Raw genomic sequence first — 57,671 nt, 5'->3', positions numbered from 1 at the left:
CAGGATCTTTTACAACCACTTTTAAAACATAATCAAAAATTCCTCCAGTTATATATCCTTCAACCACTTCTTCAAGAGCAGCTACCTGTTTAGTAAATTCTTCTACAAGTTCAAGACGCTGACTATTTAGTGAAACATTTATAATTACGGTAAAATTCAATCCTACTTTTTTCGGATCAATTATCGCAACATAATCTTTTATATAGCCTTCGTTCTCCAGTTTTTTTATTCGGTCATAAACAGAAGTTCTCGACATATTTAATTTCTCAGTTAGATCCGTAATGTCAAATTTTGCATTTTTTTGAAGGATTCTCAATAACTCAATTTCTTGTTTGTTTAATTCTTGCATCGGATTTTTTCCAGTTAGATAATAAAAAAATATTCTAATTTAGAACAAAAAATGATTATTTGGTATTTTTTAAGAATAAAATACATATTTATTTTGGAAATATAGATTATTGTTCGCTGTTGTATACTTTTGTTTGGACAAAAAATAGATTTTTAGTTGTAAAAATGAATAAATATATAATCGTTGTAGCATTGGGAGCATTAAGTTTTGGAATGCTTTCATCATTTGCTAAAATTGCCTACGGACAGGGCTATACTGCTGGGGAAGTTACATTGACTCAGGCTTTAATGGGAACTTTGATTTTGTGGACAATAGTAGTTTTTAAAAGTATAAAAAACAGAAAAAAAATTACTCCAAATTGGAAATTACTCTTGGCAGGAACCTCAATGGGAACTTCAACTTATACTTACTATCTTTCTGTAGCTTATATTCCAGCTTCATTGGCAATTGTTTTACTAATGCAGATCACTTGGCTGAGCATTGCCGTTGAATGGATCTTTTTTAAGAAAAAACCAAATGCTGTTGAGGTTTGGTGTGCTGTTTTTGTGATTGTAGGAACTGTTTTGGCAGGTAATCTTTTAGATTTAGGCAGCTCTAATATTTCGGTTATTGGAGTTTTACTAAGTTTATTGTCAGCATTGCTTTATACACTTTATATTGTTTTTACCAGCAAAATAGGAAAAGAGACACCAATGTTCGAAAAAAGTGCTTTAATGACAAGCGGATCCGCAATGATTATCTTTTTAATCAACTGTGAAGCAATTGTTACAAGTACACATTTAGATTTTGGATTGCTTCAATGGGGGGTATTTTTAGCTGTTTTTGGAACGGTGATTCCGCCAATTTGTTTTTCTGTGGGAATGCCAAAAATTGGTGCCGGTTTAAGCTCTGTCTTACTGACTTTAGAATTGCCTGCCGCTGTTTTTTGTGCGCATATTATTTTAGGAGAAAAAGTTACTTTTTTACAGATAATAGGTATAGGCGTTATGTTAGGATCTATAGTTTATCTTAATGTTGCAAAAGTCAAAAAAGCAAAAGCAATTCGAAAACAAACGGCAGACAGCTTAGTCTAACAATTAAGTTTTAAATAGAAAAAGCTGTAAGCAGTTCTTAAAAATGTTGGGGAACATTTTATTAATGTGATAATGATTTTAACCCAATAATTGATCCAATAAGAGTAGTGATAAAGAAAAGTCGCCAGAAGTTAGCAGGATCTTTAAATACTAAAATTCCAACCAAAACAGTTCCCACCGCGCCAATACCAGTCCATACTGCATAAGCTGTGCCTATTGGTAAAGTTTGCGTTGCTTTTATCAAAAGTGCCATACTGATTGTAAGAGAAATCAAGAAACCAGTATACCATAAATACATTTCATTTCCAGTTGATTCTTTAGCTTTTCCTAAACAGGTAGCAAAAGCAACCTCAAATAATCCCGCAATAATTAAAACAATCCAATTCATATCTTTTTTTGTGCAAAGATTAGAAAAGGAAGTCAGAGAGATTTTAACAAATGTTAAAAAATAAAACTTATTTAATTTCAGCTCGAATTCTGCTCAAGCTCACTTGCGAAATACCAAGATAAGAAGCGATGTAGCCTAATTGTACACGCTGAATTAATTGTGGATTATTTTGCAAAAGTTCCAAGTAGCGTTCCGTTGCGCTGCGAAATTGGTGTGATATAAGACGTTCTTCTGTTTTGACAAGTTCTTTTTCGGCAAATTTTCTGCCCCAGTTTGCAATATGGATATCGATTTCAAAAAGCTTCTGCAGTTTATTTGATTTCAATTCATACAATTCGCAATCTTCTAGCAACTCAACATCTTCATATCCTTTTTGATAAACAACGTAGCTTTTCATAGACAAAATAGTGTCGCCCTCTTTTCCAAACCAAAACGTTACTTCATTGTCATTTTGATTAGAATATGCTCGTGCAATTCCCTTTTTGATAAAATAAATAGTAGTTTCGATTTTATCAGCTCTCAATAAAATATGTCCTTTAGAATAACTTTTTTCTTCAATACAATCTTGAAGAAGTCGTTTTGAAGTTTCTGGTAAAGGAAGAATGTTATCCAGAATTTGGTCTAATTTCATTGAACTTTATTTTAAAATTTAAGAGATGAAGTTTATGGTTTTGTTGTAACGCAGGTCAAAATAAAGAAAAACTTTTTTAAGTTTATTTCCATCCAAATTATATTTTTAGAATTATTCCTAAATCTAAGTGTTTTCTGTTTCTGAAATTATTGTTTGCTTTTCTTTAAAGCGCTTAATAATTCCACGAGATCAACAACTGCGTAAGTAGAAGAATAGTCAGATACAGCATAAGGTAATATAAGGCTGTTGTTGTGAATAATTGCGCCGCACGAGTATACAACATTAGGAACATAACCCTCTCTTTCATCTTCAAGAGGAGAAAGCAATGGTTCAGGAAGTCTTCCAATTTCTTTAGACGGATCATCAAGATCAAACAACGAAGCGCCAATGCAGTAACGTCTCATTGTGCCAACACCGTGAGTAATAATAAGCCATCCTTCCTCAGTCCAAAGAGGAGAACCGCAATTTCCTATTTGTGTAAATTCCCAAGTATAACGCGGCTCTTGTAAAAGAATAGTGCTGTTCCATTGCGTTACTCGATCCGAATACATAATGTAGTTGTTTACGCCGTCTATTCTCGCAAGCATCGCAAATTTTCCTTTTATTTTTCGTGGAAATAAAGCAAGATTTTTGTTTTGTGCACCTTCACCATTCAGAGGCATTACTCTAAAACTATAAAAATCTTCAGTAGAAATAAGTTTAGGTAAGATAGTATGACCATTATAAGCCGTATAAGTTGCCATAATGCGTACAGAATCGTCATCATCAATAAAACGAACAAAACGAGCATCTTCGATACCACGGCTTTCCGAATCAGAGATCGGGAATATAACACGCTCTGTAATATCAGAATCGTGCTTGAATAGCAGGTCATAAAATGAATTGGCAAGCCAGAGTATTTCTTCAAGCGCCGTTCTTCTTTCCTCTCGAATAGACGGATCGCTGAGTGCAGTATTCAACATGTTTTTTAAAATAGCAAACTCAAACTCATCGGGTAAATCCTGCATAATCTGAACAATATATTTGTCCGTAGTATGCATTTCATACAACTTAGTCAAGAAGCGCTCTTTGTTGAATAAAGTTTTGTGTTCAATTTCGGCTTTATCAATATTGTGGCCAATTTTCATGATCTGCAAATTGTTGTGCCTATCCAGAATTCCTCTTCTAAAAACAATTGATGATATATGACCTTCACCTGTTGCACGAAAAGATATGATAACACGTTTTTCGCCCGCCTCTAAACCAGATTGATCAAAATCTTCGACAATAGAAGGATTAAAAATAGCAGCAGATTCGATCGCATATTCCATAGTGCAATACGAACCTATAAGCATTTTTCGATCCAGAGACATTCCTTCGTAGTCAATTTGCATTGCTTCGATTATTGGGCTTATTTTCTCGCAATGTTTGATAAAAATAGATGAGATATTTCGATGACGCCTTGCAAACTCACGTAGTGTTTGTTCCAGGGTCTCTAAAACCTGCTTTTCATTAAGCGTCATTATTCGAGCAACCATTTGCTGCGTTCGTTCTTCGCCATTCATGAAATAGCGGGCAACAACTCTTTTTGAATCGGGGATGAATTTTATGTTTTTTCGGACTACAGATACTCGCATAGATTTATTCTTTTTTAATTAAAATAAAATAACTGCATGTGGCAGACCGCAAATCCTGTTAACAGATGCTCGAATTTAGGGGTAAGAAGATGGAAAATGGCCTGCTCAAAATAAGATTAAAACTAGTGTAGTTTTAATTTTTATAACAAGTTAATGATTTTGTAAAAGAAAAGAGCTTAAATTTTTATTAAAAATTTTGCTTTTTTCTTTTACAGCTAATAAAAGTACTGCGTGTAATTGTTTGAATATGAGTGTTGTGTGGTTGTAAAGGGTAGGCGGGGTTTTATTTTAAAATAAAAAAGGGCTAAAGAAGAAGAACTTCCTTAACCTCAGAATTATTAAAATTTATTTCTTTAATTTTAAATCTAAATGAATCTGCAATTATAAAAATTAAAAGCAGCTGCTGTAATTATTTATTTTCCCTGCTCTAAATTATCAACCGCAGAAATTTGATCAAGTATATTGGTTTGATTTGGCGAAATGTAGTTTTTTACCTCGCTTGCAGCTTCTTTCTTAAAAAGAAGATCTAATGCATTGTATAGTTTTAATAAAACATCTTTGTCTTCTTTTTCAATTTCTAAAGCAGTATTGAAATTAAAAACATAATTATTCGAATTGCGTACTTCTACCTTTATCGTTTTTGATGTGATTTTAAATTTTACTATATCCATGATTTTTAATGAATTACTTAGTTTTTAAAAAGCTGTTTTTAGCGATAATTATAAAATGTAAGTTACAAATTTTGCCATAAATAATCACTGTAAATAAAAAAAAGACATCACTTTTAAGTGATGCCTTTTTACCTGTAGCGAGGACGGGAGTTGAACCCGTGACCTCAGGGTTATGAATCCTGCGCTCTAACCAACTGAGCTACCTCGCCTGGACTGCTATCATGAATTCCTGATTGCGGGTGCAAAGATAGAAATAATATTAAAGCGTACAAGCATAAAATGAAGAAAAAAAAATATTTTTAAAAATGCATTGTTTTTGAACATATATTCTTATATTTCGAAAAAATTAAAAGTAGCACATGGATCCAAAAATACGTTACGAGATCGAGTTCCCGATCAATTCTTCGCCGCAATTATTGTATCAATATATATCAACGCCGTCAGGTTTATCAGAATGGTTTGCTGATAATGTTAATTCAAGAGGTGAGTTTTTCACTTTTATTTGGAATGATTCGCAGGAAAAAGCGCGATTAGCTTCAAAAAAAACAGGTGAAAAAGTAAAATTTAAATGGGTTGATGAAAGCAGTAAGGATACTGAGTACTTTTTTGAACTGCATATTTTAGTTGATGAATTGACTAAAGATGTATCATTAATGGTAGTTGATTTCGCTGAAAAAGAAGAAGTAGGAGAAGCTAAACAATTGTGGGAGAATCAAATCTCAGATTTGAAACATCTTATAGGATCTGTTTAGTAAAAGTCTATTTTATGCCTTATATTTGCCCTGAACAAAATTCAGGGTTTTTTTATGATCAATTTTAACGGAAACATAGCACTAGAAGAAAATATCTTAACTCAAAATCGTGCTTTTTTATATGGAGACGGCGTTTTTGAAACCGTAAAAGTAATCAATAATAAAGTCTTGTTTCTTGAAGATCACTATTTTAGGTTAATGGCTTCGATGCGAGTGGTGAGAATGGAAATTCCAATGAACTTTACAATGGAATATTTCGAAGAACAAATTTTAAACCTTCTTAAAGAAAAGAATATTTCTTCATCTGCAAGAGCTCGAATTACAGTTTTTAGAAAAGATGGCGGCTTGTATCTTCCAAAAAACAATGAAGTTTCTTTTTTGATTCACGCAGTTGCACTTGAAGGTACTTTATATGCTTTAAATACAGCTGAATATGAAGTTGATTTGTATAAAGACTTCTATGTAACAAAGCAGTTATTATCGTCGATTAAAACGACTAATAAGATGATTAATGTTACTGGAAGTATTTTTGCACATGAAAACGGATTGGCAAATTGTATATTGCTAAATGATTCTAAAAATGTTGTTGAGGCGCTGCAAGGAAATTTGTTTATGCTTGTAGGTAAAAAACTTATTACACCGCCGGTCTCTGAAGGTTGTTTAAATGGAATTATGCGTAAACAGATTTTAGCTTTAGCTAAAAAAGTTGAAGGCATAGAAATAACTGAGGAAATAATCTCGCCATTTGATCTTCAAAAGGCAGATGAATTATTTCTCACAAATGTAATCACGGGAATACAACCGATAACTAAATATCGAAAAAAAGATTTTACATGTAATCTGGCTCATTTATTAGTACAGAAGCTAAATGAATCCATATCTGAAAATTAATTCAGATATGGGTTTTCAGGTGCATTTGACCAAATGAGATAGTCGCCGCCAAGCTCAATAATTTGTTCTTTCCAAAAGTGAGTGGTAGACTTTCCAATAATTTTATTTTTGTAATTATTATCAGCAATAATCCAGGAGTTTCCCTGCATTTCATTCTCAAGCTGATTCTCGTCCCAACCAGTATAGCCTAAGAAAAAACGGATATTGTTTTTGTTGATTGATCCGTTGTTTATTAAGTCTTTGGTCGATTCAAAATCACCTCCCCAGTATATTCCATTAGAGATCTCAACACTATTCGGGATTAACTCAGGAATATTGTGAATGAAGTACAAATTGTCTTGCTCAACTGGGCCTCCATTATATATTTTGAAGGTCGCATCAATTTCCGGGATAAGATCATTAATCGTGTATTTTAACGGTTTATTAATGATAAATCCTATGGATCCTTCTTTGTTATGGTCTGCTAATAAAATTACCGATCTGTTAAAAGATAAATCTCCAATTATTGAAGGCTCGGCAATAAGCAGGTGTCCTTTTTTTAATTTTTCTGAAATCATACGGCTACAATTTTTATTAAATTTACTCATAAAAAAATTAAAATCACAAATAAAATCGTTAAACCGCATAAAAAAACCCTCCATGAGGAGGGTTTTAATTATATTATTTAGATTAGAGAACTTTCTTACTAGTTCACTGCTCCTTCTAATTCAGCACCAGCTTTAAATTTTACTACATTTTTTGCAGCAATTTTGATAGTTTTTCCTGTTTGAGGATTTCTACCGTCTCTAGCAGCTCTCGCAGATACTGACCAAGATCCAAAACCTACTAATGAAATTCTTCCGCCTTTTTTCAAAGTAGATCCTACATTTCCTAAAAATGACTCTAAAGCTAATTTAGCCGCAGCTTTTGTAATTCCTGCATCAGCAGCGATAGCATCGATTAATTCTGATTTGTTCATAATAATTAGTTATTAATTGTTGGTTAAAAAAAATTGTTAATACACAAATTTAGTAGGAAATCCGTTGCGTGCAAGTGTTTTCTTTAATTTTAGCTATAATTGTTGATAACTTGCTTTTTTTGTTCATAAAGGATGTTGTTTGTCGATCAAAAACAGGTACAAACCCCTGTTTTACTGATGTTAATAGACCTTTGCGTCATCAGAAAAAGTTATCCCATTTAGTAATTCAGCTACTTGCATTCGCTTTTTTCCAGGTAATTGTAAACTTAAAAGCTGAATGAACCCTTCTTTAATTGCAATTTTGATTTCTTTTTTACTGCTGATCAGACTTCCAATTTCATGAGAATGTGCTTCTACAGCTAGTTTTGCTTCATATATTTTGATGCTTAATTCTTCATTTTTATCCTTCAAAAAACACCATGCAGCAGGATACGGACTTAATCCTCGAATTAAATTATTGATTTCAGTTCCAGATTTTGTCCAGTCAATTTTACAATTCTCCTTATTTAGTTTGTAAGCCGTTTTGATTTCCTCGTTATCTTCCTGAATCGTTGTGGTAACATTTCCGTTTTCAATAACTTTTAAAGTGTCAATTACAGTTTGGCTTCCCAATAACATTAATCGATCGTGTAACTGTCCTGCATTTTCTTCGGGCTCAATGGCGATTTCCGAATTTAAAATCATTGCTCCAGTATCAATCTTATCATCAATAAAGAATGTTGTAACTCCGGTTTTGGTTTCTCCATTAATAATTGCCCAGTTGATAGGTGCAGCTCCTCTATAATTTGGAAGTAAGGAAGCGTGAAGATTAAAAGTTCCTAAACTTGGCATTTCCCAAACTACTTTTGGCAGCATTCTAAAGGCAACTACTATTTGTAAATTGGCATTTAAAGCTTTTAATTCTGCTAAAAAAGTTTCGTCTTTTAAATTTGTTGGCTGTAATAAAGTAAGATTGTTTGCCAATGCATATTCTTTTACCGCCGAATATTTTATTTTTTGTCCGCGGCCGGCTGGTTTATCTGCAGCTGTGATAACGCCCACAACATCGTAATTGTTTTTTATAATAGTATCTAGAATGCCAACAGCAAATTCTGGCGTTCCCATAAATATAATTCGTAATTTTTCCATTATGATTTTAAAGTGTATTTATTGTTCGCTAATATAACGATATGATTGTTTTCTAATAATTCTTGAAGAACAAGTATTATATCTGATGCATCTAGTTTTATCTGGTTTTGAATTTCTCGCGAAGTCAAAGATGCCGTTTTTAATAAAGACAAGATTTTGTCAGCAATCGAATCGGCTTCAGTGATTTTTCCTTTTTGTGTAATGCAATACGAGCAAACGCCGCAATTTGAATTAGTTTCTTCTCCAAAATAATCCAAAACCAATCTGTTTTTGCAGGTTTTGTTTTCCTTTATATAATATAGAACAGATGAAAGCTGCTCTTGTTTAAGCTGATTCTGTTTTTCCAGATACTTAGAAACTCTATTTATGGTCAAATCATCTTCACGAACTTCGTTGAATAATATTGTCGCATCGTTATTTTTAGATTTGTATTCGATAATCTCTTTATCTCTCAGTTTTTCTAAAAGAGAAGTAATCTGTTCTTCCGTATGATTTGATTTTTTTGCAATCAGCGAAAGATTTATCGGCGTTTTCATTTCATGAACTCCAGGATAAGTTCTTAAAATCGCTAAAATAATTTCTTCGTCTTTCTGATTTAAACTTGTATATCGAATAACTTCTTTGGATTCAATTAAAAACTGCATTGTAACCTTCTCTGAAAATTCCTGAGACATTGTAATGATTCCCTGTTGGTTTAAAAACTGTAAAGCATTATAAGTTTTTAAAGTAGGGAAGTCGTATTTGTTGCAAAAATGATTCAATTTAAAAGAGAAAGTATCGTCTAAACCTTCGCCGTATGCTATTTGAAAATAGTTACACAGTTTGACATACATCGTTTTTAGGAATTTTTTATCAGGCAGAATACTTAAAAACTGTTGTTCAGTCTGGTTTGCATCTGAGTTATTGTATAATAAAACCGAAAAGGCTTTTTCGCCATTTCGTCCCGCTCTTCCTGATTCCTGATAATAATTTTCTAGATTTTCAGGCAATTGCGTATGAATGACCGTTTTTACATTGTCCTTGTCAATTCCCATTCCAAACGCATTTGTAGCAACAATAACCTGCGCTTGTTCCGACATCCACGACTGCATATTTTTGTCTTTTTCTTTTGCCGAAAGTCCTCCGTGATAGTAAGTAGCTCTAAAACCAAGCGATTGTAATTGTGTTGAAATGTTTAAGCATGATTTTCTATTTCGTACATATATAATAGAAGGCTGCGGGTTTTTCTTTAAAATTTGTTCGACACGATACAGTTTGTCTTCAACTTCAAAAACCATGTATGCGATATTCTTTCTTTCAAAAGACTGTTGAAATAGTTTAGTGTCTTTTAAACCTAATTCAGTTTTAATATCTTCAACAACTCTTGGCGTTGCAGTTGCAGTCAAGGCCAAAAAAGGAATCTTAGGAAAGTGTTTTTTAAGTTCCGAAATTTTTAAATAAGCCGGTCTAAAGTCGTGTCCCCATTGCGAAACACAATGCGCTTCGTCAATGGCAATAAAACTTATAGGAAGATTTTTGATGCGCTCTAATATCCAGTCTGATTGTAAACGCTCCGGCGAAAGATAAAGAAATTTGTAATTTCCGTATTGACAATTGTCTAAAAGATCAATGATTTCTTCCGTATGAATTCCGCCAGTAAGAGCAATTGCTTTGATTTCTCTTTTTTGCAGATTCGCTACTTGATCTTTCATCAAAGCAATCAATGGTGAAATAACCAAGCAGATTCCTTCGCGCATCATAGTTGGAACCTGAAAACAAATCGATTTTCCGCCTCCTGTTGGCAGCAGTGCAAAAGTATCATGACCTTCTAAAACCGAATCAATAATTTCTTTTTGAAGAGGTCTGAAACTTTCGTGTTTCCAGTATTTTAAAAGAATATCTTGTGCTTCCTGCATGGCCAAAGTATTAAAGTTAAAAATTTAGAAATCAGTTTCTAGTTTTGCAACTTTAAACTCGCCGCTAAATTTTATCTAATATATAAAGAATTCTGTTTTCAACCGTATCTTTAGGAACTTCAATTAAATCATATCCGTATTTTTTATACGTTTCAATTAAATGTTTCTGAATTGTTATTGCTTGTTCGAAATTCTCATAACGCTCAGTGTCGCTCTGATAAATTTCTTCCCAAGGCGGTAAAATAAAAGTTTTAGAATATTTGTAATCTTCACAAGCTTTTGCAAAATGTTCAGGATATTCATCGCCAATATAGTCCATGTAGGCTGTAACATCAGGGATTCCGCGATCAATAAAAACTACAGTATCGGGCTCCTTTTTTGCATTTTCGTATTGTTTAACACGCCCTTCCAAGAGCATTTCGCTGAATAATAAAGGTTGTTCTAAGAACAATTGTTCGATACCTCTTTTTTGAGCTTCGAGTGTAACTTCTCTAGAAATTTCAGGGTAACAGCAATAGCCGCGAGCGACTAATTCGTTTATAAGTGTAGATTTTCCTGTACCAGGACCTCCAATAAGGACTATAATTTGTTTTTGCACTATTCTAAAAATAAAGCGCAAATTTACCTAAACTTATTCGTAATTAAAAAGAATATTTACGCGAAGCGAAAGATTTGGCATTTTTGACGGAAATGGTTGGTTGTTCGTGTATTTGTTGATTCGCGAAATATTACGGTAAACTGGACTGAAGTCCAGCTCTACAATATAGTTTGTTCCTGCGGAACTGAATCAAAATAGGTTTGTGTTTTATGAATTTTGCGGTGAACTTGACTGAAGTCCAGCTCTGCAATATAGTTTGTTCCTGCGGAACTGAATCAAAAGAGGTTTGTGTTTTATGAATTTTGCGGTGAACTTGACTGAAGTCCAGCTCTGCAATATAGTTTGTTCCTGCGGAACTGAATCAAAAGAGGTTTGTGTTTTATGAATTTTGAGGTAAACTGGACTGAAGTCCAGCTCTACAATATAGTTTGTTCCTGCGGAACTGAATCAAAAGAGATTTGTGTTTTATGAATTTTGAGGTAAACTTAACTGAAGTCCAGTTCTGCAATATAGTTTGTTCCTGCGGAACTGAATCAAAAGAGGTTTGTGTTTTATGAATTTTGCGGTGAACTGAAGTCCAGCTCTACAATATAGTTTGTTCCTGCGGAACTGAATTAGAGAAAGAGCCAAAGGCTCAACAAATATTGTAGGGCTGGACTTCAGTCCGGTTTAAAGGTGTGTAATATTTTTAATATTTTGGTCTGGTCAAAGTATTTATTCGCAGAATAAATATTTTCCAGTATTCACGTCTTTTTTAGAAGGAACAATCAAATGTGATTCAAATTTCTTTCCTTTCAAAACATCATTTACAAAATCGAGAACATATTGCTGTCCGTCATGAAAAAGATAACCTGAGAATTCATGTCCGCCGCCGCAAAAAGTAATCAGTTCGATGTCTTTATGTAAATCCTGCATATGATTGTAAACCGCGTAAGATCCAAATAAAATCAACCAGCCCGAAGCATTTGTTGGACACGAGCGGTGCGAACCTGCGTTATAAGGAACTGTATCGTCATTGCTTCCGTGTGCCAATAACATCGGAATCGCTTTTTCTTTGGTGATTAAATTAATGTCTTGAATTGCGCCTGAACCTCCAATGAAACCTGCATATCTAAAATTTTCAGGCAAATTACGTTTGTATAAATTCATAAGTTTATAATCCCAAAACGACGCATGAAAACCAATTTCGGCACCAGCACTAATACCAGAAATAAATATTTTTGAAGTATCGAGATTGTATTTATCGGCATTTTCGATTAAGTATGAAGTTGCCTGCCACATATCGCTCACTCCAATTTGAATCGCTTTTATTTTTTCGGTTAAAACACCCTTACACCCAAAATCTTTTCCTTTCATATATAAACTGTATGAAATGCTCGCAACGGCATAGCCATTTTTAGCCATAAACATTCCAAAGTCTTTTTCACTTGTGCGTTCGCCGCCAGAAAATCCGCCTCCAAATGCAAACAGAATTACGGGAATTTTTTCATTTGCTTTTTTCTTTGGCAGATATAAATCTAAATCTAGTTTAAGCGTGTCATTTTGAAAATAAGTTAAGGTTTTGACTTCTTGTGCTTGAATCGAGTTTATTGTAAAAGCGATAAGGAGTAAAAAGAGTTTTTTCATTGTAATTTGTTTTAATCTCGCAATCCCGATAGTTATCGGAAGCAGAGTTGCAAGGTATTCCAAATATAAAGGTTTGTCACGAATTTTGCCAATTTAAATCTTAAAAGAAATCAAAATTTTAGTAAAATTTAATAAAGAAATTTACAGCAGTATAATTAGTGTAAATTCGTGAAATTTGTGGCAAAAAAATAGTTATCTTTTCAATAGAAAAAATCTAAAATCTAAACTCAGAAATCTAAATTCAAAAATCGTATATTTGCGTTTATTTTTAATTACGAATGGAGAACGATAAAGAAAAAAAAACAGCGGAATTTTACGAAAGATTAAAAGTCGAACTTGATAACGCAAACACTTGGCCTGCAGAATATTTGTATAAATTTATTGTGCCAACTCTAGCAGACAATGTGGAGCGTGTTGAAAAAGCTTTTGATGCTATGGGCGCTGTTATTAAAACAACAAAATCTAAAACTGGTAAGTTTACCAGTGTTTCTGTAGATGTTACCATGCACAGTTCTGATGCTGTAATTGTTAAATACAAAGAAGTTTCTACAATAGAAGGTATTGTTTCATTATAACTTATGAACGAAAAATATAAAAAAGAAGTCGCGAATGATGTTGTTTTTAATTTAGAATACAATTCTGAAAGACAACGATTAATTATTCCAGAATATGGTCGTCATTTACAAAAACTGATCGATCAGGCTACTGCAATTGAAGATGATGAAACGCGCAACAAAGCTGCGAAATATATCATTCAGGTTATGGGAAGCTTAAATCCTCATTTGCGTGATGTGCCGGATTTTCAGCATAAATTATGGGATCAGCTGTTTATTATGTCTGATTTTAAATTGAATGTAGAATCTCCGTATCCAATTCCATCAAGAGATGTATTGCAGTTAAAACCAGATGTTTTACAATATCCGCAAAACTTTCCTAAATACAGATTTTATGGAAACAACATCAAATATATGATTGATGTTGCCAATAAATGGGAGGAAGGCGAAATGAAAAATGCATTGGTTATGGTAATTGCCAACCACATGAAAAAATCATTTTTGAGCTGGAACAAAGACACTGTAAAAGATGATGTGATTTTTGAGCATTTGTATGAATTGTCGGGAGGGAAAATAAACCTGCTTCACAGTACAGAAGAATTGTTGAACACCACAGATTTGATGCGTACTAATAAACGTGTTTCAAATAAGATTACACCAGCCGGACAACCAAAAATTCAAAACAACAAAAACAATAAAGGAGGTAAACAAAAGACCTTTCAAAAAAATAATAATCAGAAATAAAAAAAGGGCTGAGATGCTAAGGGACTAAGTTGCTAAGATTTTACCTTAGAACCTGAGAATCTAAGAACCTTTGGACCTTAAAAAAAATCTATGGGAATTTTTAAAATCGAAGGAGGAACTCCTTTAAAAGGAGAAATCACTCCACAAGGAGCAAAGAATGAGGCGTTACAAATTTTATGTGCCGTGCTTCTAACAGGAGAGAAAGTAAAAATTAATAATATTCCTGATATTATAGATATCAATAAATTAATCACATTGTTGGGTAATTTAGGGGTGAAAATTCAACGTAACGAACCAGGATCAATCACTTTTCAAGCAGATGAGGTTAATGTTGGATATTTAGAAACTGAAGCTTTCAAAAAAGAAGGCGGAGCTTTACGTGGTTCTATTATGATTGTTGGGCCTCTTTTGGCTCGTTTCGGAAAAGGATATATTCCTAAACCGGGAGGAGATAAAATTGGGCGTCGTAGATTAGATACACACTTTGAAGGGTTTATCAATCTTGGAGCAAAATTTAGATATAACAGAGAAGATCATTTTTACGGAGTAGAAGCTCCAGAAGGTCTTACTGGAACAGATATGTTATTGGACGAAGCGTCTGTAACAGGAACTGCAAATATAGTAATGGCTGCAGTTTTAGCTAAAGGAACAACTACAGTTTACAACGCAGCATGCGAACCATATTTACAGCAATTGTGTAAAATGTTGAATTCGATGGGAGCTAAGATTACTGGAGTTGGATCTAATTTATTGACTATCGAAGGTGTTGAAAGCCTTGGCGGATGCGAGCATAGAATTTTGCCTGATATGATCGAAATTGGTTCTTGGATTGGTCTTGCGGCTATGACAAAAAGCGAAATCACGATTAAAAATGTAAGCTGGGAAAATTTAGGTTTGATTCCAAATACATTCAGAAAACTTGGAATTACAATTGAAAAACGCAACGACGATATTTATATTCCTGCTCACAAAGATGGATATGAAGTAAAAACGGATATCGACGGTTCAATCCTAACAATTGCTGATGCGCCTTGGCCAGGATTTACACCAGACTTGTTAAGTATCGTTTTAGTTGTGGCAACACAAGCAAAAGGAGACGTTTTAATTCATCAAAAAATGTTCGAAAGCCGTTTGTTTTTCGTAGATAAATTAATCGATATGGGAGCAAAAATTATGTTATGTGATCCGCACAGAGCTGTGGTTATGGGACATAATTTTGAATCTCAATTAAAAGCAACAACAATGTCGTCTCCTGATATTCGTGCAGGAATTTCATTGTTGATAGCAGCTCTTTCTGCAAAAGGAACAAGTACAATTCAAAATATTGAACAAATTGATCGCGGATACGAGCGTATCGATGAGCGTTTGAGAGCAATTGGAGCAAAAATTGTGAGAGCGTAAGAAAATATTCGCCGTGAATTTATGTAATTCGCGGTGAAAAAAAATAGTCTAAATGACAAATGAACAAAAAGCTGTAAAAGCTACTATCTTTAGTATAGTTGGAAATACCTGCCTGGCCCTTATAAAAGGTCTCGCAGGTTTTTTTGGCAATTCATATGCCTTGATTGCAGATGCGATCGAATCGACAACGGATATATTCTCGTCTTGTCTGGTTTTATTCGGAATAAAGTATTCTAATAAACCTGCAGATGAAAATCATCCATATGGTCATGGTCGTGCCGAACCTTTAATTACATTTTTGGTTGTTGGATTTTTAATTACATCAGCAACTATTATTGGTTACGAAAGTATTGCTAATATTCAAACACCGCACGATTTGCCTAAATCATGGACATTGTATGTTTTGGGAGCAATTATTGTTTGGAAAGAATATTCGTTTCGATTAGTAATGAAACGCAGTAAACAAACAAATAGTTCTGCTTTAGCGGCAGATGCTTGGCATCATCGCAGTGACGCTATAACTTCTGTAGCCGCATTTGTTGGGATTTCGATTGCCCTGTTTATGGGAAAAGGCTACGAATCTGCAGATGATTGGGCAGCACTTTTTGCTGCATTTTTTATACTTTATAACAGTTATAAAATTTTTAGACCAGCATTAGGCGAAATCATGGATGAGAATCTAAATGATGATTTGGTAGAAGAAATCAGAATAAAATCATTAACCGTTGTTGGAATCTTAGGAACCGAAAAATGCTTTATTCGTAAAGCCGGAATGAAATATCACGTCGATCTTCATGCCATAGTATCAGCAAAAATATCAGTTAAAGAAGGTCACGATTTATCCCATAAATTACAAGATACCTTAAAAGAAAAAATTCCTCAATTAGGAAATGTTCTGATTCATATCGAACCAGATGATTATCACTGATTTCTGAGATTGAAAGGGACTAAGGTTCTAAGGTGCTGAGAAAAAAACTTAGCATCTTAGAACCTTAGTATCTTAGGAACTCTTTTAATCTAACACATTCAAAATCTTCAGCCCGAAAACAACTCCATTTTGCTGAATTCCTCCTTGATAGGAATGTACATAGTCTACTCTGAATATTTTGAATTTTCCGAAACCTAGATTATCCAAACCAACGGTAAATTCAGTATAAGGTTTTCTGTCAGGAATTGCCAGTGAATGAAATCCTAGATTCATAGTTGATTTTAATAAATTAATCAACGGAATTTTATTGGTTATAAAACCCATATCATTGTGCTCTAAGTGCATTTCAAAATAACTGTCATTTGTACTGTTAGTGTAGTATGGCATTAAATTAAAAACATTCAAATAACGGTCGCTGGTTCCAATGTGCGTTTGGTTTCCGTTAAAATGTCTGTAATCTATAAAGGAGATGTTTTCGGCATTGAAAAATTTACCTGCTCTAAAGTTCATTCCTAAAACGCCTTTATTGTTTAAAGAAAGATCATATTGAACAGAAGCGCCGATTCTTTCAAATTCATACTTCTTCTCGCTTGCAGCAAATGCTTTTTCAAAAGCTAAAAATACAGTAGGATATTTTTCGTTTTTAAAGTTATATCGTCCGTCAGGTCTCGAAATGTATTTGTTTCCAAAGTTAATACGTGCAGTCAAAGCTGTTTTAAACAAATGATGCTGATCAAATGCCGGCGTTATAAAATCGTTTGGCGCCAGTGGATTATTTGACGTATAAATATCATCTCTTTTAAAGAAAGAATAATCAGTAGTATTAAAAAGAGGTTTTCGCTGTTCGTAGCCAATCTTAGCATTTAAATTTATTCCATTTGCAATATCCTGTCCATAATTAATTTGTGCAAATTCTAAGTTGTACAATTTCATATAATTGTCTTTGAAAAACAAGGAACTTATTGAATTGACAAAATTACTGATAGGTTCAGCACTATTAAATTGAGCAGTTTTTGTTCCTGCGGAAGCCCAGATTGTCGCATGGTTTATGTTGTTAAAGCGATGGCTGAATTGACCTGTAACACGAAAACGTTCATCAGAAAAGCCATAATTAAAAGTGGTGCTTATCGATGTATTCTTCCCCGTTTCTTCATTCCATTTTTTAAATGAAAAACCAGAATCTAGATTAAAACCTTGAACAGTATTAAAACTTAAAGAACTTAGGTTCAATAAGCCTTTATACTCAAACGAGTGTTTTTTGAAAGTGTTTTTATAGTCATAACCCATTATTACATCCCAGATTTTAAACTTATTGTTTTTAGCATCTACAGAATCAGTATATTTTTGAGACTTTCTGATGGTTTGTAAACTGTCTTTTTTAATATAATCATTACTTTCTTCAATCGTCAAAGGAATTGGACGTATTTGATTCCAAAAAGCATCATCTTTTTTATTCGCATCAGCTTCAAATGCTACAATTTCATTTCCAAAAGTTTTCTTTTCAAAAGAAGCTGGAAATTCATAATTCGAATAAACATAATTGAATTTTCCAGAGAACTTTACGCCAAAAGCACCGGCATTAAAAGAAAGAGTTTGCGCGTTTTTTGACCAGATTTTATTTTTGACATTATAACTGAAACTCTGTTTTAGATTCATTACGTCGGTGAATTCATTTTTCATTCTGTAGCCTTTTATGTCTAAGTCTACAGCATAAATCGCAAAACTATCATCAACTATATATATGTAGCCTTCAAAAACGGGTTCTTTATCACGTTTTGGTGTTACCTTTATTTTGTTAATCTGTTGATTGTTATCGTCAAAAAAAGTTCCTTCAAGTTTGTATTTGTAGTAATTGAAAGCATTATCGGCGATAGGAGAGATAAGATTAATATTGAATTCTAATGTGTTATCATAGAAATCATAAGTAGATAAAGTTGCTGTGTTATAACTGAATCCGTTATTATTTCCTGAAATTTTAGAAGCAATGATTTTCTCTTTTAGTTTTCCAGGTTTCTCAAAAGAAATCTTAGAAATAGTTTCTGATAAATATAAAATACCAGTTCCGGTCGAGTCTAAATTTGAAGCCATTTCGTCACCGATATCGACTTTCATGCCCATTATTTTCTTTGGAAGATCTTTTATTTTAAACATTCCTTTCGAATAGAAATCAGCGGTATAACGAGCCGTTTTATCAGAGTTGCTTTTTTTGTTTGCAATGGCGCTTTTTATAATGGCATTTGCAGGGTTATCTTTTGGATTAATTACAACCTCATTGAGTTCAAAATTTTCTTCGTCGAGTTTTACATCTAAAGTCAACGTTTTAGAATCAGAAGCAACAGTTAGCTTTTGGGTTTTAAAACCTAAATATTGAAAGGTGATTTTGTTTTTACCAATTTCTTTTACATTAAGCTGGTATTTTCCCTGCTCATTTGAAGTGGTACTGGTATAAGTGTTCTCCTCAAAAACAGAAACGAAAGGCAGCGGGTTTCCTTTTAGATCAGTTATTGTCCCTTTGATTTGGGCAAAATTGGAAATTGAAAAAATTAAAAAGGCGAGTACAGTAAAGTTTTTCATGAGAGTGGTTTCTCTCGCAAAAATAGAATAAGTTAAAAATGAGCTTATTAAAAAATTGTTAAAAAAAGACTTACAAGAAAGATTGAATGGCTAACTCGTAACTTTTTAGACCAAAACCTAAAATTACACCTTTTGCATTTCCAGACAAATAAGACTGATGTCTGAAACTTTCGCGAGCATAAGTATTTGAAATATGTACTTCGATTACTGGTGTTGTAACCGCTTTCATCGCATCGCCTAAACCTATAGAAGTGTGAGTATATGCTCCTGCATTTAAAATAATTCCATCAAAAGTAAAACCGCATTCTTGAATTTTACCAATCAATTCACCTTCAATATTGCTTTGGTAATAAGAAAGATCGATACTTGGAAATTTTTGTTTCAACGTTTCAAAATAATCTTCAAAAGTTTGGCTTCCATAAACTTCAGGTTCTCTTTTTCCTAAAAGATTCAAATTGGGTCCGTTGATAATGCAGATTTTCATAAGTAATTTGATTTTAATTATAAGTGATGTAAGCTCATTTTGAATTTTATTGAAAGCACTTCACTAAAGTGTAAAAATAAAAAAACCGTTCTAATTAATAGAACGGTTTTTGTAAAACTATGTGATATTCTTTTTAGAACATGAATCCAGCAGAAAGTTGAACTGTTGAATTTTTTACATCAGCTTTTGTTGAAACTTCTGTTAGTCCTAGTCCGTAACGAGCTTGAACAAAAATACTTTTAGTTACTTTTAAGCCTAATCCAGCATTAACAGCAAAATCAAAAGTTTTTGGGTCTTCAGCATCAAACTCTTTTTTGTTGCTTAATAAGAATGAAGCTTGTGGACCAAGTTCTAAACTAACTGATTTAGTTAGGTAGAATTTTGCCATTACAGGAATAGCTAGGTATCCAAGTTCATTTTTAAATTCTTTAACTGCATTTTTGTATGTAGCACCTTGAGTTGAATATAAAAGCTCTGGTTGAATAGAGAATTTTTCTAGTAATTTAACTTCTGCAACAAGACCAGCATGATAGCTTGTGATACCTTCTTTATCAAAAGCTACACCGTTTAGACTTGCATCTCCAGTTTGGCTTGCAAAGTTAACACCGGCTTTTACTCCAATTTGTAATAATTGTGCTTGAATGGTTGCTGATGTTGCTAAGAACAATACAGCTGCTAAAAGTATTTTTTTCATAAAAATGTTTTTAGGGGTTTTGTGTTTAATTGTTATTTAAAAGTCAAAACTACATTATTTTCAATTTATTGCTTTACATCAAGCTTTATAAAATTATTAAAATTCACACTTTTTTTAGCTTTTTAAGCTGTTTTACACCTGTGTTTTCTTCTAATTATTTGGAAACCAATCATTTGTTTGTAATCTAATTCTGTCTTATTTTGATGTTTTAATGCCTTATTGTGGACGTATTTTAGTAAGTGTAATCTTAATTTTGTATTCCGTAATAAAAAAATAAATTATGAAAAAAGTTATTTTAACTGCTGTTGCAGTATTTGGTTTTGCATTTGCTAATGCACAAACTGGTGGATTTGCTAAAGGAGATGCTTTTATTTCTGGAGCTTTAACTGTAGGTTCTACAAAAACGGGTGATGCTAAAGCTAGCGGATTTGAAATTGAGCCAAAAGTAGGTTATTTTGTATCTGAAAACATTGCTATTGGAGCAAAATTAGGTTTTGGTTCAAATAAGATTGGTGACGATAAAACTAATGCATTTACAGCTGGAGCTTTTGGTAGATATTATTTTACTCCTGCTTCTCAGTTTTCAGTTTTTGGTCAAGCTGGTTTTGATTTTACAAATACTAAAGCAGGGGATTTTAAAACAAATCAAATTGGAACAAATGTAGGATTAGGTTTAAGTTATTTCTTATCAAATCATTTTGCTATCGAAGCAACTTGGGCTGGTTTAGAATATAGTGTAAACAATAATGGAGGTCATGGTGCTGATAAAAGTAACAATTTTGGTTTTGGTACTGACTTAAGAGATGTAAGTTTTGGAGTAATCTATAAATTTTAATTAGTTTCTAAATAAATTATTTCGTTAGTTTAAAAAGCCTTCCTCTTTTGAGGAGGGCTTTTTTGTGGGTTTAATTATTGAGAATATAGTTCAATTGCTTTTAAATAAGTTAGTTAATTTCTTATTACTATTTTTTTTGTTAAATTCCTAATACAGAATTATGAAGAATATTTTTATATTTGATCTGTGTAACGTAAAAATAAATTGTAATGAAAAGAATTATTTTAGCTGCTATAGCAGTAATGACGTTTGGATTTGCTAACGCGCAACAAACAAGATTCGGAGTTAAAGGAGGTCTTAACATTTCAACGGTGGTTGGAGGAGATGTTAATGATACTAAATCCTTAATAGGTTTTCATGTTGGAGGTTTTGCAGAAATTCATGTTGTTGAGAAATTTTTCATTCAACCAGAACTTTTGTATTCTGCTCAGGGTACTAAAGTTGATGGCCCTTTGGGAAGTGATGTCGATCTTAAACTGAATTATTTAAATATTCCTGTATTGGCTAAATACTATTTTGTAGAAAATAAATTTAGTGTTGAAGCAGGTCCGCAACTAGGTATTTTGTTGTCTGCAAAAGGTAATGGTACTGATGTTAAAGATCTTACCAGATCTACAGATTTTGGCTTTAATTTAGGAGCTGGATATAATTTTACTGAAAATCTTTCAGTAGGTATTCGTTATACGATTGGTTTGTCTCCACTTTCTGATAAAGATATCGATAATACAGAGGACTATTATGATAGTGCAAAAAATAGTAACCTTGCGTTGTCTTTAGCTTATAAATTCTAATATCTTAAAACGATATTTTATGTAAAACCTTCCTGAATTTCAGGAAGGTTTTTTTATGCTTAAAAATGTTTTACTTTGTAAATATGAAATGGAATAATTATATAAAAGACTATCAATCGTATTTGCGGATAGAAAGAGGATTGTCTAAAAATACCATCGAGAATTATAGTTTTGATATAGAACGTTTATGTCTCTTTTTGGAAAACAATCAAATCGATGTTTCGCCTTTAAAAATTACTGACGAAACAATTCAGCAATTTATTTATTCCGTATCCAAAGAAGTAAATCCTCGATCTCAATCTAGAATTATTTCTGGTCTGAAAAGCTTTTTTAATTACTTGGTTTTTGAAGATTACAGAAACGATAGCCCTTTAGAGTTAATCGAAAGTCCTAAAACCGGCAGAAAATTACCGGATACATTGTCTGTCGAGGAAATAGACGCATTAATTGCTGCAATAGATTTAAGTAGTAACGAAGGGGAACGAAACCGAGCCATGTTGGAAACTTTATACGGATGCGGACTACGAGTTTCGGAGTTGGTTTCGCTCAAAATATCTGATTTGTTTTTTGATGAAGGTTTTGTAAAGATTACAGGAAAAGGAAATAAAGAACGTTTTGTTCCAATAGGTAAAGTGACTCGGAAATATATAGAGATTTACCAAAATGAAATTCGGGTGCATCTAAATATTAAAAAAGGTTTCGAAGATACTTTGTTTTTAAATCGTAGAGGGAATCAGCTTACTCGTGCTATGATTTTTACTATTATAAAAGACTTGGCTGTAAAAATCAAGTTAAGTAAAACGATTAGTCCGCATACTCTGCGTCATTCTTTTGCGACACATTTATTAGAAAATGGCGCCGATTTAAGGTCGATTCAGTTAATGTTGGGACATGAATCAATTACCACAACTGAAATTTATGTGCATCTTGATCGAAGTTTTTTGAAAGAAGTGATGCATTCTTTTCATCCGAGAAAATAATTTTTTTGTGCTGAGCCCGCATTTTAAACCAAAAATTAATATATTGTATTTGATTTTGTATTAAAAAGAAATTATAAAAAGCGATAATAAAGCTTTGGAATTCGATTTTGAGAAGTAATTATTTACTTAAATGACGGCGTATGGTTTTTGATTTTTTTAATAGTGAAGATTGCTTAGAAGTTAATAATTTTTACAAAAAGCTGCTTGCAGAAGTGCCAGACTTAATTTTTCAGTTTGTAATAGATCAAGATAATCATTACTCATTTCCTCTTGTCAGCAGATCTGTCGATGAAATTTTTGAACTTTCAATAAATAAATTTACAGATGATATTAAGCTGATTATCTACGAAAGAATTTTGCCCCAAGACCGTGATATGTTTTTTCAAACTTTGGTTAAAGCGCGAAAGGAAATTAAGCCTTGGGAGATTGAATTTAGAGCTGTTTTGCCTAAAAAAGGACTTCGCTGGTTTAGAGTTTCGGCTAAAACTGAATTGTCTGAAGGAAGTAAAGTGAGTTTTTTTGGACATGTTTCAGATATAACTGAACTTAAAGATAAAGAAGAGAAACTTCGCATTTCCGAAGAACGTTTTCAGTTTGCACTCGATGCTTCAACGGTTGGTATTTGGGATTGGGATATGGTGACTAATAACGTTTTTTATTCGTCATTATCATTAAAAATTCTAGAATTAGAGTCAAGTGATATTTTTGATGATCCGGAGCGCTGGGATAAAATTGTGCATCCTGATGACCTTCCGAAGTATTATTCTGATATCAAAGAACATTTTGAAAACAAGATACCTTATTACGAAAACTATCATCGCGTAATGACTTCCAGTGGCAATTATAAATGGATTTTAGATCGTGGAAAAGTTATTAAACGTGATGAAAATGGAAAGCCATTGCGTGTTATAGGAACGCATACCGATATATCATTGCAGAAAGAAAAGGAACTTGAACTTTTGAAAACAATGAAATTGTACAGTGATCAAAATAGCCGACTGCTGAATTTTTCGCATATAGTATCGCATAATTTAAATACTCAGGCAGGGAATATTAAATCAATTTTAGATTTTATTGATGCTGATGGTGATAAGGAAACGGTGACCGAAATGCTGGAGCATTTGCGTACGGTTTCTAATGATTTAAATGAAACAATTTCAAATCTAAGTCAGATCGTAAAAACGCAAAGCAATATCAATATCACAGTTGGGCCATTAAAGCTTTTTGAATATATAGAAAAAACTATTTCGACGATTAAAGGGCATAGTAAACAGAAAAAGGTAACGATTATAAATAATGTGCCTGAGTACTTGATAATAAATTTTAATCCTGCTTATCTAGAAAGTGTTTTGTTGAATTTTACAACTAATGCAATAAAGTACGCGCATCCTGATCGAGATCCAGTTATTATTTTTGATTTTGGTTTGGAAACAGATGGTCATAAATCATTGAAGATTACCGATAATGGTTTAGGAATTGATTTGAAGGTATACGGTGATTTGTTATTCGGGATGTATAAAACATTTCATAAACATGAAGAGGCGCGAGGAATAGGTTTGTATATAACCAGAAACCAAATAGAAGCCATGAAAGGGACGGTTTCGGTAGAAAGTGAAGTAGGAGTAGGAACGAGTTTTAAAATCACGTTTAATGATCTTTAAAAGCTTTTACTATTAGATATCAAAATAAAAAAGGCAGTTCGTAAGAACTGCCTTTTTATTTTTATGTATGAGTTGCTGTTATTTTGCAATATTTACAGCTCTTGTTTCTCTAATTACGGTTACTTTAACCTGACCTGGGTAAGTCATTTCAGTTTGAATTTTTTGTGAGATTTCAAATGATAAGTTTGCTGCATTGTCATCAGAAACTTTTTCACTTTCAACGATAACACGAAGTTCTCTACCAGCTTGAATAGCGTAAGCATTTTTTACACCGCTGAATCCGTAAGCTACTTCTTCAAGATCTTTCAAACGCTGAATGTATGAATCTAAAACCTGACGTCTTGCTCCTGGTCTTGCTCCTGATATAGCATCACAAACCTGAACAATTGGCGACAATAATGATTTCATTTCGATCTCGTCGTGGTGCGCACCAATAGCGTTGCATACTTCTTCTTTTTCTCCGTATTTCTCGGCCCATTGCATACCTAATAATGCGTGAGGTAAATCGCTTTCTGTATCTGGAACTTTACCAATATCGTGTAGTAAACCAGCTCTTTTAGCAAGTTTTACATTCAAGCCTAATTCAGCTGCCATGATACCGCAAAGTTTTGAAACTTCTCTTGAGTGTTGTAACAAGTTTTGACCGTAAGATGAACGGTATTTCATTCTACCAACAACTTTAATTAATTCTGGATGTAATCCATGAATTCCTAAGTCGATAACGGTACGTTTACCAACTTCGATAATTTCGTCGTCGATTTGTTTAGCTGTTTTTGCAACAACTTCTTCAATTCTAGCTGGGTGAATACGTCCGTCAGTTACCAATTTATGCAATGACAAACGAGCGATTTCTCTACGAACTGGATCAAAACAAGAAAGGATGATTGCTTCTGGCGTATCGTCAACGATAATTTCAACTCCAGTTGCAGCTTCAAGAGCTCTAATGTTACGACCTTCACGACCAATGATTCTACCTTTTACATCGTCAGATTCGATGTTGAATACAGAAACGCAATTTTCAACTGCTTCTTCAGTTCCAACTCTTTGAATTGTGTTGATGATGATTTTTTTAGCTTCTTGTTGTGCAGTAAGTTTAGCCTCTTCAATTGTGTCTTGAATATGAGACATTGCTTTGCTTTTAGCTTCTGCTTTTAAGCCTTCAACTAATTGTTCTTTCGCTTCTTCTGCAGAAAGTCCAGAAATTACTTCAAGCTGCTGTAATTGACTTTTGTGTAGCTTGTCAACTTCAGCTTGTTTTTTGTCTAAAACTTCAATTTTATTGTTGTATTCAGCTGTTTTAGATTCAAAATCGTCGTTTACTTTTTTAGCTTTTGAAAGCTCGTTAGAAACTTGAGATTCTTTATCACGCACTCTTTTTTCTACTTCAGCAACTTTTTTATCTCTTGCTAAAATAACTTGTTCGTGTTCTGATTTTAATTCGATAAAACGTTCTTTTGCTTGAAGAATTTTATCCTTTTTAATATTTTCGGCTTCTAAATTAGCGTCTTTTAAAATAGAAGCTGCTTCTTTTTTTGCGTTTTTTATTAGGTTTGAAATATTACTTTTCTCGATAAATTTAGCTATTGCAAAACCTGCTGCAATACCTACTATACCAATAATGATCGTTATGATGTCCATGTTTGTTAAGGTTTATATATAAAAAAAGCCTACATTAATTGCTTGAATAAACTCGTAAAGACAAGTTTTGAGCTAACTCACTGTTCAAGTTTCCTCGCAATAAAGCGTGGCATGCTATAGTAGTGATGATTTGCTCATTCTAAATTGTTAGTGTTGAGTTTACCAATTGTGAACTAATGTAGGCAGTATCTTAGTTTCTGTAAAGAACGTTTAGTTTTCGAGATATTGATCTAAAAGCAAATTTAATTTTTTAATTCTTTCAATAGTTTGCTCGCCATCGATTGCGTTATCAATTTGTTTTTGTTCCACTTGCGATGCAAATTGCAGTGCGCACATGGCTAATACATCTTGTTTATCGCGAACTGCGTAACTTTCTTCGAACTGCTTAATCATGGCATCAATTTTTTTTGAAGCACTTCTAAGTCCTTCTTCTTGAGCTGGATCTACCGTTAATGGGTAAACTCGGTCTGCAATTGATATTTTGATTTTAAGCTTTCCGTCCATGTTATCTAATCTGATAGTTGTGCTATACAGTAATCAATTTCGCGAATTAATGAATTTATTTTAAGCTTTGTCTCTCTCTTGTTGTCGTCGCTGCCAAGCAACGAATTGGCTATCTTAAGTGTGTCATACTGCTTCTTCAAAGCTTCAATCTCCTCAGATTGTTTTCGAATAATTTGCGCAGCTTTGGCTAATTCTAATTGTAATACCTGATTATTCTTTTCCAAGCTTTTTGATTTCTCAAACAGCTTTTCAATTTTATATTCAAGAGTATCAATTATTTCGGCAATTACACTCATTATACATCCTATTCATTACTTAATCATACAAAGTTAATATTCCTTTTTATTAATGCAATTTTTTATCGATTTTTTTGCATTAAAAATAGACAAATAAATGAATTTCAATCAATTGTGTTTTTGTGGTTGTATCTTCGGTTTTTCCCTGTTAATTTTTTATCTTAGCAAAAATGTTATTTATGAGATTTTCAGTATTTGCCCTTTTGTGCGGCCACTTTATTTTTGCCCAAACACAATATCCTAAAGATTACTTTCGCCCGCCATTAGATATTCCGATGCAGCTTTCTGGTAACTTTGGCGAGTTAAGACCAAATCATTTTCATGCTGGTTTTGATTTAAAAACCAATCAGAGAGAAGGACTAAATGTGTATGCAATTGCCGATGGTTATGTGTCAAGAATAAAGATTTCGACGTTTGGAAACGGAAAATGTATTTACATTACCCATCCAAATGGGTATACTTCTGTCTATGGTCACTTGCAAACCACTAAAGGAGCAATTCAAGATTATGTAAATAAAACGCATTATGCTGAAAAAGCTTATGAAATTGAAGTATTCCCAAAACCAGGCGATCTTCCGGTTACAAAAGGACAATTAATTGCACTTTCTGGAAATACAGGTTCATCTGAAGGGCCGCATTTGCATTTTGAAATTAGAGATACAAGAACAGAGTTTGTAATTAATCCGATTTTCTTTGGGTTTGATAAAAATATTAAAGATACAAAGAAACCAACTTTGTCTAGTTTGTACGTTTATCCGTTGGATAACGCCTCAGTTAATCAATCAAAACAACCTTTACTGCTTAATATGACGCTTCAAAAAGACGGAACTTATCTTGCAGGAAAAGTAAAGACTAATGGGAAAATTGGTTTTGGAATTAATGCTGTTGATACTGATGATGTTTCTTTTAATAAAAATGGCGTTTTTAATGTTTCGACGTTTTTGAATGGAAATCAAAATTACAATTATCAATTTAATACGTATTCATTTGATGAAATGCGTTACATCAATGCATTTATTGATTATTCTCGATACAAAAAAACAAGTCAGCGTATTCAGAAGCTTTTCATGAAAACACCTTTTGCGTTAAGCATTATAAAAACGGATGCATCTAGAGGAATAATTACAGCAGAACCTAATTTGGCGTCGACTTATAGAATTGAAGTTTCAGATTATTACGGAAATTTAAATTCGATCACAGTTCCAATCGAATATGATTCAGCTGTTCCTTTGGTACCGGCAGAAGCGAGTACATCTAAGTATTTTGTTAAATACAATAAGGATTCTAATTTCGAAAAAGACAATATGTCTGTTTTCTTCCCTGCAGGAACATTTTACGATGATTTTAATTTAAACTTTGATGTTAAAAACAATCGAATTTATATTCATGATGATACAGTTCCTGTGCATTCTAATTTTACTATAACCATCAAGGATAATACTTATTCTGAAGCCTTGCGCGACAAAGTTTTTATTGGAAGAATAAGCGGAGCAAGCAGCAGTTACAATGGAACGGTTAGAAAAGGAGATGTTTACACGGCAAAATCAAAAGTACTAGGACAATATGGTTTAGTATTAGATACTATAAAACCAGTTATTAAAATTACAAAACCGGTTCAGGACAAATGGATCAGCGATCAGAAAAAAATCGAGTTTATTATAAGCGATTCTTCATCAGGAATTAAATCCTATAATGGGTATTTGAACGGAAAATGGGTTTTGTTTGAATATGAAAATAAAAATAAAAAGATTACTCACACTTTTGATCCTCAATTGCTGCTTGAAGGAGCAAATGATTTAAAAATTGAAGTAATTGATAATGTAGGGAATTCTTCTATCTTTGAAACACGTTTCCTTAGAAGTCAACAAAAATAAAACCCAAATAGTTGTATAATAATAGGTTCATATTCGCCTTGTTTTTTCTGTTTTTTACATGTGCTTTGTTTGCTCAAAGCGGACATGTTAAAGGAATTATTGTAGATGATGAAAATAATATTGTTTCAAATGTAAATATTTCCTCAGGTAAAAGCAGTACACAATCCGATGCCAATGGTTTTTTTGAAATTGATGTAGTTTCAAACAAAAAAGTTTCGATAATTTTTACCCATATTTCTTTAAAAATGATAAGCTTAACGGTGAGTTTAAAGCCAAATGAGTTTTTTGTTTTTAATCCGATAATGAGTAATTCTGAAGAACAAATGGGAGAAGTTTTTGTGTCTTCCAAAAATAGAAAACGTGTTCAGGGAATTGCAACAATTGATTTAACAGCAATAAAAAAAGTTCCCGGTGCAAATGCGGGTGTAGAAAATATCTTAAAAACACTTCCGGGTGTAAATTCAAATAATGAACTTAGTACTCAGTATGCAGTTCGAGGCGGTAATTATGATGAGAATTTAGTTTATGTTAACGAAGTTGAAGTTTATCGTCCCTTTTTAATTCGATCAGGACAGCAGGAAGGGTTAAGTTTTACCAATACAGATTTAGTTCAAAATGTTGATTTTTCGGCAGGTGGATTTCAAGCTAAGTTTGGAGATAAATTATCATCAGTTTTAGATATTACTTATAGAAAACCAACTCGGTTTGGCGCTTCTTTAGAAGCCAGTTTTTTAGGCGGAAGTGCTTCTGTTGATGCCGTTTCAAAAAACAAAAAATGGTCAGCAGTGACAGGAGTTCGCTACAGAAATAATAGTTTGCTGGTAAATAGTCAAGATACAAAGACAAATTATACCCCAACTTTTGCAGATCTTCAAACTAATATAAATTACGATATTTCTGAAAAATGGCAAATGAGTTTTCTGGGAAATGTTTCGCAGAATAAATATTTGTATCAGCCCTTAACGAGAGAGACGAAATTTGGAACTATCGATCAGCCAATGGCGCTTAATGTGTATTATGAAGGTCAGGAAAAAGATCAATATGACACTTACTTTGGAGCTTTAAAAACAACTTACAAAGTTTCTCCATCGCTTACGCTAAAATTGATTGGTTCATTATTTCATACTACAGAAAAAGAACATTTTGATATTTTGGCACAGTATCGTTTAGGAAATGCGGCAGCGGAGGATGGAACAAACGTGACAGCAGTTGACTTTACTCGAGGAATTGGATCGCAGTTGAATCATGCTAGAAATGATTTGGATGCTTTAATCGCAAATATTGAAATTAAAGGTTCTAAAGACTGGAAAGAAAGTCAGCTTGAATTTGGGTTGAAATATACAAGAGAATCAATTCGCGATAGAGTTATCGAGTGGGAAGTGATTGATTCGGCTGGATTTTCAGTAAATCCGCCTTTAGTTATGCTGCCAAAAAATAATCAGCCTTACACACCTTATGAAGGTCCGCTTTTACCTTATCAAAACGTTCGAGCAACAAATTTTAATACTATAAATAGATTTTCGGGTTATACACAATGGAATAAACAATCCGAAATTGGTTCCAATCAAATTTGGTTTCATGTTGGCGCTCGTTTTCAAAGCTGGAATGTTTCAGGCGCCGCGGTTGAAGGAAAAAATCAGTTTGTGTTGAGTCCTAGAGTGCAGTTTGCAATAAAACCGGATTGGGATATGGACATGGTTTTCAGAATTTCGGGAGGACTATATCATCAGCCGCCTTTCTATCGAGAACTTCGTGATTTGAATGGAGTCGTGAATCCGAATGTAAAAGCGCAGGAAGCAGTTCATGTCGTTTTGAGCAATGATTACAATTTTAAAATGTGGAATCGCCCTTTTAAGTGGGTTACAGAAGTTTATTATAAGTCACTTTCAGATGTAAATGTGTATTCTATAGACAATGTTCGAATTCGATATGTTGCCAATAATAATGCAAAAGCATATGCGCAAGGTTTAGATTTTAGATTGAATGGAGAATTTGTGCCAGGAACTGAATCTTGGGTTAGTTTTGGATATCTGAAAACCGAAGAAAACTACGAGAACAAAGGTTATATCGCACGTCCGACAGATCAGCGTTTGAAGTTTGCAATGATGTTTCAGGATTATATGCCAAATATTCCAAGTGTAAAAGTGTATCTTAATTTAGTTTATAATACTGGTTTGCCCGGAGGTGCGCCAGCGTATTCTGATCCTTATTTGTATCAAAACAGATTAAATGATTACAGAAGAGCGGATATTGGTTTTGCTAAAGTTTTTGTAGACAGCAGTACTCAGAATGCTAAAACGGGCTGGCTTAAAAATTTTAAAGAGTTGTCTGTTGGGTTAGAGATTTTTAATATTTTCAACAATCAAAATGCTATTACGAATACTTGGGTTCGCGATGTTTATTCTAAAAACCAATATGCGATTCCGAATTTTATGACTTCAAGAGTTTTTAATATAAAACTGAATGCAAGGTTATGATAAGGAAAAGGGAAAATAGAAGAAGGATTTATTATGTTCCCGGAATGATTTCTTTGATTGTTATTCCTTTGCTGTGTTTTTATCATTTTTATAAAGTCGATGCTTTTAAAGAAGAGCGATGTATGGATATTTATATCTGTAATGACTCTATTGGGACAAAGAATGTTATGAGTTATAAAAGGAATTATAAGGTTTTTAATTTTAATAATTCCTTGGATTTAGAAAGAAAAAAGTTAAATAGACTTCGATTTGATTTAAAGGAATTAAATCGTACAAATGATACAATAAATGGAATTCAAGTTTGTTTTGGCACTAAGATGAAATATGAAGTTTATATTGAAATTTTGGATATCTTCTTTGCTGAAAAAGAAACATTGTTTATGCAATATAAGAACAACTTTTTTGTTTTGAGAATACCAAAGCCTAAGAATCAAATAAGTTTGAAAATTGTCCCAATTACATGTGGTTATTTCGAAGCTAATAAAGATTATATCTTGGAACAGGAGAGAAAGAGAAAGTACGAGTATTACTTATCTTTGTATAAACAAAATTGGATTGTATTTTTAGGTTATCTTGGAATTGTGTTTCTCAATATCTTTGCTTTAGTAAAATTCAATAAAAACAGATAATACGATCAAAAATACTATATTTGATATTCTAATATAATTTGCAAGCATGAAAAATTCCTTAAAATATATAGCCTTAATAATCATCGGTACATTAATGAGTTGTAAAGATGAAGTTCAGCAAAAGCCAAAAGTGATTTATGATGGTTCAAATAAAGTTGGAACTGTCGCAAAAAGTGATTCGACACAAATTGAAATTGCAGATTTGCCTATTCAAATGGAAGGAACGAATTATTTAATTCATCCTGTTGGTGATTTAAGGGTTTTTGAAAAGGGTTCAAAAGCGCGTTACGGTTCTTCGAGCGTGAATGATATAAGCTTTACAATTTCTAACTTGGGAGAATATGAAATTACTGGATATCTTCAGAATTTAAAGTTTCAAAAAGTAGATTCAGATTCAATTCGTCCGCTTTCAGATAAACCTGTTTTAATTTTAACTGCCACTTATTTGAAAACGGTTGCAGACAAAACGCAGAATAAAGTGATGGTTTATACTTTAACAGATTCAGATACTAACAAAGATGGTAAAATTGACACAAGTGATATTAAGACTTTGTATTTAAGCGACATCAGCGGAGAAAATTTTACAAAAGTTTCTGCTGACTTGGAAGAATTGGTAGATTGGAATTTGATCGAATCTAAAAACCGTTTGTATTTTAGAACAATCGAAGACACAAACCAAAACGGACAGTTTGATAAAAATGATGTGCTGCATTATAATTATATCGATTTGGGCTCGAAAAAATGGGAAGTTAAAAATTATAAGCCTATTTAAAAGGTTCTGAGGTGCTAAGATACTAAGATTCTGAGGTTTTACAGATTAAAAAATTAAGGTGATTTTTGCGCTTTATAAAATAAAGAAAGGCGTGTAGAAATTTAAAATTTTCTACACGCCTTTCTTATTAAGTCACAATTAGAAAAGTTTTTAATCAGTGACAGGATAAAAACTCAGCGTCTTAGCGCCTTATAACCTTAGCCTCTTTATATTAATATATCACTTTCTAAATCTGATTTTTCGATGTCGAAATCGTGACCTAATTTATGAACCAAATCAATAACCAGTTTTTTGTACCAGTTTTCAGATTTTGGGTGAATGTATATTTTCTCAATAAGATATTTAAGGTCAACATTGATTCGTAAACCATCGTTTATTTTGAGATTGCTTTTGGAAGTATCGGTAATAATTCGGACTTCGCGTTCGTATTGAAAGCTTTTTCTTTTGAATAAAAATGGAAAGAATAAATCGTCAAACGGAATATATTCTTTTTTGTAATCGATGTAATTTACTTCGCCTATATATTGGTCGAAATTGTTCTCTGGTTTCAAAGCTTTCTGTAATCTCCCAATTGTAGACTGAATAGCCAATCCTTCGCTGTTTTGAGTAAAAATCTGCCACATTGCAAACGATTCGTATTCATTTATATGCCAGCTGCTGATCGCTACTTTCTCGCGATGTGTTTTGTAGTAACTTAGGAAATCAGGATTGTCAACTGCAAGCTTTTTTATCTCTTCGTAAGTAGGTTCGCTAAAAGTGCCTTCGTATTGATCTTCAAATTTATCAGAACGTGACATAAATAATTTCTTCGAAAGTAATAAGTCTAGAAATTTAGATAAATCAAGATATTTCCAGACAATCGTATTAGGATCGTCTGGCAGTTTGATATTAGGGTTGTTAATATACATTTTTAAGAAGCGTTAAAAAGTTTATTCTTTAACTAACCTAAAGTTATAAAAATAAACACAGATTAAAGAAATTAAAATCAGGTTTAATAATTCTTTAATCTGTGTTCGTTTATTTGTTAAGTCTTGGTTTTGTTTTTAAGACTCGAAAGACTGCATAGTTACCAGTTTATTATAAGTTCCGTTATGTGCAATCAATTCTTCGTGCGTTCCTTGTTCTACGATTTTTCCTTTTTGCATCACTACAATTACATCTGCTTTTTGAATTGTAGAAAGACGATGCGCAATTACAATTGAAGTTCTGTTTTGCATCATGTTTTCTAAAGCTATCTGAACAAATTTTTCGCTTTCAGTATCTAATGCAGAAGTTGCTTCATCTAAAATCATAATCGGCGGATTTTTCAATACCGCTCTTGCAATCGATAAACGTTGTTTTTGTCCTCCAGAAAGCTTGTTTCCGCTGTCTCCGATATTGGTGTAAATTCCCTGCGGAAGATCTTTTACAAACTCATATGCATTAGCAATTTTTAAAGCTTCGATTATTTCGTCATCAGTAGCGTCTAGTTTTCCTAATGAAATATTGGCTTTAATAGTATCATTGAATAAAATGCTGTCTTGTGTTACTAATCCCATTAAGCTTCGAAGCGATTGCAGATTCATGTCTTTAATGTTGATGCCGTCAATAGAAATTGTTCCGTTGTTTACGTCATAAAAACGAGTCAGTAAGTTTGCGATAGTACTTTTTCCACTTCCAGATTGCCCGACAAGCGCAACAGTTTGTCCTTTTTTAATTTGAAGAGAAAAGTCTTTTAAAACCGTTTCTTCTTCATATTTAAAGTTGATATTTTTAATATCGATATTATCGTCAAAAGTCGATTTTTCAATAGCATTTTCTTTAGAAACAATAGTGTTTTCTTGTTCCAAAATTTCAAGAACACGTTCTGCTGCGGCATTTCCTCTTTTTACTCCATAAGAAGCTTTAGAAATGCCTTTTGCAGGAGTTAGAATATTGTAAGCCAATCCCATGTAAGCAATAAAAGCAGCGCCCTCTAAAGTTTTGTCAATTAAAACCATCTGTCCGCCGTACCAAAGTAAAATGGCAATAACAGTAATTCCCATAAATTCGCTGGCAGGAGAAGCTAAGTTCTGGCGGTTTCCAATACTGTTCGATAAATTGAAAAAACGTTCTGTCGAATTTTGAAAAACGGTATTAAAGTAATTTTCCGAATTATATCCCTTTACAACTTTCAATCCACCAATTGTTTCTTCGATAGTCGATAGAAATCTTCCTTGTTCTTCTTGAGCTTTTGTAGATTGTTTTTTAAGTTGTTTTCCAATCAATGAAATAATATATCCTGAAACTGGAATAAAAATAAAAACAAACAAAGTCAGTTTTGCACTGATGATAAGCATAGTAGCTATCGTAAAAATAATGGTTAAAGGCTCTTTAACGATAAGTTCTAAGATTGCTAAAAATGAGTTTTGAACTTCGTTTACATCAGCAGAAATTCTAGAAATTACATCTCCTTTTCTTTTTTCAGAATAAAAAGCCAAAGGAAGTTCTAGTGTTTTTTTATACAAAGCATTTCTCATGTCTTTCAAAACACCATTTCTCAAAAAATTGATAAAAAACATCGCCAAATAATCGGCTAAATTTTTTAATAAAAAGATTGAGATGATTATAGCAACCATAATGGAAAGAACGTAACCAGATTCGTGAGTTCCTTTTGTTGTGGTAATATAGTAGCTTAAATAGTCTTCGCCATATTCCTTAAGCTGTAAAATCCCTTTAAATACGGGTTTTACATTGTTTGCTTTTGTTTTGTCAAATAACACCTGAAGCATCGGTATTAAAGCAACAAACGAAAGCGTGCTGAAAAGCGCATACAGAACATTAAAAAAAATGTTTAAGAATGCATATTTTTTATATGGGTATATAAAAGGAATTATTTTTTTGAAATTACTCATTTTGGTGTTTTTTACCATTAAAACCCGATAGTTTAAAGAAACATATCGGGTTTTTGAATATTGTATTTTATTATTTCAATTGCATATCTGCAATGATATTCTGAATTTTTTGGTCTAAGAAACTTTCTGCGGCATCAAAATCTTGAACCGATTCTAATTCAGCATTTACACTGATGTAGAACTTAATTTTTGGTTCTGTTCCGCTTGGTCTTGCACAAATTTTAGAGCCGTCTTCAGTATAATAAATCAATACGTTTGATTTCGGAATATCCATTGAAGATTCTTCATTTGTCAATAAGTTCAATGCAGTCGATGATTGATAATCTTCAACCATAATTACACGTTGACCGTTTACTTCTTTTAGAGGATTCTGACGTAGATTAATCATCATTTGATTAATTTCTTCTAAACCTTCCATGCCTTTTTTAGTTAATGAAACTAAGTATTCTTTGTAAAAGCCATTTTCAACATAAAGTTGCAAAAGTTCTTTATAAACAGAGCTTCCGGCAGCTTTTGCCTGAGCAGCAACTTCACATATTAATAAGGTAGCAGCAACAGCATCTTTATCTCTCACTGCGTCGCCAACCATAAAACCAAAGCTTTCTTCTCCGCCTCCAATAAACTGAAGTTCAGGGAAATCTTTGATCATTTTGGCAATCCATTTAAATCCTGTTAAGCCAACTTTGCATTCTACGCCGTAACTTGTAGCTAGCTCCATCATCATTGGAGTTGAAACGATTGTTGAGCCTACGAATTGTTTCCCGTTAATTTTACCAGCTTTTTTCCATTGTTTCAATAAGAAAGAAGTCATTAAAATCATGGTTTGATTTCCGTTAAGTAAAATTATTTTACCATCATTATTTCTTACGGCAACTCCTAGACGATCACAATCAGGATCTGTTCCTACTACAATATCTGAATTGGTTTTATCTGCCAAAGCCAAAGCCATTGTTAAAGCTTCTGGTTCTTCTGGGTTTGGAGATTTTACTGTTGGAAAATCACCGTTTGGTTCAGCTTGTTCTGGAACAATATGAACATTTGTGTATCCAGCTTGTGATAAAGTATCTGGTACAGATTTTATAGAAGTTCCGTGTAATGAAGTAAATACAATATGTAAATTGTTTTTGGCTTCAGCCGGAGTATTAAAACTTGCGTTTTCAATTGAAGATTTTACAAATGCTTTGTCAATTTCAGTATCGATATATTGAATTAAGCTCTCATTTGCATTGAACTTAATTTTATCGTAACTTAAATTTTCGATCACATTAATAATTGCAACGTCTTGCGGAGGAACAATTTGTCCGCCATCTTCCCAATACACTTTATATCCGTTATATTCTGGAGGATTGTGAGAAGCAGTAAGAACGATTCCGCATTGACAGCCTAAATGTTTAAGTGCAAAAGACAATTCAGGGGTTGGACGCATATCAGAAAACAAATAAACCTGAATTCCGTTCGCAGAGAAAACATCCGCAACCACTTTTGCTAAAGTGTTACTGTTATGACGGCAGTCGTAAGCAATAACAACTTTTAAAGGCTGATTTGGAAAAACTTCATGAAGATAATCAGAAAGACCTTGAGTGTTTTTTCCAAGTGTGTATTTGTTGATTCTGTTATTTCCAACACCCATAACACCGCGCATTCCGCCAGTTCCAAATTCTAGATTTTTATAAAAACTTTCTTCAAGTTCTTTTGGCGAAGTAGTCATTAATTCTTTAACAGCTGCTTGGGTTTCTTTGTCAAATGTTGGCGTCAACCATTCGTTTACAGCATTCAATATGTTAGGTGCTATATTCATGTAAATATCTTTTTAATATTTTTTAAATAAAAATAAGTTTTTTTCAGGAGTTGATCCTGTTTTTTTTTATGTCAGAGAGGGCAAAGTATTTTGGTTAAAAATTAACCTCTCTTGAAACCTTATAACGTTCTTCGTTGTTTTTAGTTCTCAAAATGATTTCACCTAGGAAGCCTGCTAAAAAAAGCTGAGTTCCAAGAATCATTGTTGTTAAAGCAATAAAAAACCACGGATTACTAGTTACGAGGCTGTATTTCATCCCGTTATACATATGGTATAGCTTTGAAACACCAATGTATCCCGCAGATAAAAACCCGATAATGAACATTAAAGAACCTATCGCTCCAAATAAGTGCATTGGTCTTTTTCCGAATCTTGATAAAAACCAAATCGTAATTAAATCCAGAAAACCGTTTATGAAACGATCCATTCCAAATTTAGTTTCACCATACTTACGTGCTTGGTGAATAACCACTTTTTCGCCAATTTTATTAAAACCAGCGTTCTTTGCCAAAACAGGAATGTAACGGTGCATTTCGCCAGATACTTCAATGTTTTTTACAACTGTGTTGTTGTATGCTTTTAGTCCGCAGTTAAAATCGTTCAATTCTACTCCTGAAGTTTTTCTGGCAGCCCAATTGAACAGTTTTGAAGGCAGATTTTTTGCTACCACAGAATCGTAACGTTTCTTTTTCCATCCAGAAACCAAATCGAATTTCTGAGTTGTAATCATTTCATATAATCCAGGAATTTCATCTGGACTATCTTGTAAATCGGCATCCATTGTAATAATTACATCGCCTTTTGCTTTTGCAAAACCAGCATGTAAAGCCTGTGATTTTCCAAAGTTTTTCATGAAACGAATTCCTTTTACATTGGAATTTTCGTTTGAGAAACGTTCAATAATATTCCAAGAATCATCTGTACTTCCATCATCCACAAAAATGATTTCATAAGAGTAATTGTTAGATTGCATCACTTTAATAATCCATGTGTAGAGTTCTTGAAGTGACTCCTCTTCATTTAGAAGCGGTATAAGTATAGATAAATTCATTTATATTTTTATTCTTGTGTAGATTTGCTTTTGAAAAATGCAGCTAAAATTAATCCTAAAATAGAGTAGCCGACAATACTGAAAATTAAAGCTTTTATTTGTTCTATAGTTGAGAAAGGACTATTTTCTTTCATTTTAGCTAAGGCTTCATTTACAGCTGAAGCTGGTGTTCCAAACTTTTGTAAAGTTTCAGCCATGTATTTTATAAGTAACTCGTTTACGGTGTCTTTAGCGCCTGGGTCAACTACATTAAATAATATGATACTAAATAAGGTAGAAATTGCTAAGGCAACTATAGTAGTTATAAAAAAAGTGGTAAATGCATCTTTAAACGAAAAAAAGCCATTGATTTCTTTTTTTGTTTTAACCAATAATAGGATGCCGATTATTAAATAAAGCACAAATGTTAGAGCGCCTATCCAGCCTGAAACAAACAATTTTAGATCTATAGCATACATTGCTGCAGTAATCAAAGCTAGGATGATTCCTAGAGTAATGCCGTAAGTAACTCCATTCTTTTTAATAACTTCATTAATCATATTTCTATAAGTTTAAAATTAATCCACAAATATAGTAATTCCCACTATAATCGAAGATAAAAAAAGCTTTTCGAAATAAACTAAAAAAAAGCGAGCTAAGTATTTGTTTATTAAAAAAGAATTGTAAATTTGCACACTCAAAAATAATTAAATTTTTAAACAAAAAAGAGTAGAGTTGTTTATACCTTTTTCTAACCATGGAAAAGCTTCAAAATAAAAATGCTCTAAAACAATAAATAAAAGAAAAGATGAAAAAAGGAATCCACCCAGAAAATTACAGATTAGTTGCATTTAAAGACATGTCTAACGATGAGATTTTTATCACTAAATCTACTGCAGATACAAAAGAAACAATTGAAGTTGACGGAGTTGAGTATCCAGTTGTAAAAATGGAGATTTCTAGAACATCTCACCCTTTTTATACTGGTAAATCTAAACTTATTGATACTGCAGGACGTATTGATAAATTCAAAACTAAATATGCAAAACACGCTAAAAAATAATAGCTGTTTACAATCATACAAAAGCCTTCCAATTGGAAGGCTTTTTTTGTACAATAATTTATTAGCCGCGAATTCATAAATTATTTTATTCTAAATTATTAAAAGACAAAAACTAGATTTTAAAACATAGCTCGTGGTTGAAACTACGGGCTATGTTTTTTTTATTATAATTAAGAGCAATGTAATTATTCAGGAATTAATTGCGAACTACTAAAACAAGTTTAGTAAAAACATAAATATTTGTAACTTTGACCCTGATAACCAAATCAAGATTTTAACAAGTACAAATTTAATTTATGAATTATATTCTTTTTGACGGTCCGGTCCGGAATGCTTTACTGCCTTTTACTTTTACAAGACCTGTGGCTGATATTTTAATTGGAATTATGACGATCCGCCAAAAATGGGAATCTCGTCTAGGTTCTACCATTACAACAATTACAGAAGATTATTTATCTGCCAAATTTCCTATGGTGGAAATGGAGGAAAATGTAATGATCAATGCGGCATATTTGCCAAATGATGTTCTGGCAGAGTTAATTTCTGATTTAAAAGAAAATCAGGCGATCTTTAAAGGTGATGATGTTGTTGCTTTTTTTACAACAGAAAATCAAGAAGAAGTTGATTTTGATTCATATGAAATTATTCAGTACAATGACGATTGTTTAACGGTTGAGCATACGTGGGATATTTTCTCCAAAAATGATGCGGCGATTCGTGCTGATTTTGCTTATTTGACTGAGGATAGAAAATCACAGCCAATTCCTAAGAGTGTAAATGTTATTGCGCCTGAAAATGTTTTTATCGAAGAAGGTGCAAAACTAGAGTTTGTAACTTTAAATGCATCTACAGGACCTATATATATAGGTAAGAATACTGAAATTATGGAAGGAACTGTAATTCGTGGTCCTTTTGCTTTATGCGAAAATGCTTCAGTTAAGCTTAATGCTAAAGTTTATGGTGCAACAACAGTTGGTCCAGGATCTAGAATAGGAGGAGAGGTTAAGAATTCTGTTCTTTTTGCAAATTCAAACAAAGGACACGACGGATTTCTAGGTGACTCAGTTTTGGGAGAATGGTGCAATATTGGTGCAGATAGTAATAATTCGAATCTTAAGAATAACTATGAAGAAGTGAAATTGTGGAGTTATGAAACAGAAGGGTTTGCAAAAACAGGTCTTCAGTTTTGTGGTTTAATGATGGGAGATCACAGTAAATGCGGTATCAATACCATGTTTAATACCGGAACTGTTGTTGGAGTAAGTGCTAATATTTTTGGTTCTGGATTCCCTAGAAATTTTGTTCCGAGTTTTTCTTGGGGCGGAGCAGCAGGTTTTACAACTTATGTAACCAAAAAAGCTTTTGAAACTGCCAAATTAGTAATGGGACGACGAAATATTGCTTTAGATGAAATAGAAGCTTCAATCTTAGAACATATTTTTGAGGAAACTAAAAAATGGAGAAAAGACTAATTAGATAATTAGTCAATTTGATAATTTAATAACACCGATAGATTTTTGAAATCTATCGGTGTTATTTTTTAACCACAGATTTGAGGATTGAAAAGATTTTTTTGCAAAGACAAAGTAATCAGTGAAAATCCTCTAATCTGTGGCAGAAAGCGATATATATCCTTTGCTAATATGAAACAAATGTTATTTATCGATTTTAGTAAAATCTCCCTTTGTGTTGAATTTTAATTCTAAACCGTTGCTTAGTTTTGTTTCGTAGCCAAAAGTTCCCAGTTCAATTTTAGTTACTTTTTCTTTAGGGAAATTTGTTTTTATGTAAGAAGCGATTTTTTTAGGGATAATAGATGATGGAAGTTTTGCGCCTTTACCATCAACTTCTTTCCAGTTTCCTTTTTTGTCAAATTCGATTTCAATTTTATTATCAAATTGAACTTTGTATTCTGTAGAGAGAATTTCTTTATCCTCTAGTATGTAGCTTGGTTTTTTTGAACCAAAGTGCGTTTTTAAAAAAGTTTGAGCATTTGCTGGTAAAGCTTCTTTTTTAATTACAGTTTTTTGTGCATTTGCAGAAAGTCCAAATAATAACGCTGTAATAAGGCTTGCGGTTATGTTTAATTTAGTTCTCATATTTTGCTGATTTTTAAATTCTTATACAAGATAAGATTAAATTTTGTGAATATGTAAGAATATTGATATAATTTAAAAAATCCTGCAGCTCAGTAATCTAAAAAATATTGTCTAATACTCTAATTAATCTATCTTTGCAGCACGAAAAAAAAGGGTAGTTAGATAAACGATTAACCGATTAAACAAATTCACAGAAAGTAATGATTACAGTTAACGATATTTCGGTTCAGTTTGGTGGAACTACATTATTTAGCGATGTTTCTTTTGCTATAAACGAAAATGATAAAATTGCCCTTATGGGTAAAAATGGTGCGGGAAAATCGACACTTCTAAAAATAATTTCAGGACAAAGTAAACCTTCTACAGGAAGTATTTCTACACCAAAAGATGCTGTTGTGGCTTATCTGCCTCAGCATTTATTGACCAAAGACGGTTCGACTGTAATGGAAGAAGCTTCTAAAGCTTTTGGTGAAATTTTTAAAATGAAAGCCGAAATTGACGAAATCAATGAGCAGTTAACGGTTCGTACAGATTATGAAAGTGATGGATACATGAAATTGATCGAACGAGTTTCTGACTTAAGCGAGAAATATTATGCAATTGAAGAGGTAAATTACGAAGCCGAAGTTGAAAAGATCTTAGTTGGTTTAGGTTTTGAAAGAGAAGATTTTACACGTCAAACTTCTGAATTTTCTGGAGGATGGAGAATGCGTATTGAATTGGCTAAGATTTTACTTCAAAAACCAGATTTGATTTTACTAGATGAGCCTACCAATCACATGGATATTGAAAGTATTCAATGGTTGGAAGAGTTTTTATTGACTTCTGCCAAAGCGGTTGTGGTAATTTCGCACGATAGAGCGTTTGTAGATAATATTACAAATCGTACAATCGAAGTAACAATGGGAAGAATTTACGATTATAAAGCTAAATATTCTCATTATTTAGAACTTAGAAAAGACCGCCGTATTCATCAGCAGAAAGCTTATGATGAACAGCAAAAAATGATTGCTGACAATAGAGCTTTTATTGATCGTTTTAAAGGAACGTTTTCAAAAACTGATGCAGTACAATCACGTGTAAAAATGCTTGAAAAACTTGAAATTGTTCAGGTTGATGAAGTAGATACTTCTGCATTGCGTTTGAAGTTTCCGCCGGCTGCACGTTCTGGACAATATCCTGTTGTGGTAAAAGAAATGTCTAAATCGTATGGAGATCATGTCGTTTTTAAAGATGCCAATGTTGTAATTGAACGTGGTGAGAAAGTTGCTTTTGTTGGTAAAAATGGAGAAGGAAAATCTACCATGATCAAAGCGATTATGAAAGAAATAGGAATTGACGAAGGAAGTGTTGAAATTGGACATAACGCACAAATTGGATATTTCGCTCAAAATCAGGCTTCATTATTAGATGAGAATGCAACTATTTTTGAAACTATCGATGCAATTGCTGTTGGAGATATTCGTACACAGATCAAAAATATTCTTGGAGCATTTATGTTTCAGGGTGATGATATTACTAAGAAAGTAAAAGTGCTTTCTGGTGGAGAAAAAACGCGTTTGGCAATGATTAAATTGTTGTTAGAGCCTGTAAATTTATTGATCTTGGATGAGCCTTCGAATCACTTAGATATGAAGACAAAAGATATTATCAAAGATGCTTTGCGTGATTTTGACGGAACATTAATCTTAGTTTCGCACGATCGTGATTTCCTTGACGGATTAGCAACTAAGGTTTTCGAATTTGGAAACAAACGTGTGAAAGAGCATTTTGAAGATGTAGCAGGTTTCCTTGCTCATAAAAAGATGGATTCTATGAGAGAGATTGAAAAGTAATTCTCTCTTTAAAAAATATAAAGGCATAAGTTGATTCTTATGCCTTTTTTTATGTCAAAAAATTATGCTTCTTTTAAAATGCTTTTCTTTTTAAAATACAAAGCAATGTAAGCACCAACTGAGCAGACTGAGCCAATAATAATCATATTCCAAATTGGTGTTGTCGTTTGTGAAAAAGCACCGTCTTCAATAATAAGAATTCTAAAAGCTTTCAAGAAATGAGTCAGCGGAATCACATTTGCGATCGCTTGAACGGCTTGAGGCATTTGGCTTAACGGCCAAGTAAAACCACTTAATATAAAGCTTGGAGTTGCGATTACCATTAAAATTTCTGTCGCTTTTAATTGATTTGGAACAACTACACTTACCAAAATTCCGATGAAAGAAACAGAGAGTACAAATATCCCGGCGATAAAAGTAAGCGGTAATAAATTTTCATAAAATGGAAGCCTGAACCAGAAAGTAAAAAGCCAGTAAATAAGCCAGACACCAAAACTCATTATCAGATATGGAATTATTTTTACGGCAAGCATTTTGAAAACTGACGGACATCTTTTTACTAAATCTTTAAAAGTTCCGTTTTCAAATTCAGAAGCAAAAGAAAGTGCTAATCCAAGCAAAAGTACCTGCTGTAGTACCGTTGCAAGAACGCCTGGCCAAAGAAAATACATATAGTTGGTACTGCGATTGTATTTTTTTATAAAAGTAGTTTTGAAAGGCTCATATTGCGACATGAGCAAATTTTCAGGAACACCTTGTTTTCTTAAAGTTTCAATTTGAACGCCTGCTTTTAATGTTCCTAAACAAACTTGTATAGCAGTCGAAGCATAATTGGCGGTTAGAACATTAGACGTATTTACGATAGTTGTAATTTCAGGATATTTTTTAGTGAGCGTCATTTTTTCAAAATCTTTTGGAATAATAACTACACAAGTGGCTTCTTTTTCAATGGCAATTTTCGAAAGATTATTTTGATCGTACAAAATAGAAGCGATAGATAAAACTTCATTATCCTCAAACATTTGAACCGCTTTTGAGCTTAGTTCACTTCGATCCTGATCAACTACAATTATGGGTAAATCGGTTACCTTGCCTTTGCCGTAAACATATCCTAATAAAACACCATAGAGTATGGGTGCGCCAATGAATAGTATTCGGAGGACTTTGTTTTTCCAAAATAATTGGAATTCCCGTTTAAGCAATGAAAAAAAGTTTTGCATAGTTAAAGCGATAAAGTAACAGTTGTTTTTGTAATAAGATCTTTTGCCTGCTCAATATTCGAAGGCGTTATTTTTATTTCAAATAAGCTTTCCTGCATTTCATAATCTGGATATGCAGTAGCAATATTTCCGTAAGCTCCCAATTGTTTTATGGTAGTTACAGTTCCTTTAATATTCTCTTTTTTATATGGAACCTGCACAGTTATTTCTTGTCCTTTTTTAAACTTATCCAATTGTTTTTCAGGTATTGTAAAACGAAAATAAGTACTGTCGGCAATATAGCCATTAAACAAAGTGTAGCCCGGCAATGCGAGTTCGCCAAGATTTAAAGTAATGGTTTCGATACTCATATTTTGCGGAGCAATTATATAACGTTCCTTATTCGCTGTTTCTACTTCCTGCAATGCGCCAAGCGCTCTGTCTTGTTGTCCTAAAGCCATTGTTTGCTGTTCGATTCTAGCGCCTTTTTTTGCATCATCAAGCTCGGCAATAACCGCATTGTATTGCGCCTGTGCTCCTTGATACTTAGCAAAAGTTTCATCGTAAGTTTGTTGAGAAATCAAAGAATCTTTGAGCATATTGGTCAATCGTTTGATAGATTTTTGAGCAAACTCATATTGTTCCTTCAATCCCATTTTTTTAGCTTCAAGCTGTTTTATTTGGTTTTCAGTAGCGCCTTTTACTGCCATTTTATATTGTGCTTGAGCCGAGATTACTGCACCTTCAGCTTGGCTTTTTTTAGCATCTACTTCTGGAATATCTAAAATTGCCAATGTGTCTCCTTTTTGTACAATGTCTCCCTCCTTGACAAAGATTTTTAGAATCTTGCCAGGAATTTTACTGACAACTGCAATTTGTTCTTTTTCTATTTTTCCTTGAATTGTATCTTCTTTTTTTGCTTTTTGACAGCCGATTAAAAGGAGAATTGCGACAGTGGTTACAATTGTTTTTTTCATAAAATAGAACTTTTATTTAGATATTTTTTTTGATAAATCGCCAGTAGCAATTATAGTTTCAATAGCGGCAAGCCTTTGTTCAATCAATGTCGTTGTTTTGTTTACAGATGCTTTATAAGAGTCGTTTTCTGCTTCAAGACGTTCAGATATGTTGATTAAACCTTCTTTATACTGTTTTATGGCAAGATTTAAATTATTGTTTGCCACTTTTTCCTGCTGTTGAGTGATGTCTATTTTTTGAGTCAGGACACTATAATCAACAAGATTTTTTTCCAGCAGAAGCTCGAGTTTTTCTTTAGTATCGTCAATTTGGTTTTGAACCTGTTCAATATTTATTTTGGCTTCGTGCACTTTGTGTTTTCTTTCAAAACCAGAAAAAACTTCCCATTTCATAGCAGCTCCTACAACCCAATTGTTACTTATTGTAGCTTCATTTAAACCTAAATATAAAGCTTGATTAATTCCTGTAATTATTGGCGTGGTAGCATTTGCGTCAAAAAGACTGGAATACGAAACCCCTCCAAATGCTCCTAAAGTTGGCAGGTAAGTTCCTTTTTCCTTCTTTAATAAATATTCATAAGCAGATTTAAAGGATTCAAGTGCTTTTATTTCTTGTTTGTTCTGAGTGTTTAATTTTTCATCCGTTATTAAATATGGGTTTAAGTCGTAATGAACATTTTCTATTTCTGTAATAGAATAACCCGTTAAATATTGAATTTTTTTATAAACTAACTTTCTTTTTCCATCAAGTTCAATTTTTTTTGAAGTCAGTTCTAATGAAGCCAGCTTAATTTTATCTCGATCATACGGAATTGCAAGTCCTTGTTCGATGGCTTTCGTGACACGTTTTGTTTCCGTTTCTAGTCGGTTTTCGCTTTCCTTTAGCAGTTTGTCAATCTCTTTTAATAATGCCAATTGATCGAAAGTGTTGATGACTTCTTTTGTGATTTGATCCTTTTCAGATTCTTTCAGGAACATTGTTCCTTTGGTTTTTTCTCCAATAGCTTTTGCGCCGTTCGGAATTTGCATACCGCTAAACAATACCGTTTTTGCCATTACGCTTCCGTTAAAGATATTTCCGTAATTTTTAAAAGCAGTTTTACCGTCAAATAAAGGATAGTTTACAATTGGAATAGTTGCCGTAGGGAGATCTACAGTAAGTTTGTTGTCAAAATAAGTATAAAGAGCACTCGCTTCAACCGTTGGAATGTATTTATTCCAGACGCTTTTTTCTTGAAGATTCAATTTTTCAATATCTAAATCCTTGTTTTTTAAAGAAGCGCTTTTTTCTATAGCCTTCTGGATCGCATCATCCAAAGTTGAAGAGACCTCAATTTGGCCATATCCATAGGTAATTGAAAGAAAAAAAAGAAAAAGAAGTATATGTTTTTTCATCGCAATTTAATTTCTATAATTTGACAAATCGTAAAACAGATTTTGTAAGATAGTACAAAAGAAAAAGATGTTCATAAAGAACGGTTATTTACAAATATAAGAATATAAGTCTTACAATATTGCCTTTTTTAGAAGTAAAATTGAGTAAAAAGGCTATTTTTATTTAGTATTTTATAGTGTAAAATAGAAAGTTATAACATGTTGTTAAAACTTTGTCTGTTTTTTCATACCTTAGTCAAGGTAAAACTTAATTAACTAATTATTAACATGAAAAAAAGTATTCTATTTTTTGCGGTTTTAATGAGTAGTTTGTTTAATCCTTTGTTTTCTCAAACAAATGACGAACCTGTAGCTTTAGGTCTGCCTGGGGACAATCTTAATTTATATGCGGTATTAGATGTGTTTCAAAAATCAAAAACATTAGAAGATTTTGAAAAGGCATTAAACGATCCAGAAACTAAGGTTAACAATTTAGATTTAAATAATGATGGAGAAATCGATTATATTGAAATCGAAAGTCATAAAGAAGGAAATACACATGTAATTGTGCTTCAAGTAGCGGTAAATAGTAAAGAAACTCAAGATGTTGCTGTTATTGAAGTTGATAAAGACAAAAAAAACAATGTTCACGTTCAGGCAATTGGAGACGAAGATTTATACGGTAAAAATTATATAGTTGAACCTGCAGATACGGTTTCTGGAACACCCAATCCCGGTTATAAAGGAGATCAGACTGTAATTATAAATAATAATACAACAAATAATTACAATACAACAACCAGTCCAAGTTATGTAAGTACAAGTGTGAGTGCGTGGCCTGTGGTTTTGTTTTTGTTCTCTCCTGTGTATGTAGCTTACAGATCACCTTGGTATTGGGGATATTATCCTCCGTACTGGCGTCCATGGCGTCCCGTTTATTATCATGATTATTGGGGGTATCATGGACATTATTATAGCAATCGTTATTATCGAAGAACTACCGTTATAAGAAATCCTAGGTATTATAATAGTTATGCCAGCAGAAGAAATACATCAGTCGTAGTTAGAGATAATCGAGTTAACGGACGTTATAGAGGAACTTATAATGGCAGAGATTATAAAAGACCTGCACCAGTAACGCCTGCAAGACCTTCAAGACCAGGAAATAGTACAAGGCCGGTAACTCGACCTACAAATCCGTCGACAAGACCTGGAGGCACAACTAGACCAGTAACACGTCCAACAAATCCGGGTACAACAAGACCGGTGACGCGACCAACAAATCCAACGACTAGACCTGGTGTGACAAATCCAGGTACAACTAGACCGGTAACTCGTCCTGCAACCCCGTCAACAAGACCGGCAGTAAGACCAACGCAGCCTGTAACTCGTCCTGCGGTACCAGTTGCAAGACCTGCAGCTCGCCCAGCACCAAGTCCAGCACCAAATAGAAATACAGCAGCCCCGAGGCCGGCAAATAGAAGTTCAGATAGAAGATGAGAAGGGAATAAAAAAAGTAAGCAAAGCTAATATTATACTAATTTTTTATTTAAAGTCTTTATGAATAAATCTTTACTAATAAAAATTGTTTTTATCCTTTTGATAATACCACATTTTATGAATGGTCAAACCGCAGCAACTCAAACGGCAACGGATTCTGATGATGGTGTTAAATATCCGCAGTTTCAATTTAAAGGGCTTTTTCAAGCTCGATATTTAGAAAGCTTTGGTAAAAATGTTGATGTTCTGGGAGTTCATCATTCAACAGGAGATGTAACTCAAAGTTCCTTTGATATTAAAAGGATGAGGGTTGGTCTGAATACAAAATTAAGTGAGGCAACCGAAGTTGTGATCTTAGTAAATTTAGCTGACTTCAAATCAGATACAAAAGGGAAGGTACTTGAAAATGCTTATGCAAAATATACTTTCAGTAAATATATAGCCGTAACTGGTGGTCAATTTCGACCAGCTTTTGGTATCGAAGAATTAGTTCCTGTTGATATCATTAAGTCTTTCGATTTCTCTAATCAATATTATGAGTTTGGAAAAAACGGATGGACGAGTTTTCAAATCGGAGCTTCGGCAACTGGAAATTTTGACATTGGTAAAATCCCTGTAAACTATGCTGTTTCGGTTTTAAATGGAAACGGAAAAAATCAGGAAATGGATAAAGATAACGGAAAGCAATATTCTACACGCTGGGTTTTTGGATTGTCAAAAGAACATAAAATAAATTTAGGTTTGAACGCTGGAACGGGGAAAGTTTTCAAAGAAAAAGTTTTTGCTTTTGGAGCTGATATTACCAGCGATTTTAAGTTAACGGATAAATTTACTTTTGATTTGCAAATAGAGTACAAGCAGGGAACAAATCATAATTTATATTTTTCGTTACCCGCAGATACAAGAACTCCTGATGTTTCGGATTATCAAATGCGCGGAATTTATTTTCTTCCTAATTTAAGATACTCCGTTAATTACAAAAAACTAACATCTTTAGAGTTGTCTTGTCGTTTTGAAAGTTTCGATCCAAGTTATAAAATTAATTCAAATGTTAGGAAGACTTATACGCCAATGATTAGTTTTGAATTTGGAAAAGCTTATACAGGTCGTATCGAAATGGGATTTGAAATAGACAGATATGCTCGCAATATCCCAGACACCTCTTCTTATAATGATAATCTGTTTCTAATTCAGTTTCAATGCAGACTGTAGTCTAATTTAATCCTAATTTTATGAAAGAAGTAAAAATCCCTCAAACCTTAATTACGCTAGTAGTTGGAATTGCAATTTGGTTAATCCCTGCGCCAGATGGTGTAGTAATCGAAGCATGGCATTTGTTTGCCATTTTTGTAGCAACAATTTTAGGAATTATTCTAAAAGCTGCTCCAATGGGTACAATGTGTATGATTGCCATTGCTTTAACCGCTTTTTCTCAGGTTTTGGCTCCTGGTGATGCAGGTAAATCTATTACTTTGGCTCTAAAAGGATTTGGAGATAAAGTAATTTGGTTAATCGGAATTTCATTTTTTATAGCTAGAGGATTTATAAAAACAGGTTTAGGAAACAGGATTGCTTTTTTGTTTATTAGAATATTCGGAAAAAGTTCATTGGGTCTAGCTTATGGTTTAGGTTTAGCCGATTTGGTTTTAGCTCCTGCAGTGCCTAGTAATACAGCTCGAGGCGGAGGAATTATTTATCCTATTATGAAATCAATGTCAATGAGTTTTGGTTCTATGCCGGATCAACCCGAAACACACCGAAAACTAGGATCGTATCTTACTCTAAGCAGTTACAATGCAAATTTAATCGCATCGTCTATGTTTTTAACAGGGACAGCCAGTAACCCAATGTGTCAAAAATTTGCACTTAATTTAGGAATAAAAATTTCTTGGATGTCGTGGGCTGCGGCGGCAATAGTTCCTGGTTTGTGTGCTTTTTTTGTAATTCCTTTTGTCTTATATAAAATTTATCCGCCCGAACTTAAAAAAACCGGAGATGCACCGCAGATTGCTGCTCAGAAATTGAAAGAAATGGGGCCGATTACCCGTAACGAATGGATGATGTTGTTAACATTTTTTATTTTGTTGTTTCTGTGGATGACTGGTGATTTGTTTTCTATTGATGCTACAACAACAGCTTTTATTGGTTTAGTGATCTTGCTTTTAACTTCAGTTCTAACTTGGGATGATGTAAAAGCTGAAAAGGGAGCTTGGGATACAATCGTTTGGTTTTCAGTTTTAGTTATGATGGCAAGTTCGTTGAATGAACTAGGTTTTATAAACTGGTTTAGTAATGTAATAAAAGCAGAAATAGGAGGGCTAAGCTGGCAGATGGCATTTCCTATTATTGTGTTAGTATACTTTTTTAGTCATTATCTTTTTGCCAGCGCAACAGCTCATGTGGCGGCAATGTATGCGGCACTTTTAGGAGTAGGAGTTTCATTAGGGGTTCCAGGATTGCTTTTAGCTTTTATGCTGGGTTTTGTGGGATCAATTTATGGAACTTTAACGCATTATGGTCATGGGCCGGCACCTGTTTTTTTCGGGAGCGGCTACGTAGATTTAAAAAGCTGGTGGGTCAAAGGTTTAATAACCGGACTTGTGATGCTTTTTATATATATGGTAATCGGCGGTATGTGGCTTAAGCTGATAGGCGATTTTTAGATTCTAATTCCCGGAGGAAGCAATTCTTTATACTTAGGGTTTTTTTTGAAAAAAGAGACGATTTTTGGGTGGATTGGAACTACTCTGAACTTTTTTTCTGTACTCAACTCCATTATATTTTTAAGTAAGGTGTCGATTACAGGCTGATTTTCGTAGTTTTCTGGAGTGTTGATTTTGGTTAGGAAAATTTTCTTTTCCTGAAATGAATATTCAATGCTTAATAATCCTTCTGGAACTGTGGTTTCAAATTGTCTTGCAAAAGTATTGTCTTTGATTTCCATAGTAATTTCAATAGATTCCATAATTTGTCATGTTTTTTATTAGTCGTTAATATGTAATAGAGAATGGGGTGGAACAATCTCATGTAGAATTCTTTTTCAAACTTTTAAAAAATGTCGGACTACAAAGGTAATCATTTGATTTTCAATATTAGATTATTTTTTAAAATCTGTGTTTTAGTCCCGAATGATACTGTTTTTTTTGATTTTATTTTTTTACTGTTCAATTATGGTGTAAGATTTGCTGTGCATATAACTAAAAAAAGTACTTTTAACTTGAAATTATAGCCGTAATTATAATCCGTTTTCAGACAAATGAGCAAAATTCCTGTATATTTTATGCCTGGTTTAGCAGCAAGTCCTGCCATTTTTGAAAGAATCAAACTTGATGAAACTATTTTTGAAATGTGTTTACTGGAATGGGAAATTCCAAAACCAAAAGAGTCATTGTCTGATTATGCCCTTCGAATTTCTAAAAATATAAAACATGAAAATCCAGTTTTAATTGGAGTTTCCTTTGGGGGAATTTTGGTTCAAGAGATGGCAAAACATATTCAAACTAGAAAAGTAATTATTATTTCAAGTGTTAGAAGTAATGTTGAGTTTCCGAGAAGAATGAAAATTGGCAAAACAACAAAAGCCTACAAATTGATTCCGATGAAGTTAATTTTAAACATTGAGAATCTTGCAAAATACTCTTTTGGCGAAAAAGTTAATAAACGTATTAAGTTGTATGAAAAGTTTTTAGCGGTTCGTGATCTTAATTATTTACAATGGGCAGTAGAATCGGTTATTTTATGGAATAGGAATCAAATAGATGAAAAAGTGATTCATATTCACGGAGATCAAGATGATGTTTTTCCTATAAAGTATATTAATAGCTGTATTGTTGTAAAAGGCGGAACTCATATTATGATTCTCAATAAATACAAATGGCTGAATGAGAATCTGCCTTCTATTATATTGGAGTAAATTCCATCCCGATAACTATCGGGATTAAAAATCCAAATTCTAATTCTTTTTGGATTTAACAATCTTTATGGAGCTGCTTGTGAAGATTTCTCCCTTTGGTCGAAATGATAGACTTGCTGATAATTCTATTAAACAAAAAAAATCCCAAACTCTCCCGAGGTTTCGGGATGGAATTTGGGATTTCATCCCGAAGTATCGGGATTATAATTTAGAAAATTAGATTTTCTTCATTTGTTCTTTCATCATTGAGATTTGCTCTTTCAGCATTCCTTGTTTGTCTAATTTTTTAGCTTCAGCTAATAAATTTGTCGCTTCAAGTTTTCTTCTGCGTGACATTGCAACTCCTGCAAGGTTTAATTTTGCTACAGCTAGATCCATATCCATAGACAGTCCAAGTTCGATTGCTTTTTTGAAATGTTTCTCCGCTTGAATAAGATTTGTTTGAGATAACATGATTCCGTGAAGATAATTAAAATAACCTTGTTGCTTTCTTACTAATGCAGTTTCAGGGTTTTTAATATAAGACAGCCATTTTTTTGCTCCTTCAAAGTCTTGTTTTCTTAATTTAAGGAAGGCTAAAAGGATAAATTCATTTTTAAAGTAAAGAAAAATTGGAATTGCAGTAAGTAATAAAAGGAATATTCCGTTACCTATATTGCTTTCTGTAAATTGCCAGATGCCAGCTACTACAAGTAATCCAGCTAAAATAAGTTTGATAATTTTATTAAACATAATTGATGTATATTTGTGATTGCAAATATAGTAAAATGAATTAAAAATATTTTTATTAAAGTACTTGCCAGAAAAAAAAACCTTTGTATATTTGCACTCGGTTTTGGAATAAGGATATCCAAAACAGAAAAAGAGATATTAGATACCATTTAAAGATACAAAGCAATGAGCAAAAGAACATTTCAACCATCGAAAAGAAAAAGAAGAAATAAGCACGGATTTATGGACAGAATGGCTTCTGCGAATGGAAGAAAAGTTCTAGCGCGTAGAAGAGCAAAAGGAAGACATAAATTAACTGTTTCTAGCGAGCCTAGACACAAAAAATAATGTTTGTATAAACATACATAAGGCGATTACTTTTTTAGTATCGCCTTTTTTTATACCTTGTCGGTAATAAATTTGTAACATTCTAGTTTCTAAAGCACTGTGAATGTTTTTTGAATACATTATAATAACTACACAATACATACAAAATGCCTAAAGACACATCAATAAAATCAGTTTTAATAATAGGTTCAGGACCTATTGTTATTGGTCAAGCTTGCGAATTTGATTATGCGGGATCTCAATCTGCACGCTCAATTCGTGAAGAAGGAATTGAAGTTATCTTGATAAACTCAAATCCAGCGACGATTATGACCGACCCTACTATGGCCGATCATGTTTATTTGAAACCACTAACTACAAAATCGATTATTGAAATTCTAAAGGAACATCCACAAATTGACGCTGTTTTGCCAACAATGGGAGGACAAACGGCTTTGAACTTGTGTTTGGAAGCTGAAGAAAAAGGAATTTGGCAGGATTTCGGCGTAAGATTAATCGGGGTTGATGTAAATGCAATTAACATTACCGAAGATAGAGAGCAGTTTAAACAGCTTTTAGAAAGAATTAATGTGCCAACTGCACCTGCAAAAACAGCTACTTCATATTTAGAAGGAAAAGAAATTGCTCAGGAATTTGGTTTCCCGCTTGTAATTCGCCCTTCATTTACACTTGGAGGAACTGGAGCAGCAGTTGTTTACAAAAAAGAAGATTTTGATGAGCTTTTAACAAGAGGTCTTGAAGCTTCTCCAATTCACGAAGTTTTAATTGACAAAGCTTTAATGGGATGGAAAGAATACGAATTAGAACTTTTGAGAGATAAAAATGATAATGTTGTAATTATCTGTTCGATCGAAAATATGGATCCAATGGGAATTCATACTGGAGATTCAATTACAGTTGCGCCAGCAATGACATTATCAGATACAACTTTCCAAAAATTACGTGACTACGCTATCTTAATGATGAGAAGTATCGGAAATTTTGCAGGAGGTTGTAACGTTCAATTTGCGGTTTCACCAGACGAAAAAGAAGATATCGTTGCGATTGAAATTAATCCTCGTGTATCTCGTTCATCTGCTTTAGCATCAAAAGCAACAGGTTACCCAATTGCTAAAATTGCTTCTAAACTGGCTTTAGGATACAACCTTGATGAATTGCAAAACCAAATTACAAAATCAACTTCGGCTCTTTTTGAACCAACTCTTGATTATGTAATCGTAAAAATACCACGTTGGAACTTTGATAAATTTGAAGGTGCTGATAGAACTTTAGGACTTCAGATGAAATCTGTTGGTGAAGTAATGGGAATTGGACGTTCTTTCCAAGAAGCATTACACAAAGCAACTCAATCTTTAGAAATTAAAAGAAATGGTTTAGGTGCTGACGGAAAAGGATATAAAAACTACGAACAAATTATCGAGAAGCTGACTTTTGCAAGTTGGGATCGTGTTTTTGTAATTTATGATGCAATTGCAATGGGAATTCCGTTGAGCCGTATTCATGAAATCACAAAAATCGATATGTGGTTCTTAAAACAATACGAAGAACTTTATACTTTAGAGAAAGAAATTTCTAACTATAAAGTATCTAATCTTCCAAAAGAGCTTTTGCTTGAAGCGAAACAAAAAGGTTTTGCCGATAGACAAATTGCTCACATGGTAAATTGCTTAGAAAGTGAAGTGCATACTTTACGTATGGATCAAAATATTAACCGTGTGTTTAAATTGGTTGATACTTGTGCGGCTGAGTTTAAAGCAAAGACACCTTATTATTACTCTACTTTTGAGGCTGAAATCGAAAAAGCAAACGGCGAGCGTTACGTAGATAACGAAAGTGTTGTTACGGATAAAAAGAAAATTATCGTTTTAGGTTCTGGACCAAACAGAATTGGACAAGGAATTGAGTTTGATTATTCTTGTGTGCACGGAGTTTTGGCAGCAAAAGAATGTGGTTACGAAACGATCATGATCAACTGTAATCCTGAAACAGTTTCGACTGACTTTGATACAGCTGATAAATTGTACTTCGAACCCGTTTTCTGGGAGCATATTTATGACATCATTCAGCATGAAAAACCAGAAGGTGTTATTGTTCAGTTAGGTGGACAAACGGCTTTAAAATTGGCTGAAAAATTATCTAAATACGGAGTGAAAATCATCGGAACTAGTTTTGATGCGCTTGATTTAGCTGAAGATAGAGGACGTTTCTCAGATTTATTGAGAGAATTACACATTCCTTTCCCACAATTCGGAATTGCTGAAACAGCTGATGAAGCTTCTGCTCTTGCGGATACTTTAGACTTCCCATTATTGATTCGTCCTTCTTATGTATTAGGAGGTCAGGGAATGAAAATTGTAATCAACAAAAAAGAATTAGAAGAGCACGTAATCAACTTACTGAAAACGATTCCAGGAAATAAATTGCTTTTAGATCACTATTTGGCTGGGGCAATCGAAGCTGAAGCGGATGCAATTTGTGATGCTGACGGAAATGTTTACATCATTGGAATTATGGAGCATATCGAACCTTGCGGAGTTCACTCTGGAGATAGTAATGCTACTTTGCCTCCTTTTAACTTAGGAGAATTTGTAATGCAGCAAATAAAAGATCATACAGAAAAAATTGCGAGAGCTTTGAAAACTGTTGGTTTAATCAATATTCAGTTTGCTATAAAAGACGACACAGTTTACATCATCGAAGCAAATCCAAGAGCTTCTAGAACGGTGCCATTTATTGCAAAAGCTTACGGTGAACCTTATGTGAACTACGCTACAAAAGTAATGTTAGGACATAGTAAAGTGACAGATTTTGATTTTAACCCGCAATTAAATGGGTTTGCAATCAAACAACCGGTTTTCTCTTTCAGTAAATTCCATAATGTAAACAAAGCATTAGGACCAGAAATGAAGTCAACTGGAGAAAGCATCTTGTTTATTGATGACTTAAAAGACGATCAATTCTACGAATTGTACTCTAGAAGAAAAATGTATTTGAGTAAATAATCTCAAATTCTAATATAAAAAAAGCTCCAATGAAAATTGGAGCTTTTTGTTATTTAGTATTTTTTGCTTTTTCATATCTCATTTTTAAACCTTCAAGATAGGGGGCTTTTTGTTCTTCTGCTAAAGCAATAGCTTTTGCAAAGTGAGTTAAAGCTAAATCTTTTTTACCGTTTATTTCAAGCATATCAGCATAATTAAGGTAGGCAATAGGTGATTTTGGGAAAATAATAATATTACTTTTTAAAATCAGTTCAGCAATTAAAGGATTTTTTTTGATGTTTTGCGAGCCAAAAAAGTTGATATCATTCTCGCTGAATAAATTTAGTGATTTTCCCGTTTTAAAAATCTCAATTATTTGTTGTTCTATGTCAGAGTCTTTGTTTTCAACTGCTGATAATTGGGCGTTTTTGTCAATAATACTTTGTAATTTTTCATATAAAAGTTTTGATTCTGAATTTTTTTTACTGCGATATTCTTGTGCTGATTCCCTTGCTAATTCCACGGCTCTGTCATAAGCTTTTTCCGGAGAGGTTTTAATTTCCGGAATAACTCCAATTCCTTCCCAGTTTGTATTTGTTATCGGATTGATGCCTGTTCCTGTTGGTATAAAAATTTCTAAGTCATTATTTATTTTGAAAACTTCTCCTGGATTAGCAGCGCCGCCAGAAGTTTCACCAACTAGTATTGCTCTTTTTTGAGTCTGCATATCATAACTAAATTCCTCAGCTCCAGAAAAAGTTTTTGAACTTATAAGTATAAACAAAGGAACGTCAATCATTTTTTTTCCGTTGACCTCACGAGTGAAAATCTTGTCACTTCGATTTCCTTTTCTAAAATATAGAGTATTGATCAATAATTGATTTTTAAGAAAATAACTGCACAAATAATTTACTGTTCTAGGGTTGCCGCCGCCATTATTCCTTAAATCGATAATTACAGCATCAGTGTTTGATAAAAGATTCATATAGGAATCAATTGTCTTATCGGTCTCTGAAAGAAAAAAGCTGATGTCGAGATAACCGATATTTCCATCTATTATTTTTGTCTCTTTAAATCCATTTGCTTGTTTTCGGGTATCAGTGTAATTTTTTAAGTAAAGTTGATAATCATTACTTAACGATTCATTTTGCTTTTTAGGAACAAATGCCGGCCATATTCCTAAATGTTTGTCGTTATTTACAAACCTGATTTCTTTTGTCATAGCAATTGCAAAAGAGTCTATGATTTCATATTTTTTGAAGACTCCTTCTTTTAGTTTCTTTTTTAAATGTCTGCCTATTGCTTGCGCCTGATCAGGAAATACATAGTTTTCATTTAATAAGGTGTCAATTTTTAGAATAGTCTCTTTTTTGAAATTATCATTGATTTTTTTTTGACCATAAATATCTGTTTTAAACAAGGTCAGAATAAGAAAGAGGTATAGAAAAATTGATTTCATGTTGATTTTGGTGTTGGTTTAGGATAGTGTGATGCTTATCAAATATACCTAAATATTCTAAAACCTTTTCTGAGCTGCTTCAAAACAAAAAAGCTCCAA

Annotated in this window: 53 protein-coding genes and 1 tRNA gene (1 of these 54 cut by a window edge); 24 read left to right on the top strand and 30 right to left on the bottom strand. The window is 33.1% G+C overall.

What is annotated here, in order from left to right:
* Positions 1 to 349 carry the 5' portion of an Lrp/AsnC family transcriptional regulator gene (locus B0A81_RS12670; protein ID WP_089058378.1) on the bottom strand. Its footprint begins 110 nt before the window's first position, so 349 of the gene's 459 nt are visible here — the first part of the coding sequence; its start codon is at positions 347 to 349; its stop codon lies beyond the left edge, outside the window.
* 164 nt (positions 350 to 513) lie between these two features.
* Between B0A81_RS12670 and B0A81_RS12665 the strand changes: the two genes are divergently transcribed.
* Positions 514 to 1,422 (top strand): EamA family transporter, encoded by a 909-nt coding sequence (locus B0A81_RS12665; protein ID WP_123922180.1) that lies wholly within the window; start codon positions 514 to 516, stop codon positions 1,420 to 1,422.
* A gap of 61 nt (positions 1,423 to 1,483) precedes the next feature.
* Here the strand turns inward: B0A81_RS12665 and B0A81_RS12660 are convergent, their stop codons facing one another.
* The 5 genes from B0A81_RS12660 to B0A81_RS12640 all read right to left on the bottom strand — a co-directional run bounded on the left by B0A81_RS12660 (position 1,484) and on the right by B0A81_RS12640 (position 4,937).
* A complete protein-coding gene (locus tag B0A81_RS12660; RefSeq protein ID WP_089058376.1) occupies positions 1,484 to 1,810 on the bottom strand; it encodes a DMT family transporter in 327 nt (108 codons plus the stop codon).
* Between the two features lie 67 nt (positions 1,811 to 1,877).
* Positions 1,878 to 2,441, bottom strand: coding sequence for a Crp/Fnr family transcriptional regulator (locus B0A81_RS12655; RefSeq protein WP_089058375.1), 564 nt, complete (start codon positions 2,439 to 2,441; stop codon positions 1,878 to 1,880).
* Positions 2,442 to 2,587: 146 nt separating this feature from the next.
* Entirely contained in the window at positions 2,588 to 4,057 is a 1,470-nt protein-coding gene (locus tag B0A81_RS12650; RefSeq protein ID WP_089058374.1) for a glycoside hydrolase family 130 protein, read from the bottom strand.
* A 413-nt stretch (positions 4,058 to 4,470) separates the two neighbouring features.
* Complete coding sequence (locus B0A81_RS12645; RefSeq protein WP_089058373.1) at positions 4,471 to 4,728, bottom strand: hypothetical protein; 258 nt, start codon at positions 4,726 to 4,728, stop codon at positions 4,471 to 4,473.
* 135 nt (positions 4,729 to 4,863) lie between these two features.
* Positions 4,864 to 4,937, bottom strand: a tRNA-Met gene (locus tag B0A81_RS12640).
* Positions 4,938 to 5,087: 150 nt separating this feature from the next.
* Between B0A81_RS12640 and B0A81_RS12635 the strand changes: the two genes are divergently transcribed.
* Together B0A81_RS12635 and B0A81_RS12630 are read left to right on the top strand one after the other, a co-directional pair.
* A complete protein-coding gene (locus B0A81_RS12635) occupies positions 5,088 to 5,480 on the top strand; it encodes an START-like domain-containing protein (RefSeq protein WP_026984135.1) in 393 nt (130 codons plus the stop codon).
* A gap of 54 nt (positions 5,481 to 5,534) precedes the next feature.
* Positions 5,535 to 6,371 carry an aminotransferase class IV gene (locus B0A81_RS12630; protein WP_089058372.1) on the top strand — a complete coding sequence of 279 codons (837 nt, stop codon included), beginning with the start codon at positions 5,535 to 5,537 and terminating at the stop codon, positions 6,369 to 6,371.
* Here the strand turns inward: B0A81_RS12630 and B0A81_RS12625 are convergent.
* The 6 genes from B0A81_RS12625 to B0A81_RS12600 all read right to left on the bottom strand — a co-directional run bounded on the left by B0A81_RS12625 (position 6,368) and on the right by B0A81_RS12600 (position 12,576).
* Complete coding sequence (locus B0A81_RS12625; protein ID WP_089058371.1) at positions 6,368 to 6,928, bottom strand: YqgE/AlgH family protein; 561 nt, start codon at positions 6,926 to 6,928, stop codon at positions 6,368 to 6,370. The genes B0A81_RS12630 and B0A81_RS12625 overlap by 4 nt on opposite strands.
* A gap of 128 nt (positions 6,929 to 7,056) precedes the next feature.
* Positions 7,057 to 7,329 (bottom strand): HU family DNA-binding protein, encoded by a 273-nt coding sequence (locus B0A81_RS12620; RefSeq protein ID WP_042567273.1) that lies wholly within the window; start codon positions 7,327 to 7,329, stop codon positions 7,057 to 7,059.
* Between the two features lie 180 nt (positions 7,330 to 7,509).
* Positions 7,510 to 8,457 (bottom strand): methionyl-tRNA formyltransferase, encoded by a 948-nt coding sequence (gene fmt / locus B0A81_RS12615; protein WP_089058370.1) that lies wholly within the window; start codon positions 8,455 to 8,457, stop codon positions 7,510 to 7,512.
* A complete protein-coding gene (locus B0A81_RS12610; protein WP_089058369.1) occupies positions 8,457 to 10,352 on the bottom strand; it encodes a RecQ family ATP-dependent DNA helicase in 1,896 nt (631 codons plus the stop codon). Before B0A81_RS12610 ends, fmt begins: the two co-directional genes overlap by 1 nt.
* Before the next feature lie 64 nt (positions 10,353 to 10,416).
* Positions 10,417 to 10,950 (bottom strand): AAA family ATPase, encoded by a 534-nt coding sequence (locus tag B0A81_RS12605; protein WP_089058368.1) that lies wholly within the window; start codon positions 10,948 to 10,950, stop codon positions 10,417 to 10,419.
* 714 nt (positions 10,951 to 11,664) lie between these two features.
* Positions 11,665 to 12,576 carry an alpha/beta hydrolase family protein gene (locus tag B0A81_RS12600; RefSeq protein ID WP_089058404.1) on the bottom strand — a complete coding sequence of 304 codons (912 nt, stop codon included), beginning with the start codon at positions 12,574 to 12,576 and terminating at the stop codon, positions 11,665 to 11,667.
* A 278-nt stretch (positions 12,577 to 12,854) separates the two neighbouring features.
* Here B0A81_RS12600 and B0A81_RS12595 point away from each other — a divergent pair, with 278 nt between their 5' ends.
* The 4 genes from B0A81_RS12595 (at position 12,855) to B0A81_RS12580 (ending at position 16,203) form a co-directional block, all read left to right on the top strand.
* Positions 12,855 to 13,151, top strand: a complete 297-nt coding sequence (locus B0A81_RS12595; protein WP_089058367.1) for a DUF493 family protein — start codon at positions 12,855 to 12,857, stop codon at positions 13,149 to 13,151.
* A 3-nt stretch (positions 13,152 to 13,154) separates the two neighbouring features.
* Positions 13,155 to 13,874: a DUF4290 domain-containing protein gene (locus tag B0A81_RS12590; protein ID WP_089058366.1), complete on the top strand. Its 720-nt coding sequence runs from the start codon at positions 13,155 to 13,157 to the stop codon at positions 13,872 to 13,874.
* Positions 13,875 to 13,964: 90 nt separating this feature from the next.
* Positions 13,965 to 15,275: a UDP-N-acetylglucosamine 1-carboxyvinyltransferase gene (gene murA / locus B0A81_RS12585; protein ID WP_089054134.1), complete on the top strand. Its 1,311-nt coding sequence runs from the start codon at positions 13,965 to 13,967 to the stop codon at positions 15,273 to 15,275.
* A 52-nt stretch (positions 15,276 to 15,327) separates the two neighbouring features.
* On the top strand, positions 15,328 to 16,203 hold the full coding sequence (locus B0A81_RS12580) for a cation diffusion facilitator family transporter (protein ID WP_089058365.1): 876 nt from the start codon (positions 15,328 to 15,330) through the stop codon (positions 16,201 to 16,203).
* Between the two features lie 84 nt (positions 16,204 to 16,287).
* Here B0A81_RS12580 and B0A81_RS12575 read toward each other — a convergent pair whose 3' ends face one another.
* From B0A81_RS12575 to B0A81_RS12565, 3 genes are all read right to left on the bottom strand, one after another.
* Positions 16,288 to 18,777, bottom strand: coding sequence for a DUF5686 and carboxypeptidase regulatory-like domain-containing protein (locus B0A81_RS12575; protein WP_089058364.1), 2,490 nt, complete (start codon positions 18,775 to 18,777; stop codon positions 16,288 to 16,290).
* A 70-nt stretch (positions 18,778 to 18,847) separates the two neighbouring features.
* The gene (gene aroQ, locus B0A81_RS12570) at positions 18,848 to 19,261 is read right to left on the bottom strand and encodes a type II 3-dehydroquinate dehydratase (RefSeq protein WP_089058363.1); all 414 of its coding nucleotides are present in this window, start codon (positions 19,259 to 19,261) and stop codon (positions 18,848 to 18,850) included.
* 133 nt (positions 19,262 to 19,394) lie between these two features.
* The gene (locus B0A81_RS12565; protein ID WP_089058362.1) at positions 19,395 to 19,955 is read right to left on the bottom strand and encodes a porin family protein; all 561 of its coding nucleotides are present in this window, start codon (positions 19,953 to 19,955) and stop codon (positions 19,395 to 19,397) included.
* 280 nt (positions 19,956 to 20,235) lie between these two features.
* On the opposite strand from B0A81_RS12565, the gene B0A81_RS12560 reads away from it, so the two are divergent.
* The 4 genes from B0A81_RS12560 (at position 20,236) to B0A81_RS12545 (ending at position 24,222) form a co-directional block, all read left to right on the top strand.
* A complete protein-coding gene (locus B0A81_RS12560; protein WP_089058361.1) occupies positions 20,236 to 20,790 on the top strand; it encodes an outer membrane beta-barrel protein in 555 nt (184 codons plus the stop codon).
* A 209-nt stretch (positions 20,791 to 20,999) separates the two neighbouring features.
* Entirely contained in the window at positions 21,000 to 21,581 is a 582-nt protein-coding gene (locus tag B0A81_RS12555; protein WP_089058360.1) for a porin family protein, read from the top strand.
* Between the two features lie 83 nt (positions 21,582 to 21,664).
* Positions 21,665 to 22,561: a site-specific tyrosine recombinase XerD gene (gene xerD / locus B0A81_RS12550; RefSeq protein ID WP_089058359.1), complete on the top strand. Its 897-nt coding sequence runs from the start codon at positions 21,665 to 21,667 to the stop codon at positions 22,559 to 22,561.
* A 140-nt stretch (positions 22,562 to 22,701) separates the two neighbouring features.
* On the top strand, positions 22,702 to 24,222 hold the full coding sequence (locus B0A81_RS12545) for a sensor histidine kinase (protein ID WP_089058358.1): 1,521 nt from the start codon (positions 22,702 to 22,704) through the stop codon (positions 24,220 to 24,222).
* A gap of 78 nt (positions 24,223 to 24,300) precedes the next feature.
* Here B0A81_RS12545 and rny read toward each other — a convergent pair whose 3' ends face one another.
* From rny to B0A81_RS12530, 3 genes are all read right to left on the bottom strand, one after another.
* Positions 24,301 to 25,860 (bottom strand): ribonuclease Y, encoded by a 1,560-nt coding sequence (rny, locus tag B0A81_RS12540; RefSeq protein WP_089054143.1) that lies wholly within the window; start codon positions 25,858 to 25,860, stop codon positions 24,301 to 24,303.
* A gap of 210 nt (positions 25,861 to 26,070) precedes the next feature.
* Entirely contained in the window at positions 26,071 to 26,364 is a 294-nt protein-coding gene (locus tag B0A81_RS12535) for a cell division protein ZapA (RefSeq protein WP_089058357.1), read from the bottom strand.
* 5 nt (positions 26,365 to 26,369) lie between these two features.
* The gene (locus tag B0A81_RS12530; protein WP_089054145.1) at positions 26,370 to 26,660 is read right to left on the bottom strand and encodes a hypothetical protein; all 291 of its coding nucleotides are present in this window, start codon (positions 26,658 to 26,660) and stop codon (positions 26,370 to 26,372) included.
* Between the two features lie 179 nt (positions 26,661 to 26,839).
* Between B0A81_RS12530 and B0A81_RS12525 the strand changes: the two genes are divergently transcribed.
* Genes B0A81_RS12525 through B0A81_RS12510 form a run of 4 tightly spaced genes read left to right on the top strand, consistent with a single transcriptional unit; the run spans position 26,840 to position 32,412 of the window.
* Positions 26,840 to 28,534 (top strand): M23 family metallopeptidase, encoded by a 1,695-nt coding sequence (locus B0A81_RS12525; protein WP_089058356.1) that lies wholly within the window; start codon positions 26,840 to 26,842, stop codon positions 28,532 to 28,534.
* An 11-nt stretch (positions 28,535 to 28,545) separates the two neighbouring features.
* Positions 28,546 to 31,011: a TonB-dependent receptor gene (locus B0A81_RS12520; RefSeq protein WP_089058355.1), complete on the top strand. Its 2,466-nt coding sequence runs from the start codon at positions 28,546 to 28,548 to the stop codon at positions 31,009 to 31,011.
* A complete protein-coding gene (locus B0A81_RS12515; protein WP_089058354.1) occupies positions 31,008 to 31,640 on the top strand; it encodes a hypothetical protein in 633 nt (210 codons plus the stop codon). The genes B0A81_RS12520 and B0A81_RS12515 overlap by 4 nt, the downstream gene beginning before the upstream one ends.
* Before the next feature lie 46 nt (positions 31,641 to 31,686).
* A complete protein-coding gene (locus B0A81_RS12510; RefSeq protein WP_089058353.1) occupies positions 31,687 to 32,412 on the top strand; it encodes a CREC-EF hand family protein in 726 nt (241 codons plus the stop codon).
* 206 nt (positions 32,413 to 32,618) lie between these two features.
* Here B0A81_RS12510 and B0A81_RS12505 read toward each other — a convergent pair whose 3' ends face one another.
* The 5 genes from B0A81_RS12505 to B0A81_RS12485 form a co-directional block, all read right to left on the bottom strand.
* Positions 32,619 to 33,320, bottom strand: coding sequence for a DUF2971 domain-containing protein (locus B0A81_RS12505; RefSeq protein ID WP_089058352.1), 702 nt, complete (start codon positions 33,318 to 33,320; stop codon positions 32,619 to 32,621).
* Between the two features lie 135 nt (positions 33,321 to 33,455).
* Positions 33,456 to 35,285: an ABC transporter ATP-binding protein gene (locus B0A81_RS12500; protein ID WP_089058403.1), complete on the bottom strand. Its 1,830-nt coding sequence runs from the start codon at positions 35,283 to 35,285 to the stop codon at positions 33,456 to 33,458.
* Positions 35,286 to 35,355: 70 nt separating this feature from the next.
* Positions 35,356 to 37,083, bottom strand: a complete 1,728-nt coding sequence (locus tag B0A81_RS12495) for a phospho-sugar mutase (RefSeq protein WP_089058351.1) — start codon at positions 37,081 to 37,083, stop codon at positions 35,356 to 35,358.
* A 94-nt stretch (positions 37,084 to 37,177) separates the two neighbouring features.
* On the bottom strand, positions 37,178 to 38,134 hold the full coding sequence (locus B0A81_RS12490) for a glycosyltransferase family 2 protein (RefSeq protein WP_089058350.1): 957 nt from the start codon (positions 38,132 to 38,134) through the stop codon (positions 37,178 to 37,180).
* 8 nt (positions 38,135 to 38,142) lie between these two features.
* Positions 38,143 to 38,673 (bottom strand): DUF4199 domain-containing protein, encoded by a 531-nt coding sequence (locus B0A81_RS12485; protein WP_089058349.1) that lies wholly within the window; start codon positions 38,671 to 38,673, stop codon positions 38,143 to 38,145.
* A gap of 248 nt (positions 38,674 to 38,921) precedes the next feature.
* Between B0A81_RS12485 and B0A81_RS12480 the strand changes: the two genes are divergently transcribed.
* Both B0A81_RS12480 and B0A81_RS12475 read left to right on the top strand, forming a co-directional pair.
* Positions 38,922 to 39,176: a type B 50S ribosomal protein L31 gene (locus B0A81_RS12480; RefSeq protein WP_089058348.1), complete on the top strand. Its 255-nt coding sequence runs from the start codon at positions 38,922 to 38,924 to the stop codon at positions 39,174 to 39,176.
* Between the two features lie 296 nt (positions 39,177 to 39,472).
* Positions 39,473 to 40,648, top strand: coding sequence for a GlmU family protein (locus B0A81_RS12475; protein WP_089058347.1), 1,176 nt, complete (start codon positions 39,473 to 39,475; stop codon positions 40,646 to 40,648).
* Positions 40,649 to 40,831: 183 nt separating this feature from the next.
* Here B0A81_RS12475 and B0A81_RS12470 read toward each other — a convergent pair whose 3' ends face one another.
* Positions 40,832 to 41,275: a PepSY-like domain-containing protein gene (locus B0A81_RS12470; RefSeq protein WP_089058346.1), complete on the bottom strand. Its 444-nt coding sequence runs from the start codon at positions 41,273 to 41,275 to the stop codon at positions 40,832 to 40,834.
* 200 nt (positions 41,276 to 41,475) lie between these two features.
* Between B0A81_RS12470 and B0A81_RS12465 the strand changes: the two genes are divergently transcribed.
* Positions 41,476 to 43,110, top strand: coding sequence for an ABC-F family ATP-binding cassette domain-containing protein (locus tag B0A81_RS12465; protein ID WP_089058345.1), 1,635 nt, complete (start codon positions 41,476 to 41,478; stop codon positions 43,108 to 43,110).
* A gap of 62 nt (positions 43,111 to 43,172) precedes the next feature.
* On the opposite strand, the gene B0A81_RS12460 is transcribed toward B0A81_RS12465, so the two are convergent.
* The 3 genes from B0A81_RS12460 to B0A81_RS12450 are packed head-to-tail and all read right to left on the bottom strand — an operon-like array spanning position 43,173 to position 46,681.
* Positions 43,173 to 44,330, bottom strand: coding sequence for an ABC transporter permease (locus B0A81_RS12460; RefSeq protein WP_089058344.1), 1,158 nt, complete (start codon positions 44,328 to 44,330; stop codon positions 43,173 to 43,175).
* A gap of 2 nt (positions 44,331 to 44,332) precedes the next feature.
* The gene (locus B0A81_RS12455) at positions 44,333 to 45,286 is read right to left on the bottom strand and encodes an HlyD family secretion protein (protein WP_089058343.1); all 954 of its coding nucleotides are present in this window, start codon (positions 45,284 to 45,286) and stop codon (positions 44,333 to 44,335) included.
* 12 nt (positions 45,287 to 45,298) lie between these two features.
* Positions 45,299 to 46,681 carry a TolC family protein gene (locus tag B0A81_RS12450; RefSeq protein ID WP_244281416.1) on the bottom strand — a complete coding sequence of 461 codons (1,383 nt, stop codon included), beginning with the start codon at positions 46,679 to 46,681 and terminating at the stop codon, positions 45,299 to 45,301.
* Positions 46,682 to 46,948: 267 nt separating this feature from the next.
* On the opposite strand from B0A81_RS12450, the gene B0A81_RS12445 reads away from it, so the two are divergent.
* From B0A81_RS12445 to B0A81_RS12435, 3 genes are all read left to right on the top strand, one after another.
* The gene (locus B0A81_RS12445) at positions 46,949 to 48,160 is read left to right on the top strand and encodes a hypothetical protein (protein WP_123922179.1); all 1,212 of its coding nucleotides are present in this window, start codon (positions 46,949 to 46,951) and stop codon (positions 48,158 to 48,160) included.
* 117 nt (positions 48,161 to 48,277) lie between these two features.
* Positions 48,278 to 49,372, top strand: a complete 1,095-nt coding sequence (locus B0A81_RS12440; RefSeq protein ID WP_089058340.1) for a porin — start codon at positions 48,278 to 48,280, stop codon at positions 49,370 to 49,372.
* Positions 49,373 to 49,392: 20 nt separating this feature from the next.
* On the top strand, positions 49,393 to 50,823 hold the full coding sequence (locus B0A81_RS12435) for an anion permease (RefSeq protein ID WP_089058339.1): 1,431 nt from the start codon (positions 49,393 to 49,395) through the stop codon (positions 50,821 to 50,823).
* Here the strand turns inward: B0A81_RS12435 and B0A81_RS12430 are convergent.
* Positions 50,820 to 51,104, bottom strand: coding sequence for a GNAT family N-acetyltransferase (locus B0A81_RS12430; RefSeq protein WP_089058402.1), 285 nt, complete (start codon positions 51,102 to 51,104; stop codon positions 50,820 to 50,822). The genes B0A81_RS12435 and B0A81_RS12430 overlap by 4 nt on opposite strands.
* Before the next feature lie 312 nt (positions 51,105 to 51,416).
* Between B0A81_RS12430 and B0A81_RS12425 the strand changes: the two genes are divergently transcribed.
* The gene (locus tag B0A81_RS12425; RefSeq protein WP_089058338.1) at positions 51,417 to 52,073 is read left to right on the top strand and encodes an alpha/beta hydrolase family protein; all 657 of its coding nucleotides are present in this window, start codon (positions 51,417 to 51,419) and stop codon (positions 52,071 to 52,073) included.
* Positions 52,074 to 52,289: 216 nt separating this feature from the next.
* On the opposite strand, the gene B0A81_RS12420 is transcribed toward B0A81_RS12425, so the two are convergent.
* Positions 52,290 to 52,805 carry a hypothetical protein gene (locus B0A81_RS12420; protein ID WP_089054166.1) on the bottom strand — a complete coding sequence of 172 codons (516 nt, stop codon included), beginning with the start codon at positions 52,803 to 52,805 and terminating at the stop codon, positions 52,290 to 52,292.
* A gap of 165 nt (positions 52,806 to 52,970) precedes the next feature.
* Here B0A81_RS12420 and rpmH point away from each other — a divergent pair, with 165 nt between their 5' ends.
* Together rpmH and carB are read left to right on the top strand one after the other, a co-directional pair.
* Positions 52,971 to 53,132: a 50S ribosomal protein L34 gene (rpmH, locus tag B0A81_RS12410; RefSeq protein ID WP_008464848.1), complete on the top strand. Its 162-nt coding sequence runs from the start codon at positions 52,971 to 52,973 to the stop codon at positions 53,130 to 53,132.
* A 146-nt stretch (positions 53,133 to 53,278) separates the two neighbouring features.
* On the top strand, positions 53,279 to 56,134 hold the full coding sequence (gene carB, locus B0A81_RS12405) for a carbamoyl-phosphate synthase large subunit (protein ID WP_089058336.1): 2,856 nt from the start codon (positions 53,279 to 53,281) through the stop codon (positions 56,132 to 56,134).
* A 49-nt stretch (positions 56,135 to 56,183) separates the two neighbouring features.
* On the opposite strand, the gene B0A81_RS12400 is transcribed toward carB, so the two are convergent.
* A complete protein-coding gene (locus B0A81_RS12400; protein WP_089058335.1) occupies positions 56,184 to 57,572 on the bottom strand; it encodes a S41 family peptidase in 1,389 nt (462 codons plus the stop codon).
* Positions 57,573 to 57,671 lie beyond the last annotated feature (99 nt).

The sequence above is a fragment of the Flavobacterium plurextorum genome (assembly GCF_002217395.1).
Taxonomy (GTDB): domain Bacteria; phylum Bacteroidota; class Bacteroidia; order Flavobacteriales; family Flavobacteriaceae; genus Flavobacterium; species Flavobacterium plurextorum.
Note: the sequence above shows the minus strand (reverse complement) of the source record. Positions and strands in the feature narration are given on the sequence as shown.

What these genes read in the sequence shown, in the direction of transcription:
- B0A81_RS12665 (WP_123922180.1), top strand. Translation starts at nt 514, where the DNA reads ATGAATAAATATATAATCGTTGTAGCATTGGGAGCATTAAGTTTTGGA.
- B0A81_RS12660 (WP_089058376.1), bottom strand. Translation starts at nt 1,810, where the DNA reads ATGAATTGGATTGTTTTAATTATTGCGGGATTATTTGAGGTTGCTTTT.
- B0A81_RS12655 (WP_089058375.1), bottom strand. Translation starts at nt 2,441, where the DNA reads ATGAAATTAGACCAAATTCTGGATAACATTCTTCCTTTACCAGAAACT.
- B0A81_RS12650 (WP_089058374.1), bottom strand. Translation starts at nt 4,057, where the DNA reads ATGCGAGTATCTGTAGTCCGAAAAAACATAAAATTCATCCCCGATTCA.
- B0A81_RS12645 (WP_089058373.1), bottom strand. Translation starts at nt 4,728, where the DNA reads ATGGATATAGTAAAATTTAAAATCACATCAAAAACGATAAAGGTAGAA.
- B0A81_RS12635 (WP_026984135.1), top strand. Translation starts at nt 5,088, where the DNA reads ATGGATCCAAAAATACGTTACGAGATCGAGTTCCCGATCAATTCTTCG.
- B0A81_RS12630 (WP_089058372.1), top strand. Translation starts at nt 5,535, where the DNA reads ATGATCAATTTTAACGGAAACATAGCACTAGAAGAAAATATCTTAACT.
- B0A81_RS12625 (WP_089058371.1), bottom strand. Translation starts at nt 6,928, where the DNA reads ATGATTTCAGAAAAATTAAAAAAAGGACACCTGCTTATTGCCGAGCCT.
- B0A81_RS12620 (WP_042567273.1), bottom strand. Translation starts at nt 7,329, where the DNA reads ATGAACAAATCAGAATTAATCGATGCTATCGCTGCTGATGCAGGAATT.
- fmt (WP_089058370.1), bottom strand. Translation starts at nt 8,457, where the DNA reads ATGGAAAAATTACGAATTATATTTATGGGAACGCCAGAATTTGCTGTT.
- B0A81_RS12610 (WP_089058369.1), bottom strand. Translation starts at nt 10,352, where the DNA reads ATGCAGGAAGCACAAGATATTCTTTTAAAATACTGGAAACACGAAAGT.
- B0A81_RS12600 (WP_089058404.1), bottom strand. Translation starts at nt 12,576, where the DNA reads ATGAAAAAACTCTTTTTACTCCTTATCGCTTTTACAATAAACTCGATT.
- B0A81_RS12595 (WP_089058367.1), top strand. Translation starts at nt 12,855, where the DNA reads ATGGAGAACGATAAAGAAAAAAAAACAGCGGAATTTTACGAAAGATTA.
- B0A81_RS12590 (WP_089058366.1), top strand. Translation starts at nt 13,155, where the DNA reads ATGAACGAAAAATATAAAAAAGAAGTCGCGAATGATGTTGTTTTTAAT.
- murA (WP_089054134.1), top strand. Translation starts at nt 13,965, where the DNA reads ATGGGAATTTTTAAAATCGAAGGAGGAACTCCTTTAAAAGGAGAAATC.
- B0A81_RS12580 (WP_089058365.1), top strand. Translation starts at nt 15,328, where the DNA reads ATGACAAATGAACAAAAAGCTGTAAAAGCTACTATCTTTAGTATAGTT.
- B0A81_RS12575 (WP_089058364.1), bottom strand. Translation starts at nt 18,777, where the DNA reads ATGAAAAACTTTACTGTACTCGCCTTTTTAATTTTTTCAATTTCCAAT.
- aroQ (WP_089058363.1), bottom strand. Translation starts at nt 19,261, where the DNA reads ATGAAAATCTGCATTATCAACGGACCCAATTTGAATCTTTTAGGAAAA.
- B0A81_RS12565 (WP_089058362.1), bottom strand. Translation starts at nt 19,955, where the DNA reads ATGAAAAAAATACTTTTAGCAGCTGTATTGTTCTTAGCAACATCAGCA.
- B0A81_RS12560 (WP_089058361.1), top strand. Translation starts at nt 20,236, where the DNA reads ATGAAAAAAGTTATTTTAACTGCTGTTGCAGTATTTGGTTTTGCATTT.
- B0A81_RS12555 (WP_089058360.1), top strand. Translation starts at nt 21,000, where the DNA reads ATGAAAAGAATTATTTTAGCTGCTATAGCAGTAATGACGTTTGGATTT.
- xerD (WP_089058359.1), top strand. Translation starts at nt 21,665, where the DNA reads ATGAAATGGAATAATTATATAAAAGACTATCAATCGTATTTGCGGATA.
- B0A81_RS12545 (WP_089058358.1), top strand. Translation starts at nt 22,702, where the DNA reads ATGGTTTTTGATTTTTTTAATAGTGAAGATTGCTTAGAAGTTAATAAT.
- rny (WP_089054143.1), bottom strand. Translation starts at nt 25,860, where the DNA reads ATGGACATCATAACGATCATTATTGGTATAGTAGGTATTGCAGCAGGT.
- B0A81_RS12535 (WP_089058357.1), bottom strand. Translation starts at nt 26,364, where the DNA reads ATGGACGGAAAGCTTAAAATCAAAATATCAATTGCAGACCGAGTTTAC.
- B0A81_RS12530 (WP_089054145.1), bottom strand. Translation starts at nt 26,660, where the DNA reads ATGAGTGTAATTGCCGAAATAATTGATACTCTTGAATATAAAATTGAA.
- B0A81_RS12525 (WP_089058356.1), top strand. Translation starts at nt 26,840, where the DNA reads ATGAGATTTTCAGTATTTGCCCTTTTGTGCGGCCACTTTATTTTTGCC.
- B0A81_RS12515 (WP_089058354.1), top strand. Translation starts at nt 31,008, where the DNA reads ATGATAAGGAAAAGGGAAAATAGAAGAAGGATTTATTATGTTCCCGGA.
- B0A81_RS12510 (WP_089058353.1), top strand. Translation starts at nt 31,687, where the DNA reads ATGAAAAATTCCTTAAAATATATAGCCTTAATAATCATCGGTACATTA.
- B0A81_RS12505 (WP_089058352.1), bottom strand. Translation starts at nt 33,320, where the DNA reads ATGTATATTAACAACCCTAATATCAAACTGCCAGACGATCCTAATACG.
- B0A81_RS12500 (WP_089058403.1), bottom strand. Translation starts at nt 35,285, where the DNA reads ATGAGTAATTTCAAAAAAATAATTCCTTTTATATACCCATATAAAAAA.
- B0A81_RS12495 (WP_089058351.1), bottom strand. Translation starts at nt 37,083, where the DNA reads ATGAATATAGCACCTAACATATTGAATGCTGTAAACGAATGGTTGACG.
- B0A81_RS12490 (WP_089058350.1), bottom strand. Translation starts at nt 38,134, where the DNA reads ATGAATTTATCTATACTTATACCGCTTCTAAATGAAGAGGAGTCACTT.
- B0A81_RS12485 (WP_089058349.1), bottom strand. Translation starts at nt 38,673, where the DNA reads ATGATTAATGAAGTTATTAAAAAGAATGGAGTTACTTACGGCATTACT.
- B0A81_RS12480 (WP_089058348.1), top strand. Translation starts at nt 38,922, where the DNA reads ATGAAAAAAGGAATCCACCCAGAAAATTACAGATTAGTTGCATTTAAA.
- B0A81_RS12475 (WP_089058347.1), top strand. Translation starts at nt 39,473, where the DNA reads ATGAATTATATTCTTTTTGACGGTCCGGTCCGGAATGCTTTACTGCCT.
- B0A81_RS12470 (WP_089058346.1), bottom strand. Translation starts at nt 41,275, where the DNA reads ATGAGAACTAAATTAAACATAACCGCAAGCCTTATTACAGCGTTATTA.
- B0A81_RS12465 (WP_089058345.1), top strand. Translation starts at nt 41,476, where the DNA reads ATGATTACAGTTAACGATATTTCGGTTCAGTTTGGTGGAACTACATTA.
- B0A81_RS12460 (WP_089058344.1), bottom strand. Translation starts at nt 44,330, where the DNA reads ATGCAAAACTTTTTTTCATTGCTTAAACGGGAATTCCAATTATTTTGG.
- B0A81_RS12455 (WP_089058343.1), bottom strand. Translation starts at nt 45,286, where the DNA reads ATGAAAAAAACAATTGTAACCACTGTCGCAATTCTCCTTTTAATCGGC.
- B0A81_RS12450 (WP_244281416.1), bottom strand. Translation starts at nt 46,681, where the DNA reads ATGAAAAAACATATACTTCTTTTTCTTTTTTTTCTTTCAATTACCTAT.
- B0A81_RS12445 (WP_123922179.1), top strand. Translation starts at nt 46,949, where the DNA reads ATGAAAAAAAGTATTCTATTTTTTGCGGTTTTAATGAGTAGTTTGTTT.
- B0A81_RS12440 (WP_089058340.1), top strand. Translation starts at nt 48,278, where the DNA reads ATGAATGGTCAAACCGCAGCAACTCAAACGGCAACGGATTCTGATGAT.
- B0A81_RS12435 (WP_089058339.1), top strand. Translation starts at nt 49,393, where the DNA reads ATGAAAGAAGTAAAAATCCCTCAAACCTTAATTACGCTAGTAGTTGGA.
- B0A81_RS12430 (WP_089058402.1), bottom strand. Translation starts at nt 51,104, where the DNA reads ATGGAAATCAAAGACAATACTTTTGCAAGACAATTTGAAACCACAGTT.
- B0A81_RS12425 (WP_089058338.1), top strand. Translation starts at nt 51,417, where the DNA reads ATGAGCAAAATTCCTGTATATTTTATGCCTGGTTTAGCAGCAAGTCCT.
- B0A81_RS12420 (WP_089054166.1), bottom strand. Translation starts at nt 52,805, where the DNA reads ATGTTTAATAAAATTATCAAACTTATTTTAGCTGGATTACTTGTAGTA.
- rpmH (WP_008464848.1), top strand. Translation starts at nt 52,971, where the DNA reads ATGAGCAAAAGAACATTTCAACCATCGAAAAGAAAAAGAAGAAATAAG.
- carB (WP_089058336.1), top strand. Translation starts at nt 53,279, where the DNA reads ATGCCTAAAGACACATCAATAAAATCAGTTTTAATAATAGGTTCAGGA.
- B0A81_RS12400 (WP_089058335.1), bottom strand. Translation starts at nt 57,572, where the DNA reads ATGAAATCAATTTTTCTATACCTCTTTCTTATTCTGACCTTGTTTAAA.